At 45.9% G+C, this 57,671-nt stretch carries 58 protein-coding genes and 1 riboswitch (2 of these 59 cut by a window edge); of the genes, 45 read left to right on the top strand and 13 right to left on the bottom strand.

Going from position 1 to position 57,671, the window contains the following annotated elements; genetic code table 11:
* Window positions 1-522 carry the 3' portion of a GNAT family N-acetyltransferase gene (locus J2Z37_RS10855; RefSeq protein WP_209810279.1) on the top strand. Its footprint begins 75 nt before the window's first position, so 522 of the gene's 597 nt are visible here — the last part of the coding sequence; the start codon falls outside the window, past its left edge; it ends in the stop codon at window positions 520-522.
* 49 nt (window positions 523-571) lie between these two features.
* Here J2Z37_RS10855 and J2Z37_RS10850 read toward each other — a convergent pair whose 3' ends face one another.
* The 3 genes from J2Z37_RS10850 to J2Z37_RS10840 all read right to left on the bottom strand — a co-directional run bounded on the left by J2Z37_RS10850 (window position 572) and on the right by J2Z37_RS10840 (window position 2,071).
* Window positions 572-757 (bottom strand): CDGSH iron-sulfur domain-containing protein, encoded by a 186-nt coding sequence (locus J2Z37_RS10850; RefSeq protein ID WP_209810278.1) that lies wholly within the window; start codon window positions 755-757, stop codon window positions 572-574.
* 27 nt (window positions 758-784) lie between these two features.
* Complete coding sequence (locus J2Z37_RS10845; protein ID WP_209810277.1) at window positions 785-1,204, bottom strand: DoxX family protein; 420 nt, start codon at window positions 1,202-1,204, stop codon at window positions 785-787.
* Between the two features lie 99 nt (window positions 1,205-1,303).
* A complete protein-coding gene (locus tag J2Z37_RS10840) occupies window positions 1,304-2,071 on the bottom strand; it encodes a dioxygenase family protein (protein WP_209810276.1) in 768 nt (255 codons plus the stop codon).
* Between the two features lie 154 nt (window positions 2,072-2,225).
* Here J2Z37_RS10840 and J2Z37_RS10835 point away from each other — a divergent pair, with 154 nt between their 5' ends.
* The 4 genes from J2Z37_RS10835 (at window position 2,226) to J2Z37_RS10820 (ending at window position 5,188) form a co-directional block, all read left to right on the top strand.
* Window positions 2,226-2,516: a winged helix-turn-helix transcriptional regulator gene (locus J2Z37_RS10835; protein ID WP_342453813.1), complete on the top strand. Its 291-nt coding sequence runs from the start codon at window positions 2,226-2,228 to the stop codon at window positions 2,514-2,516.
* Window positions 2,517-2,649: 133 nt separating this feature from the next.
* Window positions 2,650-2,738, top strand: a riboswitch (SAM riboswitch).
* A 228-nt stretch (window positions 2,739-2,966) separates the two neighbouring features.
* On the top strand, window positions 2,967-4,052 hold the full coding sequence (sfnG, locus tag J2Z37_RS10830) for a dimethylsulfone monooxygenase SfnG (protein ID WP_209810275.1): 1,086 nt from the start codon (window positions 2,967-2,969) through the stop codon (window positions 4,050-4,052).
* Window positions 4,049-4,630, top strand: coding sequence for an NADPH-dependent FMN reductase (locus J2Z37_RS10825; protein WP_209810274.1), 582 nt, complete (start codon window positions 4,049-4,051; stop codon window positions 4,628-4,630). Before sfnG ends, J2Z37_RS10825 begins: the two co-directional genes overlap by 4 nt.
* A gap of 48 nt (window positions 4,631-4,678) precedes the next feature.
* Entirely contained in the window at window positions 4,679-5,188 is a 510-nt protein-coding gene (locus J2Z37_RS10820; protein ID WP_209810273.1) for an OsmC family protein, read from the top strand.
* A gap of 668 nt (window positions 5,189-5,856) precedes the next feature.
* Here J2Z37_RS10820 and J2Z37_RS10815 read toward each other — a convergent pair.
* Window positions 5,857-7,011, bottom strand: a complete 1,155-nt coding sequence (locus J2Z37_RS10815) for a sulfite reductase subunit alpha (RefSeq protein WP_209810272.1) — start codon at window positions 7,009-7,011, stop codon at window positions 5,857-5,859.
* A gap of 350 nt (window positions 7,012-7,361) precedes the next feature.
* Between J2Z37_RS10815 and J2Z37_RS10810 the strand changes: the two genes are divergently transcribed.
* The 8 genes from J2Z37_RS10810 to J2Z37_RS10775 all read left to right on the top strand — a co-directional run bounded on the left by J2Z37_RS10810 (window position 7,362) and on the right by J2Z37_RS10775 (window position 14,592).
* Window positions 7,362-8,030 carry an HAD family hydrolase gene (locus J2Z37_RS10810; protein ID WP_245203725.1) on the top strand — a complete coding sequence of 223 codons (669 nt, stop codon included), beginning with the start codon at window positions 7,362-7,364 and terminating at the stop codon, window positions 8,028-8,030.
* A gap of 16 nt (window positions 8,031-8,046) precedes the next feature.
* A complete protein-coding gene (locus J2Z37_RS10805; protein WP_209810271.1) occupies window positions 8,047-9,108 on the top strand; it encodes an ABC transporter ATP-binding protein in 1,062 nt (353 codons plus the stop codon).
* The gene (locus J2Z37_RS10800; protein WP_209810270.1) at window positions 9,109-10,047 is read left to right on the top strand and encodes a carbohydrate ABC transporter permease; all 939 of its coding nucleotides are present in this window, start codon (window positions 9,109-9,111) and stop codon (window positions 10,045-10,047) included. It begins immediately after the preceding gene.
* A gap of 18 nt (window positions 10,048-10,065) precedes the next feature.
* A complete protein-coding gene (locus J2Z37_RS10795) occupies window positions 10,066-10,893 on the top strand; it encodes a carbohydrate ABC transporter permease (RefSeq protein WP_209810269.1) in 828 nt (275 codons plus the stop codon).
* 17 nt (window positions 10,894-10,910) lie between these two features.
* The gene (locus J2Z37_RS10790; protein WP_209810268.1) at window positions 10,911-12,206 is read left to right on the top strand and encodes an ABC transporter substrate-binding protein; all 1,296 of its coding nucleotides are present in this window, start codon (window positions 10,911-10,913) and stop codon (window positions 12,204-12,206) included.
* 17 nt (window positions 12,207-12,223) lie between these two features.
* Entirely contained in the window at window positions 12,224-12,952 is a 729-nt protein-coding gene (locus J2Z37_RS10785; protein WP_209810267.1) for a glycerophosphodiester phosphodiesterase, read from the top strand.
* Between the two features lies 1 nt (window position 12,953).
* A complete protein-coding gene (locus J2Z37_RS10780) occupies window positions 12,954-13,115 on the top strand; it encodes a hypothetical protein (protein WP_209810266.1) in 162 nt (53 codons plus the stop codon).
* Between the two features lie 364 nt (window positions 13,116-13,479).
* Window positions 13,480-14,592, top strand: a complete 1,113-nt coding sequence (locus tag J2Z37_RS10775) for an acyltransferase family protein (protein WP_209810265.1) — start codon at window positions 13,480-13,482, stop codon at window positions 14,590-14,592.
* A gap of 33 nt (window positions 14,593-14,625) precedes the next feature.
* Here the strand turns inward: J2Z37_RS10775 and J2Z37_RS10770 are convergent, their stop codons facing one another.
* Window positions 14,626-15,690, bottom strand: a complete 1,065-nt coding sequence (locus J2Z37_RS10770) for a protease complex subunit PrcB family protein (protein ID WP_209810264.1) — start codon at window positions 15,688-15,690, stop codon at window positions 14,626-14,628.
* A 307-nt stretch (window positions 15,691-15,997) separates the two neighbouring features.
* Between J2Z37_RS10770 and J2Z37_RS10765 the strand changes: the two genes are divergently transcribed.
* From J2Z37_RS10765 to J2Z37_RS10740, 6 genes are all read left to right on the top strand, one after another.
* On the top strand, window positions 15,998-16,189 hold the full coding sequence (locus J2Z37_RS10765; RefSeq protein ID WP_209810263.1) for a hypothetical protein: 192 nt from the start codon (window positions 15,998-16,000) through the stop codon (window positions 16,187-16,189).
* Between the two features lie 37 nt (window positions 16,190-16,226).
* Window positions 16,227-17,213, top strand: coding sequence for a UDP-glucose 4-epimerase GalE (gene galE, locus J2Z37_RS10760; protein ID WP_209810262.1), 987 nt, complete (start codon window positions 16,227-16,229; stop codon window positions 17,211-17,213).
* A 163-nt stretch (window positions 17,214-17,376) separates the two neighbouring features.
* Window positions 17,377-18,084 (top strand): ABC transporter ATP-binding protein, encoded by a 708-nt coding sequence (locus J2Z37_RS10755; protein WP_209810261.1) that lies wholly within the window; start codon window positions 17,377-17,379, stop codon window positions 18,082-18,084.
* A gap of 18 nt (window positions 18,085-18,102) precedes the next feature.
* Window positions 18,103-20,145 carry a c-type cytochrome gene (locus J2Z37_RS25525; protein ID WP_245203724.1) on the top strand — a complete coding sequence of 681 codons (2,043 nt, stop codon included), beginning with the start codon at window positions 18,103-18,105 and terminating at the stop codon, window positions 20,143-20,145.
* A gap of 58 nt (window positions 20,146-20,203) precedes the next feature.
* Window positions 20,204-21,424: an ABC transporter permease gene (locus tag J2Z37_RS10745; RefSeq protein ID WP_209810260.1), complete on the top strand. Its 1,221-nt coding sequence runs from the start codon at window positions 20,204-20,206 to the stop codon at window positions 21,422-21,424.
* Entirely contained in the window at window positions 21,421-22,608 is a 1,188-nt protein-coding gene (locus J2Z37_RS10740; protein ID WP_209810259.1) for an ABC transporter permease, read from the top strand. Before J2Z37_RS10745 ends, J2Z37_RS10740 begins: the two co-directional genes overlap by 4 nt.
* A 49-nt stretch (window positions 22,609-22,657) precedes the next feature.
* Here J2Z37_RS10740 and J2Z37_RS10735 read toward each other — a convergent pair whose 3' ends face one another.
* Both J2Z37_RS10735 and J2Z37_RS10730 read right to left on the bottom strand, forming a co-directional pair.
* A complete protein-coding gene (locus J2Z37_RS10735; RefSeq protein WP_209810258.1) occupies window positions 22,658-24,331 on the bottom strand; it encodes an AAA family ATPase in 1,674 nt (557 codons plus the stop codon).
* 62 nt (window positions 24,332-24,393) lie between these two features.
* On the bottom strand, window positions 24,394-24,681 hold the full coding sequence (locus tag J2Z37_RS10730) for a hypothetical protein (protein WP_209810257.1): 288 nt from the start codon (window positions 24,679-24,681) through the stop codon (window positions 24,394-24,396).
* Between the two features lie 302 nt (window positions 24,682-24,983).
* On the opposite strand from J2Z37_RS10730, the gene J2Z37_RS10725 reads away from it, so the two are divergent.
* The 9 genes from J2Z37_RS10725 (at window position 24,984) to J2Z37_RS10685 (ending at window position 33,263) form a co-directional block, all read left to right on the top strand.
* The gene (locus tag J2Z37_RS10725) at window positions 24,984-25,682 is read left to right on the top strand and encodes a FadR/GntR family transcriptional regulator (RefSeq protein WP_209810256.1); all 699 of its coding nucleotides are present in this window, start codon (window positions 24,984-24,986) and stop codon (window positions 25,680-25,682) included.
* 16 nt (window positions 25,683-25,698) lie between these two features.
* Entirely contained in the window at window positions 25,699-27,075 is a 1,377-nt protein-coding gene (gene hydA / locus J2Z37_RS10720) for a dihydropyrimidinase (protein ID WP_209810255.1), read from the top strand.
* A gap of 13 nt (window positions 27,076-27,088) precedes the next feature.
* Window positions 27,089-28,477, top strand: coding sequence for a cytosine permease (locus J2Z37_RS10715; protein WP_209810254.1), 1,389 nt, complete (start codon window positions 27,089-27,091; stop codon window positions 28,475-28,477).
* A gap of 68 nt (window positions 28,478-28,545) precedes the next feature.
* Window positions 28,546-29,529 carry an NAD-dependent epimerase/dehydratase family protein gene (locus tag J2Z37_RS10710; RefSeq protein ID WP_209810253.1) on the top strand — a complete coding sequence of 328 codons (984 nt, stop codon included), beginning with the start codon at window positions 28,546-28,548 and terminating at the stop codon, window positions 29,527-29,529.
* Window positions 29,530-29,727: 198 nt separating this feature from the next.
* Entirely contained in the window at window positions 29,728-31,548 is a 1,821-nt protein-coding gene (locus J2Z37_RS10705; RefSeq protein WP_245203736.1) for a sensor domain-containing diguanylate cyclase, read from the top strand.
* 14 nt (window positions 31,549-31,562) lie between these two features.
* Window positions 31,563-31,754: a hypothetical protein gene (locus J2Z37_RS10700; protein ID WP_209810251.1), complete on the top strand. Its 192-nt coding sequence runs from the start codon at window positions 31,563-31,565 to the stop codon at window positions 31,752-31,754.
* Window positions 31,735-31,959: a hypothetical protein gene (locus J2Z37_RS10695; RefSeq protein ID WP_209810250.1), complete on the top strand. Its 225-nt coding sequence runs from the start codon at window positions 31,735-31,737 to the stop codon at window positions 31,957-31,959. Before J2Z37_RS10700 ends, J2Z37_RS10695 begins: the two co-directional genes overlap by 20 nt.
* Window positions 31,956-32,390 (top strand): glycoside hydrolase family 3 C-terminal domain-containing protein, encoded by a 435-nt coding sequence (locus J2Z37_RS10690; RefSeq protein ID WP_209810249.1) that lies wholly within the window; start codon window positions 31,956-31,958, stop codon window positions 32,388-32,390. Before J2Z37_RS10695 ends, J2Z37_RS10690 begins: the two co-directional genes overlap by 4 nt.
* 105 nt (window positions 32,391-32,495) lie before the next feature.
* Window positions 32,496-33,263, top strand: a complete 768-nt coding sequence (locus J2Z37_RS10685; protein ID WP_209810248.1) for a YhfC family intramembrane metalloprotease — start codon at window positions 32,496-32,498, stop codon at window positions 33,261-33,263.
* Window positions 33,264-33,304: 41 nt separating this feature from the next.
* Here the strand turns inward: J2Z37_RS10685 and J2Z37_RS10680 are convergent, their stop codons facing one another.
* The 3 genes from J2Z37_RS10680 to J2Z37_RS10670 all read right to left on the bottom strand — a co-directional run bounded on the left by J2Z37_RS10680 (window position 33,305) and on the right by J2Z37_RS10670 (window position 35,745).
* Window positions 33,305-33,739 carry a DMT family transporter gene (locus tag J2Z37_RS10680; protein WP_209810247.1) on the bottom strand — a complete coding sequence of 145 codons (435 nt, stop codon included), beginning with the start codon at window positions 33,737-33,739 and terminating at the stop codon, window positions 33,305-33,307.
* A 10-nt stretch (window positions 33,740-33,749) separates the two neighbouring features.
* Window positions 33,750-34,487 carry an N-acyl homoserine lactonase family protein gene (locus J2Z37_RS10675; protein WP_209810246.1) on the bottom strand — a complete coding sequence of 246 codons (738 nt, stop codon included), beginning with the start codon at window positions 34,485-34,487 and terminating at the stop codon, window positions 33,750-33,752.
* A 283-nt stretch (window positions 34,488-34,770) separates the two neighbouring features.
* Window positions 34,771-35,745 (bottom strand): nuclease-related domain-containing protein, encoded by a 975-nt coding sequence (locus J2Z37_RS10670; RefSeq protein ID WP_209810245.1) that lies wholly within the window; start codon window positions 35,743-35,745, stop codon window positions 34,771-34,773.
* A 298-nt stretch (window positions 35,746-36,043) separates the two neighbouring features.
* Here J2Z37_RS10670 and J2Z37_RS10665 point away from each other — a divergent pair, with 298 nt between their 5' ends.
* The 6 genes from J2Z37_RS10665 (at window position 36,044) to J2Z37_RS10640 (ending at window position 42,697) form a co-directional block, all read left to right on the top strand.
* Window positions 36,044-37,069 (top strand): NAD-dependent epimerase, encoded by a 1,026-nt coding sequence (locus tag J2Z37_RS10665; protein ID WP_209810244.1) that lies wholly within the window; start codon window positions 36,044-36,046, stop codon window positions 37,067-37,069.
* A gap of 6 nt (window positions 37,070-37,075) precedes the next feature.
* Window positions 37,076-38,242 carry a nucleotide sugar dehydrogenase gene (locus J2Z37_RS10660; protein WP_209810243.1) on the top strand — a complete coding sequence of 389 codons (1,167 nt, stop codon included), beginning with the start codon at window positions 37,076-37,078 and terminating at the stop codon, window positions 38,240-38,242.
* 129 nt (window positions 38,243-38,371) lie between these two features.
* Window positions 38,372-39,301, top strand: a complete 930-nt coding sequence (locus J2Z37_RS10655) for an aldo/keto reductase (protein WP_209810242.1) — start codon at window positions 38,372-38,374, stop codon at window positions 39,299-39,301.
* 284 nt (window positions 39,302-39,585) lie between these two features.
* Complete coding sequence (locus J2Z37_RS10650; RefSeq protein ID WP_209810241.1) at window positions 39,586-40,653, top strand: TRAP transporter substrate-binding protein; 1,068 nt, start codon at window positions 39,586-39,588, stop codon at window positions 40,651-40,653.
* Window positions 40,654-40,723: 70 nt separating this feature from the next.
* The gene (locus J2Z37_RS10645) at window positions 40,724-41,536 is read left to right on the top strand and encodes a sugar phosphate isomerase/epimerase family protein (RefSeq protein ID WP_209810240.1); all 813 of its coding nucleotides are present in this window, start codon (window positions 40,724-40,726) and stop codon (window positions 41,534-41,536) included.
* A 21-nt stretch (window positions 41,537-41,557) separates the two neighbouring features.
* Window positions 41,558-42,697 (top strand): MFS transporter, encoded by a 1,140-nt coding sequence (locus J2Z37_RS10640; RefSeq protein WP_209810339.1) that lies wholly within the window; start codon window positions 41,558-41,560, stop codon window positions 42,695-42,697.
* Here J2Z37_RS10640 and ade read toward each other — a convergent pair.
* Window positions 42,654-44,435: an adenine deaminase gene (gene ade, locus J2Z37_RS10635; RefSeq protein ID WP_209810239.1), complete on the bottom strand. Its 1,782-nt coding sequence runs from the start codon at window positions 44,433-44,435 to the stop codon at window positions 42,654-42,656. The two genes, J2Z37_RS10640 and ade, sit on opposite strands and share 44 nt — an antisense overlap.
* A gap of 1,098 nt (window positions 44,436-45,533) precedes the next feature.
* Between ade and J2Z37_RS25830 the strand changes: the two genes are divergently transcribed.
* Together J2Z37_RS25830 and J2Z37_RS10630 are read left to right on the top strand one after the other, a co-directional pair.
* Window positions 45,534-45,662, top strand: a complete 129-nt coding sequence (locus tag J2Z37_RS25830) for a hypothetical protein (protein ID WP_280922197.1) — start codon at window positions 45,534-45,536, stop codon at window positions 45,660-45,662.
* A 132-nt stretch (window positions 45,663-45,794) separates the two neighbouring features.
* Entirely contained in the window at window positions 45,795-46,844 is a 1,050-nt protein-coding gene (locus tag J2Z37_RS10630; RefSeq protein ID WP_209810238.1) for a TRAP transporter substrate-binding protein, read from the top strand.
* An 18-nt stretch (window positions 46,845-46,862) separates the two neighbouring features.
* Here the strand turns inward: J2Z37_RS10630 and J2Z37_RS10625 are convergent, their stop codons facing one another.
* Entirely contained in the window at window positions 46,863-47,723 is an 861-nt protein-coding gene (locus tag J2Z37_RS10625) for a LysR family transcriptional regulator (RefSeq protein WP_209810237.1), read from the bottom strand.
* A 120-nt stretch (window positions 47,724-47,843) separates the two neighbouring features.
* Here J2Z37_RS10625 and J2Z37_RS10620 point away from each other — a divergent pair, with 120 nt between their 5' ends.
* The 8 genes from J2Z37_RS10620 (at window position 47,844) to J2Z37_RS10585 (ending at window position 56,371) form a co-directional block, all read left to right on the top strand.
* Window positions 47,844-48,731: an NAD(P)-dependent oxidoreductase gene (locus tag J2Z37_RS10620; protein ID WP_209810236.1), complete on the top strand. Its 888-nt coding sequence runs from the start codon at window positions 47,844-47,846 to the stop codon at window positions 48,729-48,731.
* Window positions 48,732-48,733: 2 nt separating this feature from the next.
* A complete protein-coding gene (locus tag J2Z37_RS10615) occupies window positions 48,734-50,203 on the top strand; it encodes an aldehyde dehydrogenase (RefSeq protein WP_209810235.1) in 1,470 nt (489 codons plus the stop codon).
* Between the two features lie 19 nt (window positions 50,204-50,222).
* Window positions 50,223-50,990, top strand: a complete 768-nt coding sequence (locus J2Z37_RS10610) for an N-acyl homoserine lactonase family protein (RefSeq protein ID WP_209810234.1) — start codon at window positions 50,223-50,225, stop codon at window positions 50,988-50,990.
* A gap of 13 nt (window positions 50,991-51,003) precedes the next feature.
* Window positions 51,004-51,978 carry an alpha/beta hydrolase gene (locus J2Z37_RS10605; protein WP_209810233.1) on the top strand — a complete coding sequence of 325 codons (975 nt, stop codon included), beginning with the start codon at window positions 51,004-51,006 and terminating at the stop codon, window positions 51,976-51,978.
* Window positions 51,979-52,006: 28 nt separating this feature from the next.
* On the top strand, window positions 52,007-53,209 hold the full coding sequence (locus J2Z37_RS10600; protein WP_209810232.1) for a homocitrate synthase/isopropylmalate synthase family protein: 1,203 nt from the start codon (window positions 52,007-52,009) through the stop codon (window positions 53,207-53,209).
* A 17-nt stretch (window positions 53,210-53,226) separates the two neighbouring features.
* Entirely contained in the window at window positions 53,227-54,249 is a 1,023-nt protein-coding gene (locus J2Z37_RS10595) for a hydroxyacid dehydrogenase (protein ID WP_209810231.1), read from the top strand.
* 19 nt (window positions 54,250-54,268) lie between these two features.
* Window positions 54,269-55,306, top strand: a complete 1,038-nt coding sequence (locus tag J2Z37_RS10590) for a tripartite tricarboxylate transporter substrate binding protein (protein WP_209810230.1) — start codon at window positions 54,269-54,271, stop codon at window positions 55,304-55,306.
* 72 nt (window positions 55,307-55,378) lie between these two features.
* Window positions 55,379-56,371 (top strand): asparaginase, encoded by a 993-nt coding sequence (locus J2Z37_RS10585; RefSeq protein ID WP_209810229.1) that lies wholly within the window; start codon window positions 55,379-55,381, stop codon window positions 56,369-56,371.
* Window positions 56,372-56,826: 455 nt separating this feature from the next.
* Here the strand turns inward: J2Z37_RS10585 and J2Z37_RS10580 are convergent, their stop codons facing one another.
* Window positions 56,827-56,964, bottom strand: coding sequence for a hypothetical protein (locus tag J2Z37_RS10580; RefSeq protein WP_209810228.1), 138 nt, complete (start codon window positions 56,962-56,964; stop codon window positions 56,827-56,829).
* Window positions 56,965-57,083: 119 nt separating this feature from the next.
* Between J2Z37_RS10580 and J2Z37_RS10575 the strand changes: the two genes are divergently transcribed.
* Window positions 57,084-57,671 carry the 5' portion of an HpcH/HpaI aldolase family protein gene (locus J2Z37_RS10575; RefSeq protein ID WP_209810227.1) on the top strand. It continues 237 nt past the right edge of the window, so only the first 588 of its 825 coding nucleotides appear in the window; it begins with the start codon at window positions 57,084-57,086; its stop codon lies beyond the right edge, outside the window.

Here is a 57,671-nt window from a genome sequence, read left to right as displayed (position 1 = left end):
GATTTCAAAGAGTTCCCCTACCTATATGATGGGAACCTGGAACATGAAAGGGAGAACTTCCAAAAATACATGGATGAGGAGCAGTCTTTGCTGATTGTTGCCAAAGACGGCGAGAAGGTGATCGCGGTTTCGACAGGCATTCCCTTTGATAGTCCATTTATGGGAAAAGAGAGTGCAGATCTCTTTTTGCAAAATGGATTGAATCCAAAGGACTTTTATTATTTTGCGGAAACCATCATCTTGCCTGAGTACCGGGGACAAGCGATCGGTCGTGATCTTTATAAAATGAAAGAGGATTTTGCGCGCGAGATGGGCTATAAAGAGGTATGTTTTATCGCCGTGGAAAGGGAAGAGGATCACCCGCTTAGGCCGGATACCTATAAGTCACCGAAAAACTTCTGGGGCCATTTGGGGTATGAAAAGCTGGATATCAGTGTGAGTTTTGAATATCCGACAATCCAGGCCTCCGGGAAAACAGAGATGGCGAGCAACCTGATGTTCTTTTGGAAGAAAAAAATATAAGGAACCCTCCCCTTATTAAAAAGGACAGCCGTCCGGCTGCCCCAAAAGATTACGCTCTTACAGTACTCTCAAACTTGCCCTTATGGGAGCCATCGCAGAAAGGTTTATTGTTCGAAAGGCCACAACGGCAAAGGAAAACTTGGTCTTTCGTTTCTAAGACATTGCCTTCTCCGTCAACGACGGTGACTCCTTTGGCGATAAGTGGACCGTTATCTGAAACTTTAATTTCGGCCATGATTTTCACCCCCTATACTGTTTAGTATTAGGCTGCTGCTTTTTCTTTATTAACGGACTCAAACATCTTATCCATGGCATACAGTCTACTTCCGGTGATAGTAAGGGCAACCGCCATGGCTAAAAGCGCTAAATCAAGTTCGTATCCTGCAGACTGTCCATTTCCCATAAAGCCGGCGGAAAGTTTCGCTGTAAAGATGGCGCCAAGCATGACGAGCGAGATTAGTGCGGAAGCTACTTGTGTTCCGAAGCCAAGGATCAGGGCGATTCCACCAAGTAGTTCGATAAGGGCCACTGCATAACCTAGAAAGCCCATCAATCCCATGCTTTCGAACCAACCTGCAACATTTCCAAGACCCATTTGAAATTTTGCCAGACCATGGATAAAGAAAGTAATTCCTAAAACAACACGAAGTATAAATAAACTCCATTCATATTTTTGTACCAATTTTTTCATCTCCTATTAATTATTATTTGTATCCAATTTACTTTTAATAAGTATTGTGCCAAAAAAATCTGCTACTTTTTTTAAGAGTAGCATCAATCGCTAAAATTCAAACACGATGTGGCTCAACGTTCCATAGAGGTAACTGCGATGCAGGCATTTCGGCTGCTTCGTTTCCTCACCACTTCCCATTGCGATAAAAAGAGGAAGAAAATGTTCTGCCCGAGGTACCGCTAAGCGTGCATGTGGAGCTAATCTTTCATAATCAAATAGAGATTCCAAATCTCTGTTTTGGATATGCTCAATAAGCCAATCATCAAATTCAGCTGTCCAAGGCTCCGCATGGGTTTGTCCCCAATGGATCGCGCGTAGATTATGGGACGTTCCACCACTGCTGATAACGAGAATATCCTCATTTCCGAGCCCTCGGAGTGCTTCCCCTATTTTGAATTGATCCCTTGGTGAAAGGTAGGGATTGATCGAGACCTGAACGACTGGGATATCGGCTGCAGGATACATATGTCGCAAAACGACCCAAGAACCGTGGTCTAGGCCTCTTTGGGTATCCTTTGCGGTAGAAATTCCATGGTCATTCAGTTTCTTTTCGATCATCGAGGCTACAGCAGTAGATCCTTTGGCAGGATATTTAATTTGATAAAGCTCTGGGGGAAATCCGCCGAAATCATAGATGGTTTCATATGCGCTATCCCGATAGGAAAGGATTGGAATGTCGCTTTCCCAATGTGCCGTAAAGAGAACAATCGCCTTCGGGTTGAATCGCTCTCCTAATTCCTGAAGAAACCGGGTATATTCATTGTCTTCTATCGCTAATGAAGGGGCACCATGACAAATAAATAAAGATGGAACCATGTGGCAACTCCTTTCTTCTTTTTATTAGGTTACCTTTCGTAAGTTAGTATATAATAGTCTGTAATGGATCGTCAAGTACTTTGATTTCAAATGATAATAAAAGTAGTATAATACAATGAGTGAGGTGATATTCATGTACAATCTATGACCCCGAATTGAAACGGCCTTGCAGTTGCTAGGCAAGCGTTGGACAGGGTTAATTCTATTTCAGCTCCTCATGGGTCCTCAGCGATTCTCGGAAATTGAATCCGCTCTGCCTGTGAGCGGAAGACTCCTTACGGAACGTTTAAAGGAATTAGAAAAGGAAGGAATCGTACACCGGCAAATCTACCCGGAAGTCCCTGTACGAGTCGAATATTCATTAACGGAAAAAGGGCGGGCCCTGGAACCGATTTTTAAAGATCTGCAAAATTGGGCGGAGAACTGGGTCGAAGTGAAAGAATGACCATCTAGATGGGGAGGACTGTCCTCCCCAAAAAATAATTTGATTGACAATTCTCAAATCCATGATAATATTAACTCAAATCCCACTTTTCAACTGCGGATTGGTGACTTACAATTACATAAACTTTTTCAATTTCTTATCAAGAGAGGTGGAGGGACTGACCCTGCGAAGCCTCAGCAGCCGACCCGACTGGGCACGGTGCTAATTTCAGATAGATGAGAGAAAAGACCCAAGTGTATTGTGGACCCTTCTCTTCATCGAGAAGGGTTTTTTGGTTTTGAAAGGAGTGATGAAGTGGGGACAAAAAAATAAAGGGAATCCGGTGCGGCAACACCTGATCCCCCTTTTTGGCGGGCACACCAAAAAATATAAACCCAATCTATATTGTAATAACAATGGTTGTGTCTCGTCTACCTTTTATTTCATCCAAAAAGAGGAGATGAGCGGAAGATGAGTCAATTGAAATTTGCTTATTGGGTACCGAATGTAAGCGGAGGGTTGGTTGTTTCAAAAATCCCCCAGCAAACAGGTTGGGATTATGAAGCGAATAAAAGATATGCCTTAATCGCAGAGGAAGTTGGCTTTGAGTACGCTTTGCTGCAGACCCGGTTCTTTGCAAGCTATGGGGCGGAGTACCAGTTGGAGGCTTTTACCTTGGCATCCGCGTTAGCGGCTGTGACAAAAAAGCTGAAGCTTATCTCTGCAGTACATCCCGGGTTATGGCATCCGGGCGTGTATGCGAAAATGATTGCGACTTTGGACCAGATCAGCCAGGGACGGGCGGCGCTCAATGTGGTGAGCGGGTGGTTTAAACAGGAGTTTATCGGCTATGGCGAGCATTGGCTGGATCATGATGAGCGGTACCGCCGGTCGGAAGAATTCATCCAGGTGCTGCGGGCGATGTGGACGGAGGAGGAGACCACGTTCAAAGGGGACTTCTACCGCATCAACGGGGCCCCCTTGAAACCAAAGCCGATCCAGAACACACCGCCCATTTTCCAAGGAGGAAATTCAAAAGCCGCACGCCAAATGGCTGCCCGGGTCTCTGACTACTATTTCATGAACGGAAATACGCTGGAAGGTTTCAGGACGCAGATCGAAGAGGTTCGTGCTCTGGCTGAAAAAGAGGGGCGCACGGTGAAATTTGCCGTCAATGGATTCGCAATTGTTCGGGAAACGGAGGAAGAGGCTGTCCAGGTTCTGCGAGATATCGTTTCGCAGGCGGATGTCGAAGCGGTCGAAGGGTTCAGGAATGCGGTCAAAGAAGCTGGGCAGTCCACGAAGCAAAAAGAAGGGATGTGGGCGAATTCCACTTTTGAGGATCTCGTTCAGTACAACGATGGATTCAAAACTGGGTTGATCGGCACCCCGGAACAAATCGCAGAGCGGATCATTGAGTTGAAGAAAATGGGGGTCGACCTCGTTCTAACCGGACATCTGCATTATGAGGAGGATTTGCGGATTTTTGGGGAACGCGTGATTCCTCTGGTGCGGGAAAAAGAGCAGGCCCTTTTGGAAAGCGGGGTTCTCGCGTGAAATTATTAGGGATTTCAGGAAGCCTGTCAATCCGATCGAAAACCTTTTTAGCTGTGGAAAAAGCGGTCGAATTCGCACGAGCTTCTGGTCCGGGGATCGATGCGGTGGTGTTGAATTTGGCTGATTTTCAGATGCAATTTTGCGACGGCCGTGCCCCCCATTTGTACGAGGGAGACACCAAAGTTTTGATCGATCAGATTGTTAGCGCTGATGCGTTTATTATCGGCACACCGGTGTATCGCGGTTCGATCACTGGGGTCCTGAAAAATCTGTTCGACGTGATTCCGAATGATGCGCTGCGGGGTAAAGTCATCGGATTCATTGCCACCGGTGGAACGTATCATCATTTTCTGGCGATTGAACATCAGCTCCATCCGATTGCGGGATACTTCTCTGCTTTTGTGGTGCCAGGCGGGGTCTACGCCCATAATGAGCATTATGCGGATGGGGAGTTGACGTCACCGGAGATTATCGGGCGATTGAAGGCGCTTGGGGAATCAGTGGTGGAGATTCGGCAGAGGTTAGGTGGGGGATTTATCGGCGTTGAAAAGCCATTGATCCCGCGGAAGAGTTTGTAATGGGGTGGGGTTAACCCAAAACATACTAAAAAAGGAGGAGATTTATCGATGAAAAGTGAAGAACTACGCGAGTTACAAGCACCTTTGAAAGAGAAGTATAGGGAGAACCCAGAGGAAGCGGTGATCACCCTGCGTGCAAAGGGGGCGATTGGGGAAGGCATCACCTGCCGGGTTGATACGGGGAAAGCGTTGGTGGAAGCAGGCCTCCATCCTGCTACGGGAGGTAATGGTTTGGCAGCCTGCTCTGGTGATATGCTGCTCGAAGCCTTAGTTGCCTGCGCCGGCGTCACCTTGAAAGCTGTAGCAACCGCGCTGGAAATCGAGCTGCGAGGCGGAACGATCAGTGCAGAAGGTGACCTCGATTTCCGTGGAACCTTAGGCGTATCGAAGGAAGCTCCCGTCGGATTCTCGCGCATCCGCCTGAACTTTGACCTCGACACCGACGCCCCTGAGGATAAGGTCGCAACGCTGCTGCGCCTGACCGAACGATACTGCGTGGTGAAGCAGACGATCGAGAGACCGACGCCAGTTGATGTTTTACATACCGTGGCAACGTAGGGCAGCGGCCCAGCTGCTGATTAAGCGGAGAAAATCCGCCTAAATTCCAAACGGAAGCGAAAATAACCAAAATAAGCGGAGAATTTCCGGTTATCTCGGTGGAAGTTGCGTAGAATGCATATTTCCTCGAGTTTAGTCGGAAAACTCCGCTTATTTTTGGTGGAAATCGGGTTGCGGGACGGTTAGGCGGAGATTCTCCGGTTATTAGGTGGATGAAGACCATTTTCACAAGATCGCAGCTGAGTTTTGGTCATCATAGCCACGATGAAGACCATTTTCACAAGATCGGAAGTGAGTTATGGTCATCATAACCGCAATGAAGACCATTTTCACAAGATCGCGAGTGGGTTCTGGTCATCATAGCCACGATGAAGACCGTTTTCACAAGATCGTAGATGAGTTTTGGTCATCATAGCCACGATAATGACCATTTTCACAAGATCGCAGATGAGTTTTGGTCATCATAGCCACGATAATGACCGTTTTCACAAGATCGCAAGTGAGTTATGGTCATCATGGCCATGATGAAGACCGTTTTCACAAGATCGGAAGTGAGTTATGGTCATCATAGCCGCGATGAAGACCATTTTCACAAGATCGCGGGTGGGTTTTGGTCATCATCTCCCCCCACAAAAAAAGAGCGACCCCCACCGGGTCACTCCTCTCCATTAATACACGTCGCGCTGATAACGGCCTTGCTCCTGCATATCGTTCAGATAGGCTTCGGCATATTCGCGAGTCATCCCGCCTTCTTTTTCGATAACCTCGATAAGCGTGTTGTGAACGTCTTTTGCCATGTACTGCTTGTCCCCGCAGACGAAGAAGTAGGCTCCGCTTTGCAGCCACGCAAACAATTCCTTGCTGTTTTGCATCATTCGATGCTGAACATAAACTTTTTCTGCACCATCGCGGGAGAAGGCGGTATCAACCTTGGTCAAAACGCCGTCTTTCTGGTATTGTTCTAGCTCGCTTTGATAAAGGTAGTCAGTTGCCGCATGCTGGTCGCCAAAGAACAACCAAGCTCGTCCGGAAGTCTTACGCACAGCGCGCTCTTCGATAAACGAACGGAATGGGGCAATCCCTGTTCCAGGTCCAACCATAATAATATCGGTTTCCCCGGATTCTGGGAGATGGAAGTGCTTATTTGGTTGAACAAACACAGGAAGCGTGTCCCCTTCTTGCGTACGCTCAGCCACTTGCACAGAACATACCCCTTTACGCAAACGATCATGCGCAGTATAGCGCACAGCACCAATGGTCAAATGCACTTCATCTGGATGTGCAGCATTGCTACTGGCAATGGAGTATAGACGAGCGGTCATTTTTCTTAAAAGTGACACGATGTCCTGAGCAGAAGCTTTCCACGGACCGAAGTCGCGAAGCATATCAAGCAAGTCGCGTCCATTCGTGTATTCTTTTAACTGTGCCATGTTTTCTACCAATAATAGCTTCTGCAACTCTCCACTTTCCGTAAATGCAGCGGCACCTTGAAGAATCTTCTTTGACAATAAAGTAATTTCAAAGTGGTTCGTAAGGGCGTCTTTCAAAGAAAGGGTTTCCCCTTGCTTATTAATTTCAACTAATGTTTCGTCGTCCCACTTCATTTCTTCAAGGATGGCAGCGACGAGTTCTGGATCATTGGAAGGAAAAATCCCAAGGGCATCACCTGGATTATAGGTAAGACCGGATTCTTTCAATGATAATTCGATATGCCTAGTTTCCTTACTGGAGCCGGCTCCGTTTAGATTGACATTTTTCAGAACCTTGGCTTGGAATGGATTTGTTCTTGAATATGTTTTTTCTAAAGTAGTTTGCGTTTGCATAGTCTCACCTCAAAAGTTGTATAGACCTAGGATAACAAAGGATGAGCAAGATTGATATAACTTTTATCACAAAATTTTTGGAAAATGTGCTTGTTAGTGAATGGGGAGTCAGACCTAATCGGAATTTGTCCAATCAATAAAATGTACGAGGGAATTCAGATTGATTCACTCATTCGCTGAGATCTGAAACCCTTTATTAGAGAATTCTTCACACCTTTTACCATTTTTACACCCCTTTACAATCCTTCACATAGATCCAAATGATCCTTTACAAAGGGTCAATATTTTATTAACAAACAGAAGCTATGATGATATCGAGAACAGAAGCCAAAGCCTGGGAGGAGGATCTTATGAAAATGACGAGATGTCTTCTGTTTGATTTAGACGGTACGTTGCTGGACAGCCGGGATGTGATCATTGATGGGGTGCACTACCTAACGGAAAAATACGTCCCCGGACTGTTTACGAGAAAAGATCTTTTGAAACGCTTTGGTGAACCCATAGATGATCTTCTAGATATCATCGAGCAGTCACTGAGGGATAAACAAATCACCAAGCAACAGATGCTCGACAGCTATTTCACCTATATCAATACCCATCATGATGAGCAAGTGCAGCTCTTTCCTTATGTGAAAGAAGGGTTGTACTCCTTAAAATCTGCAGGCTATCAACTGGGGATTGTTACGAATAAACAGCGTGAATTTACAATGAGAGGGTTGCAAACAGCAGGCATTCTACCTTTTTTCAATACGATTGTTACTTTAGATGATGTAGCCGTTGGGAAGCCTTCTCCGGAAATGCTTATAAAATCCATGAAGGAAATCGGTGTCACCTCAGAATCAAGCCTGATGATCGGGGACAGCAAATATGACCTACTCGCAGCCAGAGCAGCCAAGGTGCCATTCACAGCACTCGAATGGTACGGACCCGAGGATTGGCAGGGGAATTCCGCACCCAACAACCGATACCCAAACTTTCAACAATTTGTCCAAGACCTACTAACTATAAAACTAAGATGAAAGGAGAGGGAGCAAAATGGCGCGCGTGCTATTAAAACAAGTGGTGAAAGCCTTCCAAGATCAGCCTGTGGTCAAGGGACTTGACTTAACGATTCCGAATGGATCCTTCACCGTCCTTGTTGGTCCATCGGGCTGTGGAAAGTCAACGACTTTGCGGATGATTGCCGGGCTGGAGGAAGTTACAGACGGTGAAATCTGGATCGGGGATCGAAAAGTGAACGATGTCCCTCCAGGTAAAAGAGATTTGGCTATGGTTTTTCAAAATTACGCCTTATATCCGACGATGAATGTCTTCGAAAATATTGCCTTCGGCTTGCAAAATCGCGGGCTGCCTAGACAAGAATGCAAAAGCCTCGTCCACGAAATCGCGGAGGTAGTGGGATTAACCAGTTACTTAGATCGCAAGCCATCCGAGTTATCCGGGGGCCAGAGGCAAAGGGTTGCATTGGCGCGGGCGATGGTGAAAAAACCGCAGGTTTTTTTGATGGATGAACCGCTATCTAATTTGGATGCGAAATTGAGAAATCAAATGCGGGTAGAGTTGACCAGCTTGCACAAGCAGCTTGGTTCCACCTTCATCTATGTGACGCACGATCAAGTGGAAGCGATGACGATGGGCGATCAAATCGTCGTGATGAACGAGGGGAGAATCCAGCAAGTGGCTTCACCTGTGGAGCTTTATCAGGATCCAACCAATCTGTTTGTCGCCCAGTTCATTGGATCGCCAGCGATGAATATTCTTTCGTGGGAGGAAGAGGAGTCGTGCTTGCTCGGCTTTCGACCGGAAAAAGGAAGGATAGCTGCCACCATCCAACCCTCTACAGAAGAAAAGGGAATCTCTCTCCGCGGCAAAGTTAGATCCCGTGAGATCCTCGGTGCGGAAGTTCTCTATTATGTAGATACACGAAAAGGTCAGATCATCGTAAAAGCCAATCATGATGTGGAGCTTATAGCTGAAGATGAAGATGTCAGGCTATCAGTTGCGGCGAAGGATCTCTATTTCTTTGATGAAAAAACAGGAATGAGAGTGATGGGACAGCATGTTCACAGCCTTCCGCTGGCGGGGGGAGCGGTGTAAATGTGGAAAGAGATCGCACTACGAAGATATCAAAGCCGTTCCCAGGTCGTTCCGCAAAAATCGGGACAGCTGCTGGAAAAGTCTCGCCCGTATCTCTATGTCGCACCAGCACTCGCTTTTTTCACCCTGTTCTTTTTCTATCCGATTGCCTACATGGTTTACTTAAGTTTTTACGATTGGTCCTTGCTCGACCTGAGCGCAATGGAATGGGTAGGGCTGGAAAATTTCCACGCGCTTTTCACCGATGCGGATTTTTATCAAGTGCTTTCAAATACATTTGTTTTTACCGTCTTTACTGTCTCGCTGGGGATGGGGATCGCCTTTTTTCTGGCCTTATGGCTCAATCACCGGGCGAAGATTTACGGGATCGTGCAGGCGGCGATCTTTACTCCGCACATCATTTCGCTCGTATCGATTGCAATGCTTTGGCTGTGGCTGATGGACCCGCAATATGGTTTGCTCAATGCAATCCTTGAATCGTTCGGGCTGCCACCTTACAGCTGGCTTGCCGACACCAAAAGCGCTTTGGCATCCCTGATCCTGGTCAGTGTATGGAAGGTGGTGGGGTATAACACCTTAGTCTTTATTGCCGGCCTGCAAAGCATTCCCAAGTACCTTTATGAAGCAGCCGCTTTAGACCGTTCACCAGCTTGGAAAACATTATGGAAAATAACAATTCCGATGCTTTCTCCGACTCTATTTTTTCTCTTAATCATCAATACGATCTCGTCGTTTCAGGTGTTTGACACGATCAACATCATGACCCAAGGGGGACCGGTGAACAGCACCAATATGCTCGTTTTCTATATCTATGAACAAGGCATGGATTTCTACAATGGGGGCATTGCCTCGGCAGCTTCTGTTGTGCTCCTACTTCTTGTTGCCTTGCTTACACTGTTTCACTTCTTGGTCCTATCCAAAAAAGTCCATTATCGTTAAGGAAAGGAGGAGACTCTATTGCATCGACTGGCTGCTTACCCTCTAAAAATCGTAGAAAGGATTCTGCTGATTGTCGTCACCTTGGTTTTTGTCTTCCCCTTCTTGTGGATGATGTTGACAGCCTTCAAAACGTTGCCGGAGGTGTTTCGCTTTCCTCCAACGTTTCTTCCGGAGATCTGGGATTTCAGCAACTTTATGAAAGCTTGGGAATCGGGTCCTTTTCTTCGGTTTGTATTCAATAGCTTCATTGTAGCGGTGGGTGTCTTGATCCTGCAATTTCTCACCGCGGTGCCGGCGGCTTATGCCTTTGCCCGCTATCGGTTTCCGGGACGAAATCTTTTGTTTGGGATCACCCTGATTGCCCTGATGATCCCGCCGCAAGTCATTTTTCTTCCGATCTATGTGCAAATGAGCGGGTGGGGGCTGGTGAATACATTATGGTCGCTGATCCTGCCTTATGGAGCGAGTGCGTTCGGGATTTTCCTGTTGCGCCAATCGTTCATGCAGGTGCCTGATGAAGTGATCGAGGCGGCCCGGCTGGATCAGGCATCGGAATGGAAAATCATGTGGAAGATCATGGTACCGATCGCCAAGCCGGTACTCGTGACGTTTGGATTGTTCAGCTTTATCTACCATTGGAATGACTATTTCTGGCCGCTGATTATGACCAACAGCGATGCCGTGCGCACTCTTCCGATGGGAATCGCGATGTTGAAGGCTTCGGAGGGCGGCAAGATTTGGAATGTGATCATGGCGGGAAATGTGATCCTTGTGTTTCCCATTTTGATTATCTTCTTTTTTGCCCAACGCCATATTATTCGCGCTTTTATCTATCAATCTAAATAATTTTGGAGGCTATGTATATGAAAAAGTGGAAGTCTTATTTTCTTGTTCTATCTCTTTCTGTAACGGCGATCTTTACTGGATGTTCCAATCAGGAGGTTCCTAGTGCTGCGGAAGGAAAGCAGCCAGCTGCCGAGCAAGAGGGACCGGTTGAAATTGACTTTTGGTACGCCTTGGGCGGACATAATGGAGAAGTGTTGGAAGGGCTCGTGAAAAAGTTTAATGATTCGCAGGACGAGGTCGAGGTGAAGGCAGCCTATCAGGGTGACTACTATGAAAATCATTCGAAAGTACTGGCAGCGGTAGCGGCAGGAAACCAGCCGGACGTCACCATGGTGGAAATTGGTGTCATTGCAGCTTTTGCTGATGCCAAGGTGCTGGCGGATTTAGCCCCTTACACCCAGGGAGACGAAGAGAAATATATTCCCGGACTGATGAAGAACTCCTATTGGAATGACAAATTAGTTGCCGTTCCCTTTAATCGCTCGACACCCCTTTTATATTTGAATCGCGAAATGCTAGAGAAAGCTGGGTTAGATCCGAAGGGACCGAAAACTTGGGAAGAATTACAGCAGTATTCAAAGGCATTAACCAAGCAAGAGGGCGGAAAAACCGTGACATATGGATTCTCCACACCGATTGATATTTGGTTCTATGAAGCATTGGTCTTCCAAAGTGGCGGAAATATTTTAAGTGAAGATGGAAAGAGTCTGGCGATCAATAGCCCCGAAGGAAAAGCGCCGCTTGAATTCTGGAATGGAATGATCAAAGAAGGCATCATGAAAGCACCTCCTGGAGAAAAATACAATGCCTGGGATGTGGCGAAACAGGATTTTATTAATGAGCAAGTAGGAATGATCTTCACTTCCACGGGAGACCTTAAAGGATTAAAGGATAATGCAAAGTTCAATGTGGGAGCAGCTTTCCTACCAGCAAACAAAGATTATGGGGTGCCAACAGGTGGAGCGAACTTGGTGATGTTGGCCAAATCCTCTGAGGAAGAAAAGAAAGCAGCATGGAAATTTATGAAGTGGATAACAGAAACAGAGCAAACGATCCCTTGGTCCTTGGAAACAGGGTATATGCCTGTCACCCAGGAAGCAGTAGACTCTGATGAAATGAAAGCGGCAGATCCTAACTTCCGAGTAGCCCTCGACCAATTGCAGTATGCGAAACCTCGTCCTATGGTGCCTGGATATAAGGAACTGCAGGAAGTCATTATGACAGAAATTCAGCGTAACGTATTGGGACAGGCTACACCAGATGAAGCATTGAGTGCCGCAGCGGAAAAGGCGCAAAAACTACTAAAAAAATAGTTGAGGAGGCAAATGATATGAATCTTTGCATGGCCCATCGCGGCTGGTCTGGAAAAGCACCCGAAAACACGATTCCGGCGATTCAATTGGCTCTTCGTGAACCGGGAATTCAAGCGATCGAAGTAGATGTCCAACTTTCCAAGGATGGCATCCCGGTTGTGATCCACGATTTCACATTAGATAGAACAACGAACGGAAGTGGCGCGGTTGCAGACTTTACGTTGCAAGAACTAGCCCAACTTGATGCGGGAAGTTGGTTTCATCCCTCCTATGCAGGGGAGCGCATCCCAACTTTAGAAGAAGTATTGGAATTGATCCGGGGAAAAGGCTGTCGACTCAATATTGAATTAAAAAAAGGGGGAAACCTTTATCACGGAATGGAACAAAAGGTGCTCGATCTGATCGATCGCTGCGGGGTGCGCTCCGAGGTTTGCATCACGTCGTTTAACCATGAAGCCATCCAAATCGTAGGCGAACTCGATCCGGATATACCCAAGGGGCTGATCATCTATGGAAAACCATTGATGATCAGGGAACAACTTCGCCTCACTGGGGCAACGATCCTGTCCATGGCTTATCCCTATTTGACAGAGAAATTTGTAACCAACATGATCGATGACGGGATCACCATGATTGCCTGGACCATCGATGATCCGGAGCATATCAGGCAAACCATGAAGCTGCATCCCCAGCTACATATTGCCACCAACCATCCGGATCGAATGATTAGCCCGATCAAGGTGTAAAATGGATGAAATATTTAAGCGATATATCTTAACCATGTTGACACCGCCAAAGCATATTAGCGAGTTACTCGATTTTGTAGAGGAAAGCTATCAAAACGGAAATATAAGTTCGAGTGAATATGTAAAGTGGTTGAGTACGCTGCAGTACTTCTATGACAGCTAGATAGACCTACCTAGATCGGCTGAAGAGGAAATAACCGGAGAAATTCCGGTTACTCGGGCTGGAATGGACAGTTGACTGAAAATAGGCGGAGTTTATCCGGTTAACCATGAGAAAAGTGTATTCTACGCAATTTCTTCAGCGATAATCGGAGATTCTTCGCCTATTTTGCCCTTTTTTCTCTAAATAAGCGGAATTCCTCCGTTTGGACCGGGAGTCAGACCTCAATCGAAATTTGTCGAATCAATAACTTTAATAAAATTATTAAAGATCAGATGCTTTAATCCATTCAACAAATTTCGACTTAGGTCTGACCCCCTTCTTTGGTATAATCAGGCGGAGGATATTTCTATAGTGGGGGAAACACATGGGGAAACGACTTTATTATCTTGATTATTTGCGGGTGTTATTAACGGTGCTAGTCATTTTGCATCATACAGCAATCGCTTATGGAGCGGGCGGATCTTGGATTTATGTCGATGTAGATCAGAGCGAACTAACTTTCACCGGTATTCTTCTAACCCTTTTCACGGCGATCAACCAATCGTTTTTTATGGGACTTTTCTTTTTCCTTTCCGGATACTTTACCCCGGGATCTTATGATCGAAAAGGGGCGAGGGTGTTCTTGATGGATCGCCTCATCCGACTGGGTATTCCTTTGCTGTTCTATGTTTTTATTCTAGGACCCATTATCAGTTACGTTGCCCAATCCCGTGATTCGATGACTCTCTTAAACTACTACAAAACTGAAGTCCTCACTTTTCATACGATTCATATCGGGCCGCTCTGGTTTGTTGAAGCCCTTTTGTTATTTGCTGTTATTTATGTTCTCATTCGACTCTTGACTGGATGGAAATTGGACGTTAAAGCGCCAACTATAAGAAACCTGATTGTTACCGCAATACTATTAGGGATCTCGGCTTTTCTCTTACGGTTGGTATCCCCAGTTGGGGAAGGGGTTTTAGGCCTTCAGTTCGGCTATTTCCCTTCCTATATCTTCTTATTTATCAGTGGAGTCGTGGCTTACCGGCAAAAATGGCTAGATACTTTTTTGGAAAAGAAAGAACTGGTGAAAACGTGGTGGTGGATTTCATTGACTGCAATCCCCATTTTACCGCTCGGGTTCATTTTAACGGGCGCATTAGAAGGGAACTTGTCGTTTGAGGGTGGGGTGAATTTTCAATCCTTTCTATACGCGATGTGGGAACCCTTTGTTGCTTTTGGAATGATCCTGTGGCTTTTATACCAATTTGAAAAAAGTGTAAATCAGCCGCACCCGTTCGGTGGTGCGCTAGCGGATGCCGCCTACACCGTCTTCATCATTCATCCTGCGATCGTAGTGGGGCTAACCCTACTTTTGCACGGGGTGTTGATCCCGCCATTATTGAAATTTATGTTGGTTGGCTTTATTGGGGCAGCTATTTGCTTTTTTTGTGGTTATCTCATTACCAAGATTCCTTTTGCAAAGCGGGTTGTTTGAGGGGGGCGGAAGCCAGTTCCGTCCCTCCGCAAATTATTTTAATGTAAAAGTCTTTATAATCTCCGGTACAACCCTGCTCATCTCCTCAAACTCTTTCCGTTCCGCCCCTTCCAAAATCATATCCAAAGGGGTCGTATAGGCGAAAACTTTTCCGTTCTTAACAGTGATCTTCTTCAATGTCGTGCCATCCACCCACTCAGCTTCATCAAGGACCACAATGGAAAACAAGGCTTGATTATGATACTCCGGATTTTCAGAGAGATACTGGAACTCGGTGCGATTCTTATCGGTTACTGCTTTAAGCTTCTTGGCGATGTGCGCAGGGAAATCAAGGATGTATCCTATACTGCTGACGTATCGAGTGCCTAGTGCTTTGGCAACCGGCGGCGTTTGGGTCTCATCAGGCGTTGCGATCTCGAACCTTACCTTTTTATCCGTTTCCCCATCCAATTGAATCAGCATAGCGGGATGTGATATCACTTGAGCAACCAACTCATCCGGACCAGGCTCTGTGAAAAGGGCAGACACGACAATCTCTTTGTCATCCTCAGTCACCGATTCTAGCGAAATCCCGTGCCCCGGATTTGGACTTTCTCCGCGTGAGAGGAGGATGTAGGTTTTCCCACTTGCTGTTTTTACCTGCTGCGTTTCCTTGGTCCGGTTTGCAAAAAACCATTCCTTAATTTCCTTCGGCAAATTCTGCTCCGGCATATTTTTCAAATCCTCAAGAACCGCATCAACCGGCGCGTTCGTATGGGCGAGCACCGTGTAGTCAAGGGCTTTTGCTTGGTCCGCGCGATCCTGGATGTGGACGGTATTTGTTGCCGCATCCCACTTGATTTCTTTTCCAACCGCGTGACCCACATAGCGAAGTGGCACATAAGTCGTTCCCTTATAATTGAAGGATAAAGGAACATACTCCCGCCCATTATCAAACTCATACGGCCTCATCCCCGTATTGAGCTGCTCCCCATTATAGCTAAAGTTGATTTGATCCACCCTCACGTCAATCGACGTCCAATTCGTTACCGCCGACCCGATCCCCGCCATCCCCAAACTGCCAAGCAAAGTCCCCACTACCAAAGACTTTTTGAACATGAACATCCCGCCTTTTCACTCATTCTTACCTTCTTAGACGGTGGTGGGGGGAGGGTTCTTTCATTTTGGGGAGGAGGCGATGCCCCTATCAAAACAATAGAATCATCTACATTTGTGGTACTATAATATTGTGGATATCCACTGAGGAGTGAATTCTATGGAATCAAATGAACTGTTGCAAGATTTATGAAGAAGTAGTTGAAACGAACCGGAGATTAACCAAAGTAGAGGACCGCTTAACCGAGGTGGAATCAGAGTATCCCAATTGGAAATCCGGATGGACTCTTTGGAAAACCGACTGGATTCAATGGACAAGCGCATTGAACGTGTCGAAAATCAAGTAGCCAAAAATGCCGAAGACCTTCAAATTTTGAAGTCTGATGTAAGGATGATTAATGACCGTCTACCTGTCCTGCAAAGGGACATCGATTTCGTTCTGGATAAAGTGAATCGCAACGAACGTGAACTAGCACATGTAAAAATGAAGGTTGAAGGCTAGATCACGATTCCATACTTAACAATAGGGGAGTAAACAGATGATTTTAGTTGTTGGAGGAGCTGGATATATCGGCAGTCATGCCGTCAAAATGTTGTTGGATCAGCACTACGAGGTTGTGGTCCTAGATAATTTGTCAACGGGGCACCAACAGGCGGTGGATCCGCGGGCCACTTTGGTTAAAGGGGATTTAGGGGACAAAAACGACTTGGAAAAAGTGTTCGGAAACTATCCTATTCAGGCAGTCATGCATTTCGCGGCAAATAGTTTAGTTGGGGAATCCATGACAGATCCTTTAAAATACTATCAAAATAATGTAGCTGCAACATTAAATTTGTTGTCTACAATGATGATGTATGGAGTGAAAAAGTTTATTTTCTCTTCCACAGCAGCGGTGTACGGAATTCCAAGCGTGGAAATCATTGGCGAGGGCCAGCTCGTCCAACCGATTAACCCCTATGGTAATTCCAAATTGATGGTCGAGAAGATCTTACACGATTTTTCCCGGGCCTACCAAATGGAGTATGTTGTCTTGCGTTATTTCAATGCAGCAGGGGCCCATCTTTCAGGTGAAATTGGCGAGGATCATCAACCGGAAACACACCTCATTCCCCTTATATTACAGCATCTTTTAGGGCAAAGAGAAAAAATTTCGGTTTTCGGCACCGATTACGACACGCACGATGGGACTTGTATTCGTGACTACATCCACGTTATGGATCTAGCTGATGCCCATATTTTGGCGCTCGAGGCTTTGTTGAAGGATCAATTGAAAAATGAAACTTTTAACTTGGGAAATGGACAAGGCTATTCGGTGAAAGAAGTCATCGAAACCTGTGAAAAGGTCACCCAGCGAAAAGCAGTCATCGAATACACAGCGCGGCGTGAAGGTGATCCAGCCAGGCTCGTGGCCACATCCGGGAAAATCGAACAAAAATTGGGTTGGAAGCCGAAATACCGATTGGAAAAAATCATTCAATCCGCTTGGGGCTGGCACGAGAATCATCCGCGAGGATATCAAGATTAAGCAAGGAAGCCTTTAATTCTTAATTGAGTTGAAGGCTTTTTTTATTTCCTCAACAGAGGGCAAACGACGTAAATCTACCAACCTCCAAATTTGACCATGGAAAATTTAACGTGCATTGTAAAATAATAGTAGTACAATAATCCTATTACTAATAAACTAATTTATGTCATTTTTGATAGTAAAGGGGGAATTTGGCCCGTTGATTCAGGCAAGAAACGTAACCAAAAGGTATGGGAAAACAAAGGATGTCATTAGCAACCTCAGCCTGGAGATTAGGCGGGGGGAAATGCTGGGGCTAAAGGGAGAAAACGGGGCAGGAAAATCGACGCTGCTTTCCATGCTGGCGTTGATCTTGCCCGCAACTGCGGGAGAAATTTGGATCGATGGAAAAGAGATCAGGGGTGACAAAGAGGCTGCACAAATCAAAAAGAAAATAGGCTATGTTCCACAAGAGATCGCCCTTTACGGAAACTTGAGTGTAAAGGACAATCTTTCGTTTTGGGGAAAAGCATACGGTCTGCGAGGCTCGTCACTTCGTACAAGAATTGATGAGGTTTTAGCATTTGTCGGGCTTAAGAACCGCCAAAATGATCGGATTGAAACCTTTTCTGGAGGGATGAAAAGGAAAGTCAATCTCGCCGCTTCCATCCTTCACTCACCAGAACTGCTCATTCTCGATGAACCCACAGCTGGTGTTGATCGCGATTCCCGTCGCCATATTCTACAGGCCATCAAGGAGATGAGCGAAAACGGCTGTACGGTCATCCTAACGAGTCATCAGGAGGATGAGATGATGTACTGTGATCGAGTGGCCCTCTTAGAGGATGGAAAAATTGCTAGTTTTGAAACACCACAGAATAATAGACCATAGGAGGACATCAAAGAGAATATGGACACGAATGTAACAACAAATGAGGGAAAAACCGGGAATTCCCCCGGCTTAAAGAAAAAAATCATTTTAACCGCGGTAGGTGCGGCCATCCTATTAGGAGGGGGATCTGCAGCGGGGTATACAATGTTTGACTGGTTTAAAAGCCCCAAGCAAATCTACCTCGAAGCGGAAGCGAAAAGCTTGAAGACGGCAGTAGAATCCTGGGGAGAGAACTACCAAGATGCCATGGCTGAAGTGAAGCCCTACCTCGATTCCACCGTCCATTCCAAATCAGAGCTTGGCGTGAAAATTGACTGGGGCGATGGCTACATCGACGAGGATGTTCAGCGGATAAGCAATATTTTGAAGGATAGCAAGATTGTCATCGAAAACGAGCGCGATCCTAAGGCGAAAAAGGAATACAGTCAAATCAGCCTGGCGATGGGCGGGAGCAAGCTTATTGGCTTTGATGTTCTCGCGGAAGAGGATCGACTGCTCTTTGGCATGCCTGAGCTTTATTCTAAATACGCCATGCTAGATCTGAAAAAAGAGGAAGAGTTGAAAGACAAGTTTGGGATAGAAAATCTGCCGAAACGGATTGTTCAGCCGGAGGAATTTTTGGATGCGCTGAAAATCCCTAAAGAGGAACTCACCCCGATTCTATTAAACTATGGAAAGCTATACTATGATGAACTGCAAGATGAGCAGGTCAAACTGGTATCTGACGTGGCCTTTGATGAGGACAGCAAAATCAAGGGGCGCGAAATTACCGTTACTTTTACTGACAAGCAATTCAAGAATTTTTTAGAAAAGACCAGTGAAAAGTTGGAAAAGGACCAGGGACTGATCGATTTATTCTATACGCGTTATGGGAAAATCACGAAGCTTCTTCAGGAAAATGGGTATGAGGATATCAAAGAACTAGACAAATCCGATTTTAAAGATGATTGGCAGGCAGCCATGGAAGATTTCCGCTCGGGGTTGGAGGATGTGGAGTTTTCGAAGGATTTGCAAATGATTCTATTAGTGGATAGCTCAGATCAGATTATCGATCGGAAAGTTTTCATTTATCCGGAAAATGATGATAAGTTCACATTCCGTTCCGCGAAGTGGACATCGGATCAGACCACACAGCAATTGATCCAGTTGAAAAACCGAAGCGACAGTGGAATGAATGACGGTGAGTTGAAATTTACCTATACGCAAACCCCGAAAGATAAAGGAAAAGAAGGAAACGTGGATTTTTCTTTTAGTGAACCAGACAACGAGTGGAAATTTTCCACTGATTATTCCACTGTCAAGGATGGCAATAAAAAATCAGGGGAATTTGATTATTCGTTTAGCAACAATTCGTATGGAACGAAGGAAAAGTTAGCCGGAAACTTTGAATACAATACAACGGAAAATGAGAAGGACAAGAAAACCGAAGCCGAGTATAAGTTTACTTTAAAAGGGGACAAGAGCGAGGATCCAGAAGTTCCTAAGTCCCTAAGTTTTACAGTCAAGCAGGAAATCCAGAAGGGTGCAGAATCCAAGATTCCTGTACTTAAAGAAGAGCAAATGATTAACGTCGCTAGTATTACCGAAGAGGATCAGGAGAAAATCCAGACAGAACTGCGCGATTCACTCGAGAAATACTTGAAGGACAAAAAGGATGTACTTGAAAAAGCAGGGGTTCCTGTAGAGGATCTGCTGTCGGCCTTCCAACCGCAACCTGATCCATATGCATATGGATATGACGGGGGATACGCTGTTGACCCAGGGTACGGAACTGACTTCCCAATGGACATGCCGATGGATCAAGGGACAGGGGAGGAGTACTATGAGGGCGTAGATTGGGAGTATGCGCAAACCGCGTACAGTCAATCCTGTGCAGCTTGCCATGCGGCAGATCTTTCCGGAGCTGTAGGGCCCGCCTTATATAATGTCGGTGAAAAATACTATCCAGAGGAAATCGCCGACATTATTATTAACGGCAGAGGGGGCATGCCGCCCGGAATGGCCAGTGATGAGGATGCCTATGTGTTAGGGCAATGGTTAGTGGAGCAATCGGGCAACTAACTAAAAAAATAACTGGGGGATGACGATTCATCCCCCTCCTTTTGAAAGAGGCTTGATCATGATCGGGACAATGATTTTTCAACATATAAAAAGATATCTAACAGACTTCAAAGCCCTCCTATTTATGCTCGTCATACCTACCCTTTTTATCGTCCTGTTCTCCCAGGTTTTGTCACCCTACCTTTTTTCCAGCCAGTTTTCCGAGCCATTTGCCATTGCCGTCGTCGATGAGGATCAAACCTTTGATACTGAAATGATGATTAAGCAGCTAGAGCAAACTCCGTATATGAGGGACTTTATTGAGGTTCGTCGGACTGATTTGCCATCAGCCAAGAGATGGCTTGAGGAAAATCAAATCGTTGGGACCATCCTGCTGGAAGAGGGATTTACAAAAAGTATGTATCAGGGTGGGGAGAATCGACCGTTAATTTTAATTGGCAATCCAGCCCAGAAAACATTAGTAATGCAGTTGCAAAATCAGTTGGAGAGCGCAACAAATATCGCTTCCGCTGCGCAAAGTGGAATTATCACGGTTTGGCACTTTGCCTATGAAGGCGGGGCGGACCCACAGTGGCTGAACCAAAAGCTGCCAGAGATTATCCTTCCCTTTATGACAAAAAGTTTGAATCGTAATGAAATCTTCGAACAAGAAACCGTTTCGGACATTCCAAAAGTCAGGCTTCCTGAGTATTTTACAGCGGCTCTGCTTGTCGTTTTTCTCGCTTTTCTCGGGGTTAGGGAGAGCAGGTCCTGGGTGGAAGAGGTGGAAAGTAGGATTTGGCTGCGGTTAAAATCGACTCCGTTACCACTTTGGAAGCTATTTGCAGGGAAGTTTATGGGGAGCTTTTTAGTGAGTTGGCTGCAGTTTGCGCTGATTTTAGGTGTGGTCTCTTTTTTATTCAGAAATTACCTAGGGTATCCGCTTGTCTGGACCCTTAGTTTTCTTACCGTTGTCGTTTTTTCTATTACAGCTTGGACCTTTCTGATCTCGAGCTTTGGGTTGTTTACCAAAGGAGCAGAACTTGTGGGATATTTGGGAAGTTTGCTGCTTTCCATAATTGGTGGGAATATTTATCCCTTATACATGCTTCACGAAACTGCGCAAAAGGCTAGTGATTTGTCCTTTACCAAATGGGCGATGTTAGGTTTTCTTAAAGTTTTCGCGGGCGACCCCGCCGTTTCATTGTGGGATGAGATCCTTTGGCTGACGGGAGTCGGAGCTCTGATGCTATTTTTTTCGGGTTGTTTAGTATCTCTTTTTTGGAGGAAAAGCGCATGATCTTTGATGTCATTCGGTTACATTTTCAGTTGTTGCGAAAGGACTTGGGATTTTTTGTTTTGATGCTTGCCTTCCCGGTGATCATTACCGCGATCCTTGGCTTTTCCTCTGGTTTTGAGAAGCAATCTGTGATCCGCGTTGCCCTTACTGACCTGGACCACACGGATTATTCCCGCTTGATCGTTGACCGCTTCCTCCAACGGAAGGGGATTGATGTGCAAGTTGTTAAGGCAGAGCAGGCCCGCGAACTTGTTGGCGGCTACCGTGTGGAAGCGGCTTTTATTATTAACGAAGGATTTATGGATCAGGTCCTTGAGGGGGACGTCGATGATTCCATTGTCTTGCTGAAAAATCCAGGCTCGCTGTCACACGGAATCGTCGGCGAAATGCTGGCTAGTGAAGTGATGCGAATCTATGCCAATACGCTCGCAGCGAATCAGGTAGAGGAGATGTACCAGATATTCCACTGGAAAACTGTGGATGGGGATTCCCTTAGGGAGACGGCTTGGGGGTATGCGGACTCGCTTTGGGAGCCGGAACCATTGGTCCAGCTAGAGTATCGTGAACACGGGAAGGAATTGGTGTCAAGACAAGAGCCCCCCTCATTTACTTTGATGATTAGCCTCGGAATGCTTTTACTTTCGCTCATGCTCTTTATCATGTTTCAATGTGGCTGGGTTCTGGAAGAAAAATCACGCGGAACATGGAAGAGGGTGTTAGCCGCACCAGGGTTATTAAGAAGCTATACCGTTGGGTATATGCTCTATTTATTCCTGCTTTCAGGTCTGCAGGTGGTGATCTATGCCGTTTTAGCGAAGCAATTGTTTGGTGTGGTGATATTTGCTACAGTTGCTTATTTTGTGGTCATCGCAGCCTATATTTTTGCTGTCATCGGACTCGGAATGCTAGCCTCCACCTGGTTTCGCACAAGGGAACAATTCCAGTCAGGCATTCCCGTAATTGCGTTATTATTTGCTTTCCTTGGTGGATGCTTCTGGTCTTTTAGCCCATCTGAAATGGCTGAAAAAATCTCATTGTTTACACCACAGGGATGGGCCTTGGTTGCTATAAAGGATCTGATGCTGAGTGGTGCTGTGGGACACACGCTTCCGGTGGCCGTCTTGATATTAATCGGGATCGCATCGATGGTTTGGAGCTTTATACGGCTGCGGCAGTGGGTTTAGCGTAGGAGGGATTCTGTGATGGAGGCTGAGTCCTTCCCTGTCAGCCTCCTTAGGTAGACTTTTCCTTGCCCAAAGCCTTCACAACCGGCGGTTCCGGTCTTTGATGGCCATACAACCGTACATAGATCTGCTCGATCTCCTCACCGGTTAGATCCCCCTGCTTCAATAGTTCCTCGGCGATCGCGTGGACGAAATCGCTGTGATCTTTGACGAGCTTTTTCACTTGCAGCATTTGATCCTGCAGCATTTCGTTGATTTTCGGACGAAGCACCTTGAGTGCTTCAGCCTGTGATCCCGCGGCAAGCCAACTGAACAGCTCATCACCCATGCCGACCATTCCCAGATAAGCACCAGCCAAAAGGGTAGCTTGACGCAGATCGGAGTTAACACCATTTAGTTTCTTGCCGAGAAATTCCTCTTCCACCGCACGGGCTGCCAGACAAATTTGGATCCCAGCCAGGATCTCGCTATCACTACGGTTATACCGTTCGTGTGTCGGCTTCGTCGCGGCAAGACCTAAAGCTCCACCCCGGCGAATAATGGTCACCTTCCAAACACGGTCGTGTGGATTCAGCAAATATTGTGCGACTGCATGGCCGGATTCGTGGTAGGCCACGTTTCGCTTTTCATCGTCGCTCATGGAACGAAGAGGCTGTTTCAATCCCCATTCATACGTTTCCATCGCATTTCGAAAATCCTCATAGCTTGCAGCGACAGCACTCCTTTGATGGGCGATGACGACCGACTCATTGACAATATGCTTGATCTGCGCCGGGCTGTAGCCAATCGTATCAAGAGCCGCCCGCTCCGGTGTGAGCGAGGAGTCTCGTTTGATCTTCCGAAGATAGTACTCAAATACATCCAATCTTCCATCATAGTCCGGAGCATCTACCCAAAGCTTACGGTCAAAACGGCCAGGCCGCAGCAGGGCAGGGTCGAGCACATCCGGTAGGTTGGTCGCAGCGATAGTCAGAACTGCAGGACGTTCCGCTTTTTTTCGCCGCAGACCAAGGGAGCGGAGCAACTTGGCAAACTTCGAATTGTCAATGTTCGGCGGGTCCATTTGCAGAAGCAACTCATTGAGCAACCCTGCGCCGCCCATCCCAAACATGCCACCGCCGCCCATTCCACCAGACTGCCGTGCCATCCCAATGGCGTCCACCTCATCGATAAAAATAATGCAGGCCCCATATACACGCCCAAGCTTGCGAGCTTTTTTGTATAGGCGCATTACTTTCAGATTTCCGACACCAAAAAACATATTTTGAAAGCTGGGAGCAGAGGCATAAGCAAAAGGGACCTGTGCTTCATTCGCGATTACCTGAGCCAGATAGGACTTTCCTGTGCCCGGCGGTCCGCAAAGCAGCAACCCCCGGATGGCCTCCCCTCCCATTTCCTTAAACTCCTTCACCCCTTTTAGCAAAGTAACGATCCGTTTGGCATTTTCCACAATTTCTGGGTTTCCCCGGTAATCCTCCCAAGTCGACCCCGTTTCACCAGGCAAAATCCAATACGTCCGCCCCCGAGCCAAAAACCAAAAGAGGGCAACAAATTGAACAATCATAAATGACATGGCAAAAAGGAGCTGTAAAGCAAATCCAATAATCGTCAACACGATCTGCCAGTAAGTTGGCCCCCCAGCAACCAACAATATCCCGAACAAGATCAAAGATACCATCCAAAGAATCAACTTTCGCCACTTGACCCACTGATAATTGCCCATCGCATCACATCTCCATTTTTTAAAGAATCATTTAGACAAAAAAAGCCTTCAGAATAGAAGGCCTAAAATCTCCCTTTAATGTCAATGGCATACTTAAGCATAACGCCAAAGCCGCAGACAAAATAAAATATCGCTAGAATCCATCCAGTAGGATCCATCGGAATCGTAATTAAAATGACATACAAGGGGAAGACGTAGTACAGCACCCCTTTTAGACAATCCGATACGATTGCAGGGCTGAAAGAGCCGACCCAAAAGGACTGAAAAGCAGCAAATAGAAAATCAATAATTAGAAGTCCGTATACAGCCCACAGGGTATAAATCATAAAGCTTGTCAGTGAAAGCTCCATCGTTCACCACCACCTTTATACATACTATGTTGATTAAGAAAAGGGGGTGATAAAAAAGGACAAGGAGTTATGTGATGTATTACATAATAGACCATGGCTTTGCGCTTCTGTCCTCTTCAAATTCCTGACCCAAAGGGAGAATGGCCATAGGTGCACTTTTTCAACACTCTATGACAGTTGATGATTTTTATTGGCATAAAACTCCAACAGAAAAATAAGATAGTAGCAAAATCAGGAAAATTGGTCAGGCAAATTGACCCTCTGGCTTTTTACATCAATCTTAAAAGAGGTGGGAGCAGGCTTTGGTCTTTAAAAACATTAAAAAATCAGAAAAACTATATGTTCGAATCGCTGAGGAAATCAATCAATTAATAGAACGCGGAGATTTGCAGGTCAACGACAAACTTCCACCGGAGCGAGAGATTGCCGCACAAATGGGGGTGAGTCGGCCTTCGGTGAGAGAGGCTCTGGCCATTTTAGAAGTTTTAGGTGTGGTGGAGATTAAGGTCGGAGACGGCTCATATGTCAAAGGGAGGGCTCACAATTTCAGACTTGAAATGGAAAGCCTGAAAAATTCCAGTCCCTTTGAATTAGTAGAAGCCAGGCACTATATTGAATCTTTGGTAGTCACGCTTGCAGTAGAAAGGGCCACAGAAGATGATCTGACGGAGATGCAAGAAACCATTGATTGGATGAGGGAACACATGGCAGATCTGGACGTCGATGAATTTGTCCTCAAAGGGCTCCATTTCCATCGGTTATTGGCTCGCTCAATCAATAACGAGGTACTGCAAAGCATAGCGGAAAGCCTCTTCCAGATGGATCATCACCCACTGTGGGGGTTTCTCAACAAAAAAGCTTTAGTTTCCATGGAGGCAAAGCAGCACCAAATAAAGGAACACGAAGAGATTCTAGCGGCCATTCGCAATAAGGATCAAATCCAAGCCTCAAAAGCCATGCAGCACCATATTTCACATCTTCAGGATTTATTCCTGACTTAAGCGGGGAGGAGAAGCGATGCTCGATTTAATGATTAAAAATGGAACCGTTGTCAATGCGAACGGTTCCGCCAAGCAGGATGTTGGAATCAAAGATGGAAAGGTGGTGATGTTGGGAGATTCAGCGTATTTTCCAGAATCCAAAGAGGTCATTGATGCTAAAGGGCAATACGTCTTACCGGGTTTCATTGACTCCCATGTCCATGTCAATTTAAAGATGGGGGAATTTACAACCCTCGATTCGTTCTACAACGCATCACTCGCCGCGGCGTTTGGAGGAACGACCACCATGGTGGAGTTTGCCATTCCTTACAAAGGGGAAACTCCGTTGGATGCTGTTGTCCGGAGAAAGGAGGAAGCAGACAATCAATCCGTAATCAACTATTCGTTTCACGGGTGTGTGACAAATGGAAATGACGAATCGTATCGCGATGTAGCGGAACTGATTACCGGCGGCATTCCGACGATTAAAATGTTTACGGTGTATAAAGACGTTGTGATGGTGGGAAAAGGGGAAATTTTGCAAGTATTGAAGATCATCAAGGAAAAAGGCGGCTTGGCAAAGTTTCATGCGGAAAGCGATGATATTATTGATTACCAAATCAATGAATTTATCAAAAATGGAAAAACAACGCCTATGTATCATCCTCTCAGCAGACCGTCGATTGCTGAAGCAGAGGCCGTCTCTAGCTTGCTAACACTCATTGAGCATACAGAGGCGCCAGCGATCTTTGTTCATATGAGTACGGGAATGGTAAAGGAACAACTGAAGACTTACAGAAACCGATTGCCTGTTTTTACTGAAGTGTGCCCCCATTATTTAATGCTGTCAGATCAATTCTATAACGGAGAAGATGGGCAAAATTACATCTGTAGCCCACCGTTAAGACCAGCCCATGAAATCGATGGACTCTGGGAAATGGTGCAAAGTGGCCTCATCGACGTAATTAACAGTGATCATTGCTGCTATGATACAGAACAGAAGAATAAATACAAAACAGAATTTTATAAAGCGCCAAATGGGCTACCAGGAATTGAAACGAGGGGAACGGTGTTCTTCTCGGAGGCCGTCATGAAAAACCGGATCACTATCAACCAGTTTGTCGACTTCACCTCAACAAAAGCAGCCAAATTAATGGGCATGTACCCGAAAAAAGGAGTAATTGGGATTGGAAGTGATGCGGATGTGGTCGTTTTTGACCCACGTACCCGCTTTCAGATCACAGCGCAAAATCTGCATATGCAAACGGACTATACACCTTTTGAAGGTTTCGAGGTTACGGGAAGTCCTGTTCACACGATTATAAATGGAAAACATATCATTGCAAACGGAAACCTCAAAGATGATTCGTTTCGAGGACAGTTTATCAAACGCGGCAAGCCGATTTTAAATTGAATGGGGTGTTGATATGAAACCGTCAACTGAAACAAGTGGAAATATCGGTGACCCATCGGGACTTAGTTTGAAAGGACCGGAAATCATGCCCACGCTGGAGTCTCAAAGAACGGTCAGTTCACTGGGATTCTTTATGATCAATGTGGGAATGTATGTCCAACTTGTAGCGTTTATTATGGGTGCGCAGTTGTACCCTGCACTTTCGCCGTTTAGTATCGTCTTAACCGCTGCCTTGGGAAATGTTTTGGTATGGATCTTACTTGTTTTAACTGGAGACATTGGCCTAAAGCACGGAATTCCTTATTCTGTCTACGTTCGGGCACCATTTGGCTACTTAGGCGCTCATATCCCCGGATTGATTCGTGCGCTGCCTGCGATCTTTTGGTTTGGTTTCCAAACCTGGTTAGGTGCCTTAGCTATTAATGAGATTACGAAATTATTATTTGGGTTTGATAGCCTGACATTAATCATCATAATATTTGGTATATTTCAGATTATAAATACGGCGATGGGGATCAATGCCATTGAAAAGTTTGATTGGGTGGCTACTCCTGTTTTGATTTTAACGGGTCTATACATTGAATATTTCCTTATCACAAAATATAATCTGACGTTTAGCTCTTTTCTCGTCGCAGGTGAAGGCGGGTTCAGCTTTATTACCGCAATGGCGATCATGGCTGGAGCGCAAATTACGATGGCCGTCAATATCTCCGATATTACGAGGTTCCTGAAAAAAGGGGATGATCCCTCTTTTGGAAAATTAAATCGGGGAAGCATGCATGCCCAATTTTGGGGATTAATCATTCCTATGGCGCTTTTTGTATTCATTGGATTAACCAGCGGAATTGCCACGGGTGAATGGAATCCGATTACAGTGATGACCACTGTTTTTGGTGACAACCCATTTGTACTTGTTTTTGTACTGGGAGCTTTTGTAGTCTTTGCGCAGGTCGCATCCAATACAGGGCAAAATCTAATGCCGCCAGGATACGTTTTCGTCAATCTTTTCCCGAAGAAGATCAAATACCGGGATGCCGTAATCGCCGCCGGTGTAATTGGGTTATTAATTAAACCTTGGGCTTTTGCCGAATTTATCCCGACCATTTTATTGGTGATTGCCTGTTTACTAGGACCGATCCTCGGGATTATGGTAAGCGACTATCATTTATTAAGAAAAAGACAGTTAAATCTTGAGGATCTATATACCCCAGGAGGTCAATATACGTATTTTAAAAACTTTAATCCTGCTGCCTTCATCGTATTTATACCAGGAATTTTATCCGGTATATTGGTCCCTGATTACGCCTTTTTCGTCTCCATGATCATTGGAGGTCTTGTTTACTATCTGTTAATGAAGTATTGGATTGCCAAGAAATATCCTCAAAAGGAATTGGAAGTCTAATTGAAGGAAAAACAAACAGGCCTTCGTGTGAGAAGGTCTGTTTGTTTAAGAAGGGAGAAGTGGTTAGAATGAGAGTTCTATTAACAGGTGGAACGGGTTTTGTAGGCATTAATCTGGTGGAAAAGCTTCTAGACCACGGCCATGATGTAGTGATCTATGCGAAGACACCCTTTGTTTCCGAGGCCATCCAATCGTTTGAAAATCGTCGAGGTTCCTATCAATTTGTTGCTGGGGACATCCACGATGTTGAGCGGCTCCGCTCGCTTTTTAAAGAATGTCGTTTTCAAAGCTGCATTCACGGTGCCGTGATCACCCCAGATGTTCAACGAGAGAAAAAGATGGCTTCGCAAATTATTGATGTGAATCTGATGGGCACCGTTCATATGTTGGAGCTAGCGCGAGAATTTTCATTAGAAAAGTTGATATATATGAGTTCCGTCTCTATTTACGGGGCTTATGCTTTTGAAGTGGATGTGCTGAAGGAAGAGGAACGACACGCATATCCCATTTCTTTATATGAAATCAGTAAATATGCTGCAGACCAGGTTTGCGGGCGGTACCGCGATTTATTTGATCTCCCCGTGATTATTGCGCGGATTGGGCATGTTTTTGGTCCATGGGAACATGAAACAGGCTATCGGGATACATTCAGTGCCCCCTTTCAAGCATTGCGCCTCGCCTTAAAAGGAGAAAAAGCAGTACTTCCAGGCGCAGGGGTCAGGGACTGGATATACAGCCGGGACGTGGCCGGAGCACTTACTGGGTTACTAGAAACAAACGAGTGGAAGAACACGGTCTATCAGATTGGTTCAGGGAAGAAGTGGTCTCTTGTTCAATGGTGCGAACGATTGGCAGAGGAGTTCCCCGATTTTTCTTATACGTTGGATTCCTCGGAAGAAGGAAATATTCGTCTGTTTCTTCCGGCCGATCCAGCCCCCATGTCAATTCAAAGGTTGGTGGAGGAAAGGATTTATCAACCGAAATATGATATGCATGCGGCATTTGCGGATTATCTGGGGTGGGTAAGGCAAAGGGAGAGTTTTTTCCTGTAGGATTTTTGGATTTAGGTTGGAAGACCTCCACCCCATCCTGACTTAAAGGGAGAATGCCCATAGGACCGCAAAAGACAGATGAACACCAAACATTCCAGGGAATTTCCTGCCCTGCACCCTATTTGTTAAGAATTTGTTAAGAACACAAGTTTATAGTAGTTATATAAGGCGAAAGTACTATTGGAGTGTCCGCTATTGATGAATCAAAATGTCATCCTAAATTTAAAACTAGGACTAATTATTACCATTGCCATCATGCTAGCAGGTTTTAGTAGCAGTCCGAATGACCAAAACGGATCACAACAAGCGATCCCATTAGGGCAGCATTACGAAGTTTTTAAAGATCCGACTGGAAGTGCAACGATTACATCGATTCTAAGTGGTAAGTACGATGATCAATTCCTGCCGAGTGAATCGAAATATTTATTCTTTGGCTACACGAATGATACGATTTGGCTTAAACTCGAATTGCAAAAAGTAGCGAGCGAACCAAACAGCGCATACTGGATTGAAAACATCGACAAATTATCACAAATCGAGGCCTACCTCGTGAACAAGGACGGTTCATACACCATAGAGAAAAGGGGCGTTGATTATCTGGCTAATCAGCCGATCCCTTACCGCTCATTCTTATTTCACATCACAGATCCTTCCACACACCTTGTGTATTTTAAGCTATCCGGTAATTTGCCCATTACTTTTATGTCCTATTTACACACAGAACAGGGATTTATCCAAAATAGTATGCAATATAAGTTTTGGTCCGGGATTTTCTACGGTTTCATGGCATCGCTAATGCTGTACAACCTGTTTCTCTTTTTTTCAATTAAAGAAAAGATGTACCTTTATTACGTTTTCTATATTGTGAGTTTCTTGTTTTACCAGGCGGCTATGAACACAATGGATTTGGAGTATCTAGGGAAATGGGTTCCAGCTTGGATCCTGGAGCGGTCCATTCCTTTAGTCTATCATTTGCTTAATTTCTGTATGATTCTCTTCGGAAAAGAGTTTCTCACCACTAAACAAAATTTACCTAGAATGAATACGATGTTATCGATCTTGTCTGGCCTTTCCATTCTATTTTTTGTGCTCGTTTTTGTTTTACCGGAATCCTACTTTGTTGATTTGATGGCATTCGTACTTGGCATAGTGTCACCCATTTGTTTGTGGATCGCTGGTTTGCTGACCATGTCCAAAGGAAACAAAGCAGCCAGGCTCTATCTCGCAGGTTGGAGCATTTTGTTAATTTGCATTACAGCTCAAGTGCTATGCCTAACCGCAGTGCTTCCTTTTCATCCGTCATTTTTCGAAATGATCCCTGCTGCGGCAGCCGCAATGGAGGCTATTCTATTATCGCTAGCTCTGGCCGACAAAATTAATTCCCTTAAAAGACAACGCGAAGAAGAGCAAAACCTATTAAACCAAAGGCTGGAAAGATTGGTTTCAGAACGCACGAAAAACCTGGAAAAAGCAAACGCGCGCTTAATTAAATTATCAACGACAGACTTTCTAACCCAAATCCCAAATCGCTATCAGATGGAAAATTATCTTAGGGTGAAGATGCAAATCGCGGAGCAGCATGCCACTCCCCTTTCCGTCATCCTCATGGATATAGACGATTTCAAACTGGTCAATGACCACTATGGTCATGATGTAGGGGATCAAGTGCTAAAGTCCGTAGCGAAAATCATCAAGCATACTATTCGGGATACAGATTTGGCTGGTCGTTGGGGCGGGGAAGAATTTTTGATTATTTGCCCGAATACATCACTCCACGAAGCATTCATTGTGGCAAATACACTACGCGAAGCCATCGAAGCACACTCATTCCCACTCGACCAGAAGAAAACTGGCAGTTTTGGCGTTGCCACTTTTCACAAAGGAGATCAAACTAGCCAGCTGGTGATCCGAGTGGACCAAGCCTTGTATAGAGCAAAGGAAAACGGGAGAAACCGGGTGGAGTGTGGGGTGCCATTGGCTGAATGCAGGCCCTGTAATTGGGGGACATTACCAGTGTAAAGGTGGTGATGTACTTGGACGATCAAAAGGAATTACTGCAAAAAGGATTGGAAAAACTGGCTGAAAAACAGATGGAAGAAATGGATCAACTGCTGGTCAAACGGGATGGCGACCAATCACCCGTCCATACCGATGATCAGGTACGGGCGGCAACTTTGGCAGATTTGTTTTCAGGGATTCCCTATAGTGAAGAAGAGGAAAGGTGATGGTTCCCTTTACCCACCCGAATACCGACGCATGGAAATGGCGAAGCCTTTGAAAAGAGAGGCTTCGCTTTTGTTTGGACGGATGTTTATGGTCCATGTTTACGGGGAAAGCCTGGACGATCAAAGCCCGGTGAATGTAAAGGAAAATCAAATCCTTTACGGTGTAGACAACGCATCACAGCTCAAAAATACCACCTTCCTTTGAATCGTGAGAAAATCCGCCGAGTTCTAGTGACGGGGTATGGAGAGGATGTGAACAAGCGAATCGCTAAAAGTTTGGAAGAGTACGGAATTAATGTTGAGCTGGCTAGCAATGAATCTACGGATGTCTTTTCGCTTGCCGAAAAGCAGAATGCTGTGGTTGTGTCCACATCCAATGTGCGACAGGACAGCCCACAGCAAAATTTCGTCCAGAACTTGTTGCAATCAGGTAAGCCTGTAATTGTCGTGGCCGTTCGCAATCCATACGACATTGCCGCCTTTCCAGAGGTGGACGCCTACCTAGCAACATACAGCACACATCCGAAGTCCTTGGATGCAGCGGTAGATATTATCGTTGGTGAGCTCAACCCGACAGGAAAGTTGCCCGTCGAGATTCCGGGGTTGTACCCTTTTGGACTTGGATTGAGGGGATAAGCGGAGATCCACCGCCTATTGAAACCCGTCATTCCCCTTCTTAGTATGCGCGTGGTAAAATAAGGTAAAAATATCACCCAACAAAATAATCGGGGGGGATTTCACATGGTTAGCAGTATGACAATAGGGGCGATGGCGTTTTCCATCGTCTTTTCAATTGTGTTGTTTGTCGGGTTGATCGTGTTTTACAAGAGAAAAGTAGGGATTTATGTAAAGCCGCTGATTATCGGAACGATCGGATTTCTCGTGGTCACCCAGGTTTTGGAGAAGGCCTTGCACTTTGTTGTGTTTACCAACTTTCCCAATTTTCCTGGACACCCATGGCTATTCGGATTGTATGGCGGGTTGGCAGCAGGGGTCTTCGAGGAGCTGGGGCGATTTGTTCTGTTCACTTGGTTGCTCAAAAAATACCTCGATTACAAAGGCGGGATTTCCTTTGGGATCGGTTGGGGTGGGATTGAGGCGGTTGCCTTAACGTTGATGATGATGGTGCCAAATCTGATGTTTGCCGTGATGATCAACCAAGGGACGTTTGAATCTTCGTTGGGCGGGGGAATTCCTGGTGAACAGTTGGCGATGATTAAAGAAACCTTACTGAACCAGGGAAGTTCCTACTATTTACTAGCAAGCGTCGAACGATTCTTTGCTGCTTTCATGCAGATCGCTTTATCCTTGCTCGTCCTGCTTGGCGTTGTAAGGCGTAGGTTCGCTTACGTCATTTATGCTATCCTCATCCACGCGGTGATCGACTATCCGGTTGCCTTTTACCAAACTGGACACATCAAAAGTTTATGGATCATCGAGCTTTACCTAGCAGTAATCGGGCTTGGCTCGATGTGGTTTATCCGCAGAATGCGAGAGGTGCTGGAGTAGAGGGGAGCATCCCCTCACAGCACCAACTCAGGATTTCTCTTCTAATCGCGGTAGAAAAAATACAATGCAGCACACAACAAAACAATCGCTAAAACTCGCTGCCAATCCACAGGAATTTGCCGCCCGCCAAATAATCCAAAGTGGTCAATCAACGTACCCATCGCCACCTGACCAACAATCACCGTAATCAGCGAAGTGGCAACCCCGATCTTGGGGACAATCAAGATACTGATAAAGATATAGAAAGCCCCGAGCAATCCACCAGTAAGCTGCCATTTTGGCACAGAACCAACCGATAGAATCTGCCCCTTTCCAAAAAAGATAAATAATAGCAGCAACACCACTGTGCCGATCGCAAAGGACACCAATGAACCCTCGATCGCCCCAATCTTTTTCCCAAGTCCCCCATTAATCGAGGCTTGTACCCCAATGGCCACCCCACCGAGAACTCCAAACAAAGCAAATAGCCAATTCATCTTTTATCTCCTAATCATAATAAGGTCGCTCAAAAATAGCGTAGTCATGCCCAGGCAGCACAACGGCGTCGATTTCTTTTATTTTCTGGAATGTCTTGTAATAATCCGCAAGATTCCCGTGCACACCATTTGGAATCGATTCAAGCGGATTTTCTGCGTTCCAATTTTCCAGTAGGGGGATATTATCTCCGGCGATCAGATACGTTTCGTTTACCAAGATACTTTGAAAACCGGGTGAATGACCGGGATGCAGAAATACCTTGATCCCCTCCGCGATGTCCGCGTCCCCATCGACCACCTCAATCCGATCAATGACCTCAAGCCAATTCGGCTTCAATCCCTTGATGCCAATCTCGTAAGCTTTTCTATGTACAGGCATGGGGGAGATCGCGTATTTGATCTCGGTTTTTTGTACCAGGAATTTAGCATTCTCAAAAAGCTCCACATTCTGGCAATGATCCCAATGCAGATGCGTCCAAATCACGAGATCAATTTCGCTTGGCGTGACGTTGTGGGATCTCAGAGAGTGTTCTAGATCATGTTTGATAACCGGATAGTGGTACTTTTCCACTAACCCCAGATCTCCAATCCCCGTATCAACCAGGATATTTCGCTCCCCATTCTGCAGCAACCACACCGGAATAGGAGCCTTAATCTTTTTTCCTGAATCTCTTAAATAAGTGAAACCCGATTTTTCAAAGCTAGGGAACTCCCCGCTCATGATGGGGATGATTTTCCATGTGCTCATTGTTGGTCCTCCTTTAGTTAAGTTTATATTTAAAATTTTATCATAATTATTCTGGTTTCGCTCTTACCATGGTCAAAACCATGGTGAAAAGCTGTTTGCGGGGGGGGATCTGAAGGGGTTTTGGGGTCTCTCAGCCTCGGATTTCTCCGCAAAACATACCCAATACCCAATCCCTCCCCAGGTCACAAAATTGAGGTTCCAGGTCACAAAATCAGGGGTCCAGGGCACAGGAAATAGAGTTCAGGTCACGGGAAATAAGATCCTGCTCACATTGGTGTAATCATTACAGATAAATACCCCGACCTGTATCCCTGTAATAAACTCTGTGTCGACCTGCGCCAACAGATGGCAACTCCAACTCCTGAAGCCAGCGCGTACACTTATTAATCGAATGAACACCGAGGAATTCCCGGCACTGCTTGTTGGTGATCTTCCTATGAATCAAAAGATACTCTTGAATAGCCTGGCGGTGTGCATCAGGATCGTGTGCGCAGCAGTGGGAGCAGAACCACGCCTGTTTAATTCGTTCCATTGGGAATTTACTGCAGGAAGGGCATCTCACTCCAGTGATCAAATCCTTGGATTCAACCCCGTGATATTGAAGTGGATCATAGTCAGGGGGAGTGTGTGCTTTTTGTAGTTGTTCGGAAAGTTTTTGCATGAAGTAAGGGGATAGGTTCGTCTCCTTGTGGGAAAGCCGTATTCCTTGGATTCTTTCGGGGATTTGCTCGACATAAGCAATCTTTCGGAAAATATCTTTCGGGCCGTTAGTCGTAATCAGCGTGGTAGCATCTCCAAGAGAGACGAGAAAGTCAATTGGACAGGGCTTAAATTTGTTTTCGTGAAGCCAGCGCTGGAGAAGAATTCGTTGCCTTTTGGCCTGCATGATGGGATCTGAGTAGGAAATCTCTTGATTTTGATACCTCCTGACAAGACGGTTTAGATTCTGATCATATTCCAATTCCCCGCCAAAGTTTTTCGACTCGATAATAATAAGGACGTTAGGAGTGATCACCAGGGAATCAATCTGACAAACCTTGTCACCCACAACAAGCCGCGCCGAGGGCAAAAGAATGTACTCCCTTTTTGGCAAAAAGCTTAGATGATAGTCGAGCTGGAGTTCACCACGATAACCAGTCCAACATTTTTTCAAACTCTCGCTAAGTGAGGACCTTTTTTTATGATCTTGACAAAGCCGTCCCAAAACAGCTTCATCCGCCTGAATCCATAGAGGTATTTGACGTTTCTTTTGCTCCATTGAATCCCTCCTTTGCAGATTATTTCAACAAATGGGCGCAAGTTTCCTCCCCAGGTCACAAAATTGAGGTTCCAGGTCACAAAATCAGGGGTCCAGGTCACAGGAAATAGAGTTCAGGTCACGGGAAATAAGATTCTGCTCACATTGGTGGAACCATTACAAATAAATACCCCCACTTGTATAAGTCCCCACTTTTTCTATTATTTGTAATCCCAAAACTCCGATAATGTTCTATAATAAATAGGTAGAATGGCATAGCCATGCCCAACATTAATAGACAAAACAGGGAGTTTCTCATATGAATAAAATACTAGTCACTGGTGCAGCCGGGTTTATTGGGTTCCACCTTACCCATCTTTTACTCAATCAAAGCTATCAGGTGATCGGCCTAGACAACCTGAACAATTACTATACACCTAAATTAAAAGACGATCGACTTGCACAGTTACAAAAACATCCAAACCACGCCAACTTCACCTTTCACCAAGTGGATCTGAAGGACAAGCCAGCAGTGGACGAGATTTTCGCAACCTACAGACCGGATATAGTGATCAACTTGGCGGCGCAAGCGGGAGTCCGCTACTCAATCGAAAATCCGTATGCTTACGTGGACTCGAATCTTACCGGGTTCATGAACATCCTGGAAGCTGCGCGAAACTATCCAGTGAAGCACTTGCTTTATGCATCATCGAGTTCCGTTTATGGAGGAAATAAAGTGGCGCCTTTTTCCACGAACCATAATGTAGATCACCCCGTGAGTCTCTATGCCGCTACGAAGAAGTCCAACGAGTTAATGGCCCATACATACAGTCATCTCTATAAGATTCCAACGACGGGACTGCGCTTCTTTACCGTTTATGGACCGTGGGGTCGTCCGGATATGGCCTATTTTTCCTTTACGAAAAACATTATCGAAGGAAAACCGATCAAGGTGTTCAACCATGGGAAGATGGAACGCGATTTTACCTATATCGATGATATTGTGGAAGGCATCTTCAAGCTGATTCCGCTCGCCCCGAAAGCGAATGCAGAGTGGGATGAGAGCAAGGATGATCTCAGTACCAGCTTTGCGCCCTACAAAATATATAACATCGGGAACAACCAGCCGGTTCAGTTAATGAAATTTATCAATACATTAGAAAAATTGATAGGAAAAGAAGCCGAGAAAGTCTACCTCGACATGCAGCCGGGGGATGTGCTCAGAACGTATGCCGACGTTTCTGACCTGGAACGGGATATCAACTTTAAGCCGGGAACAAGCATTGAAGACGGGCTTGCGAAATTTGTGGGTTGGTATAAAACGTATTACGGAGAGGGGGTTTAATCCAGCATGAAAATCACCATTGCCGGAACAGGCTATGTGGGCCTTTCCAATGCCGTGTTGCTAGCGCAAAACCATGAAGTCACCGCGCTTGATATATTGCAAGAAAAAGTAGACTTGATCAACCAACGGAAATCGCCAATTATCGATCCGGAAATCGAGGAGTTCCTAGCCACTAAAGAACTCCATTTAACCGCTACAACCGACAATTACAAAGCATTCAAAGACGCCGAATTCGTGATCATCTCCACCCCGACCAATTATGATCCAGAAAAAAACTACTTCAACACGCGAAGCGTTGAAGCCGTGATCGCCAATGTGTTGTCAATTAACCCGGATGCGGTGATGGTCATCAAATCGACCGTACCAGTGGGGTACACGGAGAAAGTACGGGAGAAATTTGAAACACAAAATATTATTTTTTCACCGGAATTCCTAAGAGAGGGCAAAGCCCTCCACGATAACCTTTACCCATCAAGGATCATCGTGGGCGAGCAGTCGGAGCGGGCGAAAACTTTTGCAAACCTGCTCGTGGAAGGTGCCCTAAAAGAGGATATCCCTGTTCTATTCACAAACTCCACCGAGGCTGAGGCGATCAAGCTTTTTGCCAATACGTATCTGGCGATGCGTGTCGCTTTCTTCAACGAACTCGATTCCTATTCTGAGGTGCGGGGGCTTAATACGAAGCAAATTATCGATGGTGTCGGACTCGATCCACGGATTGGAAATCACTACAATAATCCGTCCTTTGGTTATGGCGGGTATTGTCTGCCAAAAGACACCAAGCAGCTGCTCGCGAACTACGAAGATGTGCCGAACAATATTATGGGCGCGATCGTCGATGCTAACCGGACAAGAAAAGACCACATTGCCAATATGATTATCGCCAAAGAGCCGAAAGTCGTGGGTATCTACCGTCTAACGATGAAGATGGATTCGGATAATTTCCGCCAATCCGCGATCCAAGGGGTGATGAAAAGGATTAAGGCCAAAGGGATCGAGGTTGTGGTCTATGAACCAGCCCTTGCCGAGGATGAATTCTTCCGCTCGCGGGTGATCCGGGATTTTGAAGAGTTTAAGAAAATCAGCGATGTGATCGTCGCCAACCGGATATCCGAGGAGATCCAGGATGTAGCGGAAAAAGTGTACACGCGGGATCTCTTCAGCCGGGATTAGATGCTTTAGCCCGGTGATGGGGTCTGACCCCTTTTCCGAACTAAAGCAAAAAATTACACTGTCACCCCTGCTCATTTAATGATATGCTAAATATTGGCAACATTTAAAATGAACAGGAGGAATTGGCCCATGCGATACCGGAAACTAGGCAAGACCAATATTGAAATATCTGAAATCACCTTTGGATGCTGGGAATTGGGCGGCGGACAATGGGAAAAGCAAAGCGATGAAGTTAATATCGAAGCGATTCAAAAAGCGTTTGAACTTGGGATTCACACCTTTGACACGGCAGAAGGGTATGGCAAGGGGCATTCCGAGGAAGTCGTACGCACCGCACTGGATGGGAAGCGAAAGGACTGCATCATCAGCACCAAGGTTTCACCGGAGCATTTGAAACCAGAGGATGTACGAGCATCCGCGGAGAAAAGTTTGAAACGTTTAGGTACGGATTATTTGGATATTTACTATATTCACTGGCCTAACAAGGAGATTCAGTTGGAACAAACCCTTTCTGAATTCAACAAACTAAAAGAGGAAGGGCTCATCCGGGCGATCGGTGTTTCTAACTTTTCCATTGATCAATTACGAGAAGCCGTGAAGTATGCGCAAATAGACGTCATCCAACCGGAATACAGCCTGCTTCACCGCGGCATTGAAAAGGAGATCGTTCCCTTCTGCGAGGAACACTCGATCGGAATCATGAGTTACAGCTCCCTAGGCAAAGGGATCCTTACAGGCGTTTACCACAATGGAAAAGCCCAGATCAAAGACACCGATTTCCGAAGGCAAAGAAGATTGTTCCTTCCTGAGCATTTGGAACAGGAGAAACCATTGATTGAAGCCTTAACTGGGCTGGCCGAAGCGAAAAACGTCACCCTTGGCGAAATCGCGATCAGTTGGCTACTACATCAGCGAGCGATGACGTCTGCGATCGTCGGCACCCAAAACATCAAACATCTCACGCAAAATGTCAAAGCCGTTGAAGTTGAACTGACGGCTGATGAACAACAGCAGTTGAGCGACATTAGCACCCGAGTTTTACAGGGGATTGATGGATAAATAAAGAGAAACCCAAATTCATTTCTTGTGATTTTGGGTTTTTTCTTTTTTCGTTGGGAAGGAATATTAACACTAGACCAAATAATACCGTATATGATAAAATTCAAATTATTAAAACATGACTCTTTTAATAGACTAAAGGTTTCGCCTGTTTTCCATTAAAAAATTTAATCGATTAACTTTCTCTAACGATTTAAAAAAGACTGGCTTTATTGGTTATACTTCAAGGGTTTCACACCCCCAAAGAGTGTAATTTATAAATATAAAAAAGCGGAGGGGTAAATATGAGGAAATTCATGTCATCTGTTTTAGTCACACTTGTAGCTACATCAGGCTTGCTTGTCGGATGTGGTGGAGGGGAGTCCTCCAGCGGGGGAAAAGAAAGCGCAGCGCCAGCAAATGCATCTGCTCCTGCTGATCAAAAAAGCGAATCAAAACCAGCAGAAGTGATTGAACTAAACCTTGGTCACACGCTTACTGCAGATAGTGAACGGCAAATTATCGCGGAAAAGATGGCGCAACTTGCCGAGGAAAAATCAGGTGGAACCATTAAAATATCCACATTCCCACAATCACAGTTAGGCGGAGAAGTGAAGCAAATCCAATCTGTTCGTACTGGTGCGCAAGGGATGTTAATCGTTTCAACAGCGGCATTAGAGAATACGTATCCAGAGTACTCCATTTTCGATTTGCCTTATTTGTTTGATAGTGCTGAACAAGCAAACAAAGTGTTTCAAAGTGAAGTCGGAGATAAATTCTTGGACATGCTGTCCGATCAAGGGCTGGTTGGTTTAGGTTGGGGTTGGGCCAACGAGCGTAATATCTTTGCTAGTAAAAAGGTTGAAACACCTGAGGATGTAAAAGGATTAAAAACCCGCGTTATGCAAGCACCGGGCTATGTGAAAACGTATGAAACATTAGGAGCACAACCAACACCGATGGCATATGGAGAAGTGTATTTAGCTGTTCAACAGGGGACAGTGGACGGTGGTGATACTTCACCTGACCAATTCGTGATGGACAAGTTTTTAGAAGTAGCAAAATACTATAATAAAACCAAATTACATTACGTTCCTATCGTAACGGCTATTTCCAAGTCAAAATGGGATCAAATGACACCAGACCAACAAAAAGCTTTGCAAGAAGCAGTAGATGAAGCCCTTGCCTTTGGTGTAGAGTACAATAAAACTTATTACGATAAATACTATGAAGAAATGAAAAAAGCTGGGGTAGAAATCGTAGAATCTGATGTAGAAGCCTTTAAGAAGGCGGCTATGCCTGCTCGTGAATCGATCCTAAAGGAAATTCCAAATGGTGAAGAATTATTGAAGGAAATTGAAGCAGCAAAATAATAGAAGTCTTGTTGGAGTAGCTAGCGAATCGCTAGCTATTCTAGTTTCACGATGAAATGGAGGGATACAAATGAAATTAAGTATAACTGCAGCAGAAACGGCACCAGCCATGGCACCCTTTGTATTAAGAGGAAGTTATCTAGAAGCAATCGAGACAGCCGCACAAATCGGTTACGATGCCGTAGAATTGCATCCGCGAGATCCAGAGGAAGTGGACCAGAGAGCCATTCTTGCTTTCTGCCAGAAAAAGAATATCCGAATTTCTTCTTTGGGAACAGGGCTCGGATACGCAATGGACCAGCTTAGCTTAACCAGTCCGGATGAGCGAATGAGGGAGCTTGCGATCGAAAGAGTTTGTTCCCATATTCGTTTCGCCAAGGAGTCGGAAGCTGTCGTGATCATCGGTCTGATCAAAGGACTTGTCAAGGAAAGTGAAAACTATCAAGCCTATGAAAACCGCCTCATCGAAAGTTTGAATCGTTGCCTCGACTTCGCGGGAAAGCACCAAGTGACTCTCGTATTGGAGGCTATCAATCGATTCGAAAGCGATGCCCTGCAATCGATCGAAAGCACTGCCGCTTTCATCCGTCAATTTGACAGTAAATTATTAAAGCTTCATATCGATACCTTCCATATTAATATTGAAGAAAGTGAAATCAAAGGCCCGATCTTGCGTGCCCGGGATGTATTGGGTCATGTCCATTTTGCGGATAATAATAGAATGTACCCAGGGAAGGGGTTCTTTGATTTCAAAAAGGTGTTGGATGCCTTGAAGAAAGCGGACTACCAGGGATATATTGCTATGGAGTGCTTGTCTTTGCCGAGCGCGGAGGAAGCAGCCCAAGGGGCGTATACCTATATCCAAAAACTTCTTCATGATTAATCGAAGGTGGTTTTCTATTTGATGCTATTAGTCATCATCTACCTAGCTTTTATCGGTCTCGGACTCCCCGATGCGATGCTTGGTGCAGCGTGGCCTGTGATGCACAAGGAATATGTCGCGCCAATTGAAATGGCGGGAGTCCTCTCGATGATCATCGTCGGCGGGACGATTGTTTCTAGCTTTTACAGTGGAGTTGTCCTGCAAAAGTGGGGAGTCGGTCGGGTGACTTGGGTCAGTGTGATGATGACGGCGGTCGCCCTGTTGGGGTTCTCCTTATCCCCATCGGTCCTATGGCTGGCTTTGTTAGCGGTGCCGCTAGGTCTTGGCGCGGGCTCCGTCGATGCGGGGCTCAACCACTATGTGGCGACACATTACAAAGCACATCACATGAGTTGGCTGCACTGCTTTTGGGGGATCGGTGCGATTCTTGGACCGTTGTTGATGTCTCACTTTATTGCCGGCGGGGAATCTTGGCGAAAAGGATATCTCACCGTAAGCGTGATTCAGTTTGCAATCGTGTTGCTGCTCCTTTTCTCCTTGTCCCTATGGAAAAAGGGGGATATGGCGGCTGCTAGCACGGTCCCGGTGCGGGGGAAAGTGACGCAGATCAAAGGAGTGAAGCTCTCGCTCTTTGCTTTCTTCTTTTATATCGGGGTGGAGGCAACGATTAGTTTGTGGGGCAGCAGCTTTCTCGTGAACGCCAAAGAACTGCCCGTCGCCACAGCAGTTCTTTGGGTTTCCTTGTTTTATGTCGGCGTCACCTTCGGTCGGTTGATCACCGGTTTTGTCACCTTTTGCTTCGAAAATCGGACGTTGATTCGCGTCGGGCAAGGGCTCATCTTGGTTGGGGCTGTGCTCTTAATCGTTCCCTTGCCGCCCCTTTTTCTGCTGATCGGATTGGTCTTGGTTGGCTTCGGCTGTGCGCCGATTTACCCCTGTATGCTGCACATCACGCCAGAGCGTTTTGGAACAGAGCACTCACAAAGGATCATCGGTTACCAAATGGCCGTCGCCAATATCGGCGGCGCTTTTTTGCCTCCACTGTTCGGCTGGTTCGCGGCAAAAACCACTTTTTCCGTGTTTCCCTATGTGATCGTCGCCTACACGATTGCGATGCTCATTCTGTCGGAGAAGCTTCGACCTCAATGTGGTGAAAGTTGACCACATCAAACAGCCCGCTGTCCGTAATTTTTAGCTCGGGAATTACCGGCAGGGCGAGGAAGGACAGCGTCAAAAAGGGGTTAAAAGGCTGGCTGAATCCAACCTGGCTGAGACCCTCCTTTAATTTCGCCAGTTCCCTCAGGACGACGTCTCCCATCTGATCAGAAAGCAGCCCCGCGATCGGCAACGGCAGGCTGGCTACGACCTCACCATCGCAGGCGATGAGCAGCCCTCCTTGAATTTTCTCGAGCTCCTTAGCCGCAAGGATCATGTCTTCATCATTGGTGCCGGCAACGATCAGGTTATGGGAATCATGTGCGACAGTCGAGGCGATTGCCCCTTTTTTCAGCCCCAACCCCTTTACGATGCCAAGCCCAATGTGCCCGGAAGCCCGATGCCGCTCAATGACCGCGATTTTTATTTTGTCGTTGGAAGGGGTGAATGTGCCGTTGTTATCTCGCTCGACCTCCTCAATCAGGTGGTTCGTTACCAGGTTATTGGGGATGATCTCGATCACATGCGCCCGATTCCCTTTGAGGGGGATCCGCAGATGGGTTGTGTCCAGTGGGGGCAGGTGAACACTGTTTTTGATGTTGGCAGGGATGGTCGGAGGAGTAGAAAAGGGGGTCTCTACCGATTCTCCCTGTTCTGCGATCAGACTCCCATTTTTATAGACTTGATGGATTGTGATATTTTCTAGGTCGTCTAGTAAAAGAAAATCTGCATCATACCCGGGTGCAATCGCTCCTTTGTGGTTGAGATTGAAACATTCCGCCGGATTTAATGTGCCCATTTGAATCGCCGTGAGCGGGGAGAGCCCCTCCTTGATCGCCAGGCGAATAATGTGGTCGATGCTCCCCTCCTTCATCAAATCATCCAAATGCTTATCATCCGTCACAAACAGACAGCGCCGCGAATTCCGCTCGGTGACTGCTGGAAAGAGTGCCTTGGCATTTTTCGCCACGGACCCTTCCCGGATCATCACATACATGCCCCTTTGCAAACGCACTCGAACCTCTTCCGCCGTGACACACTCATGATCTGTGCGGATCCCCGCGGTCATGTAAATGTTGATCCCGTTGGAGTTAATGCCCGCGGCGTGGCCATCGATTCGGTGTTGGTGGGCCGCGACAAGTTTGTCGATCATCGATTCCTCCGCTGCCTGGACCGAAGGGAAGTCCATCACCTCTGCCAACCCCAAAACACGTGGATGTGCAAGCAACGGTTTGAGTTGTTCCGCCTTAAGAATCGCCCCCGCATGTTCAAAAGGAGTAGCTGGCACACACGATGGCAGCATGAAGTAGGCGTCAAAAGGGAGATCTTGCGTGGAATCGAGCATGAATTGAATCCCTTCGGTCCCCGCCACGTTTGCAATCTCATGCGGATCCGTAACAATCGTGGTCACCCCGTGGGGAAGAAGCGCCTTCGCAAACTCCTGTGGCGTGACTAGTGCGGATTCGATGTGGACATGCCCATCGATAAAAGCGGGACAGATGTAACGGCCTTCAGCGTTGATTACCTTTGGCTGCTTCCACACGGTCACCTGTTGGTCGTGGGCAGGCGGCCCATACGGCCCAATCGCCACAATGGTGCCATCCGCAATCACCACATCCCCCTCCAGGATGTCTCCATTAAAAACATCGATGATCTTTCCATTTGTGATGATCAAATCCGCAGAAGTCCTTCCCGCAGCGACATCGATACGGTGTATGAGACTTTTATTATCCAGCTGGCCCATCCCGATCCCCTCCTTTTTGCCTATTATTCAGTCAGATTGCTATAACTTATACTTTGACTGGCGGAAAAATGCAGGAATTGTGGGGAGGTGGCAGCGGTAAGCCTCGATGAAGACCGTTTTAATGATTCCCCAGAGGAAATGTGGTCATCATAAGCCCTATGAAGACCGTTTTGATGATTCCCTAGAGGGAATGTGGTCATCATAAGCTCGATGAAGACCGTTTTGATGATTCGCCAAAGGAAATGTGGTCATCATAAGCCCTATGAAGATTAATATTAGGACGGTCCAAAGTTGTTATGATCTTCATCGGCCCGATGAAGATCAATGTTGCGCCTGTCCAGGGTTGGTATGAACTTCATAAGCCCGATGAAGATCAATGTTGCGACTCACCAGGGTTGGTATGAACTTCATAAGCCCGATGAAGATCAATGTTGCGCCTGTCCAGAGTTGGTATGAACTTCATAAGCCCGATGAAGATCAATGTTGCGCCTGTCCAGGGTTGGTATGAACTTCATAAGCCCGGTGAAGATCAATGTTGTGACAGTCCAGGGTTGGTATGAACTTCATAAGCTCGATGAAGATCAATGTTGCGACTCACCAGGGTTGATATGAACTTCATAAGTCCGATGAAGATTAATGTTGCGACAGTCCAGAGTTGGTAAGAACTTCATAAGTCCGATGAAGATTAATGTTGCGCCTGTCCAGGGTTGGTATGAACTTCATAACCTGATGAAGATCATTGCCGAGGGGGAGACCCCTGAGCTGTCGTTTGTCTAGGTGAACCATACAATTGGTGTAATTAGATCCCATTAGATCCAGCGATCCCAGCACCTCGTGATCAGAAGGGACACACGCCCCCACCCAACAACCTCCCTGACAAAAAGGGATAGTGCTCACAGATCCTCAGCAATCTTGACCTCCCCCTTCATCCCCCAAATGAAACCCTTCACCTTACCGCAGGGGATAGTGCCCACAGGACAGTCGAAGGATAGGCCCTATACCACCGACCCGACAGGCCAAAGCCACACACACCATTTTTACCCAACCCACATATTTTGTATTAAGGAAACTTTTATGGACAATAGGAGGTAGAGAACTGTGTTACATCCTCGCTCATCGAATCGAATAGAGAAATGGATCATGGTATTAAATAAGCTGCGAGTGTTATCGGAAGAGGAATTTAAGGAACTGCAAACCCGTAGGGATCAAGATAGAAAAGGAGGATGAGCACACCCTCCTTTTTTGTTGACAGAAAATTATATCTAATATATTATATACCACATATCACAATTTTGAATTCGTTTTATAATGAAACAGTTCAAACAATAACAAAAACATTATCGTTGGAGGGAATCCTAAATGAGAAAGAGCAAAAAATTTGCGTTACTGTCAACGGTTGCTATAGCAACTACTGTTGCTTTGTCCGCCTGTGGCAGTGGGGGGACTGAGTCGGTTGGACAAGCGCAGGATAGCGGAGCACCAGCTAAAGCAAAGGTTATCAAGGTGGCAAACTTCTTTGCCACAGATCATCCGCAGAATATTGCGCTTCGTGAAAAGTTCAAGCCGATGGTTGAAGAAGGGTCAAAGGGAGCTTTAAAAGTTGAGATCTACGACAATAACAAACTTGGTGCAGAGAAAGAGTTTTACGACGGGGTCCGCAATGGAACGATCGAGATGGGGATTTCCGGAATGAGCATGCAGTCCGATGTGGAGAAAATGGCAATTCCAGAATGGCCCTTTTTATTTAAAGACTATGAACACGTGAAAAAGGTGCTGAACGGTCCGATCGGGGATGAGATTTCTGGTGATCTGGAAAGTACTCAAGGTGTGAAGCCGCTCGCTTGGAGTGCGAATGGATTCCGTATGTTCTCCAGCAACAAAACGACGGAAAAAATGAGTGATTTCAGCGGATTGCGCGTACGCATGCCAAACGTTCCAAACTATCTGCGATTGGGAGAATTGCTTGGAATGAACGTTACGCCGATGCCGATTTCCGAGGTATTCACCGCTTTGGAACAAAAAGTAGTGGATGGACAGGATAATCCGATCGCGACACTAAGAGCTTCCGGTTGGTATGAGGTACAAACAGACGTATTGGAATCCAACCATATGTTTAGCCCTAACATTTATATCATCAATAGTAATTTTTATAATAACCTAACTCCAGAGCAGCAAAAGTTGATAGAAGAAGCATCTAAAACTGCTGCCGATTACGAATTTCAGTTGATGGAAAAGAGCTATGATGATGATAAGAAATTCCTAGAATCGAAAGGAATCAAATTTACCACGCCTAGCGACGAATTTAAAGAAGAGATGATAGCCGCTATGAAGCCGCTTTATGACGAAATCTTCCAGAAGTATCCGTGGGCATCTGAGATGTACGATAAAATTCTGGCAGAAGGAAAATAGGGGCTGGAAACAGCCCCCTCACCCCAACACCCCCGAAATAAACGCCAAAAACTCCCGCACAGCAATAAAGTTCACTGCTTCCTCCGTACCATACAGCCAGGTTTGCCTGCTCAAAGGGACGCCCGCCGAATTTAAAAGGGGAACACAGCACAACTCCTGTTCCGACCGCAAGCATAATTCTGTCAAGAAGGTGTAGCCAAGACCGGCCCGGACCATTTCCTTGCACGTATCCGCCGTATCTACATTCATCGTTACCTTCGGAGGAACGCGAAAATTCTGCGCCCACCAACCGTCGAGCAGACCCCGCAAAGAAGGGTTCGTCGTATAGTCCAATCGCGACAACGATGGAAGCTTTTCCAATTCAATAGGCGACCTTGAAACCAAAAAGATTCCCTCCGTCGACAACAGCTGCTTATAATGATTCCACTCGATTTCTTCCCGCAAAAAAGCCACGTGGATCTTCCCATCATACAGCAAAGGAACCAAACTCGAACTAAACCCAGTCACCACATTTAGCTCAATATCAGGATATAGATCATTAAACTTGGAAAGCAAGTCAGGCAACAGGTATTGGGCGACAGCGCTCGAAGATCCGATATAGATTTTCCCCTTGACTTTCCCTTCCAGGGAAAAGATATCCTCCTGGACTTTTTTTAATTCCTTCTTCATGCTTTTCGCATACTCGATCGCAAGCTCCCCCACGGGTGTAGGGAGGAAACCCTTTTTCGTGCGGGTAAAAAGCCGGGCCTGAAAATAGCTCTCCATTTTCTTCACCCGATAAGTCAACGCAGGCTGTGTAATGAAAAGCTCCTGAGCAATCGCCGAAATACTGCGTTCCCGATCGAGCAAGGTGAGAAGGGTCCAATCCAAATCATCCATGTGCTCCCCCTCCTAATTATAAAATAATTTTATAGTTAATTATAAATTCCCTTTATTTTCACTTATATTTGAACTCTATTATAATTTAAATTAACCATAAAACATAGAGGAGGAACATCCTTGACCAACAAAGTAGGTTTAGTCGGACTTGGGAATATGGGCGGCACGATTGCCAGACAACTTGCAAAGCAGTTTCATGTCATTGCCTTTGATGTGGACCAGGCAAAAAGGGAACAGCTCCAAAGCGAGGGGATTACTTGTGTAGATTCCCTCGAGGAATTGGCTGCGATGGCCGAAGTCATCCTGTTCTCCTTGCCTCGTGCCGACATTTCATTAAATGTGTTAAGAACCATCTGTCCCCATCTGACCAAAGGATCAACGATCATCGAAACGAGTACCGTTTTGCCCAACGACATGTTGGCATTCCAAAAAGTGTGCAAACCTTATCAGATTAACCTGATCGATGCGGCCATCCTAGGAGGGGTGTCCCATATGGCAAACCGGACGGCAGCACTGCTGATTGGGGATTCGGATAACGTAACTCGTGACGTCGAGCCATTCTTGCTGGCGATTGCAGCGGAAGTCAAGGTGATGGGGACGCTCGGTGCCGGGATGGCGGCAAAAGTCATCAACAACGCGGTGGCACACTCGGTGATGGGCTTGATCGTTGAAGCGGCGGCACTCGGCGTGAAGCTGGGGATCTCTGTGGATGGTGTGTATGAGTTGCTGCGCGGGGAAACGGCACTATTGCGACCGTTGACACATCGTTTTGGCGAGCGGATTATGAACGGAGATTACGAGGGGGGAATGAGCCTCGACAATGCGCGGAAAGACTCCGTTTTGGCCCTCGAACTAGCACAACAGCAGGGAGTCCCTCTTTTCAACATTCAATCCACACACACCGTTTACGAAATTGCTAAGCAGGAAGGCTACGGGAATCTAGATTATGCAGCGATTGCGAAGCTTTGGGAAAAATGGGCGGACATTGATTTTACAGGGGGGAAATAAGAATGGAAAAGTATCAAATGTTTATCAACGGTGAATGGAGAAGTAGCGGTGAAAGCTTCGAATCCATCAACCCATATAACCGGGAAGCGTGGGCGTTGATCCCTCAAGCGAGTGAGAAAGACGTTGAAGATGCGATTGACGCGGCACGCACGGCTTTTAAGAAGACGTGGCGCAACACTCCCGGCTTACAAAGAGCCAAGCTAATGAATAAATTGGCAGATCTACTTGAGCAAAATGCGGCGCATATGGCGTTGATCGAATCCACGGACAACGGCAAAATCATCAAAGAAACCTCGAAACAAATGGTTTTTGCGGCAAGGATGTACCGTTTTTATGCAAGCTACGCGGATAAACTCTATGGACAAACGATCCCTTTGGATAATCCAAATTTCTTCGATTATACCTTGTGTGAGCCGGTGGGGGTTGTCGTTTTGATCACCGCTTGGAACTCCCCGATTCAGTTGTTGGCAAACAAATTAGGCCCTGCTTTGGCCGCAGGGAATTGTGTGGTCATTAAACCATCCGAGCAGGCCTCCGCATCGACGCTCGAATTTGCCAAGCTCGTTCAGGAAGCGGGATTCCCACCAGGTGTCGTTAACGTCGTCACCGGTGATGGGAAAGTAGGTGACTGCCTGACCAGGTCAACGCAAATCGATAAGATCAGCTTTACCGGAGGATCGCAGACAGGTCGTTTGATCGGCAAAAATGCTAGTCAAAACTTTGTCCCTTTAACCCTTGAATTAGGTGGAAAATCACCCAACATCGTCTTTGCTGATGCAGATTTTAACAAGGCGGTTGCGGGGGCGATTGCGGGGATTTTCGCCTCGAGCGGTCAAACCTGTATTGCCGGCTCACGCTTGCTGGTGCAACGACCAATCTATGAAAAGATGGCTGAAGCGATCGCGGAAAGGGCGAAGACGATCAAGATGGGGAACCCGCTTGATGAATCAACGCAAATGGGACCCGTCGCAAACGAAATGCAGTATCAAAGAATCATGCAGGCCATCGAAAGTGTGGAAGCTGAAGGAGCGAAGATTCTGTGCGGGGGAAGAGTGACGGATTCGGCGCTTGCCTCAGGTTACTTTATCCAACCGACGGTCCTAGTCGATGTCGCCAATTGTATGAAGGTCGCACAGGAAGAAATCTTTGGCCCGGTGCTGAGTGTGATCCCGTTTGACGAGGAAGATGAGGCCATCACAATGGCAAATGACTCCGTTTATGGACTGGCCTCAGGGGTATGGACGACCAACCTTTCCCGCGCACACCGCGTGGCTAAACAGATCGACGCCGGAACCGTGTGGATCAATACGTATCGGACGAGTGCGGCGCAGGCTCCCTTTGGCGGAGTGAAGCAGAGTGGATATGGAAGGGAAAGAGGATTCCACGCGATCCTACCATACACCCGCACGAAAAATGTGATGATCGACATGTCCGACGAAGTGCAAGACCCTTTTTCCATTCGAACCAATTAACTGATCAGGAGGGATAAGCATGAGTGATTTTCCGATTATAAAGCCGCTGCATGTAGGCATCCTGCAAAATATCGAGAAGTCGCAATTTGTTTATGGCAGGCATCATGGGATCAAGATTGAAGTGCCGTGCATCATGTTCGTCATTGAAGTCGCCGGGAAAAAAGTCGTGGTCGACACCGGTCCGTGTAAACCTGATCGGGCTCGCCAGTATCATGGGCCATTAATTCAGGATGAAAGCATGTACCCCGAAAATGCCCTGAAAAGCATCGGCGTTCACCCCGATGAAGTAGATTACGTGATCCTGAGCCATCTCCATTGGGACCACTGCAGCAATTGCAAAATGTTTAAGAACGCCACCTTCATCGTGCAAAAGACGGAGCTGCAATACGCGATCACACCGAACGAGGTGCAGAAAGCGCAATACGAAATCGGATTCCGAGAAATCCTCCCGCCTTGGATTGACGTGCTGCAACAGATGCAGACCGTTTCCGGTGACGTCTATGACTTTCTGAAGGGCGTTCACTTAATCAGCCTGCCAGGCCATTCGCCTGGACTAATGGGAGTCGCCGTGGAAACAAGGAAAGATCTCTATCTCATCGCCAGCGACTGTGTTCCTTTAATGGAAAATTGGCACGGCGACGCGCGCATGCGCCACATCCCGAACGGACTGCATATCGACCTAGCTGAGTATGAACGGTCATTTGAAAAAATGGAGCGGCTTGGCGGCATCGTTTTAGCGGGACACGACTATGAAACGCTGAAGTATAAGCAGTATCCACCGGAGTAGGGGGAAGGGATAAATGGATGATTCGATGATATCCCTAAAAGATATGGGGTCTTTCCATATAGGCGGCCGTGAAATAGAGGTGAAGGAAAGGCCAGTAAAGGAAGTCGTCCTTACGAAGAATGGAGTGCCCGTTCAATTTGATCCGAATGGGACTTACCAAGTAGAGCAAATGTATGTGCAGTATTTCATTCCTCGTGATCTGCGCGGTAAGATTCCATTACTCCTTTGGCATGGGGGCTCTCTTACCGGTGCCACATACGAGACCACACCTGATGGACGAGAAGGCTGGCTGAACTATTTTTTGAAAAGGGGCTGGGCTGTCTATAATTCCGATGCCGTTGAGAGAGGGCGCTCTGGTTGGTCGCTGCATGCTGAGGCTTTTCAGGATGAACCCATTATCTTTCCGAAAAAGGATCAATTTGAGAGATTTCGGATTGGGGCGGGGAAAGGATCGTACAACAAGGACAGGGACAAGAGGAGGATTCTCCAAAACAATCAATTCCCTGTTGAGTATTTTGATGATTTCACGAGACAAATCGTACCAAGATGGGCAAAGAGTGATGACGCTACGTTGGCTGCTTATATGAAACTTGTGGAGAAAATTGGCCCCTGTATTATAGTAGCACATTCACAAGCTGGTCCCTTTGCATTTCGAGTTGCCCAGGCGCTCCCTGATCAGGTAAAGGCTATTATTGCAGTTGAACCAGCCAATGGAGGAGACACCCAGTATTCTGAACGGCTAAAAAATACACCTATACTAACTGTTTATGGAGATTATATCAGTCAAGATGAAAGGTGGACCCACATTCGGGGGAAGACTATGGCGTATTTTCAAGCTTTAAGAAGCGAAGGAGGGATGGTAGACATCCTTGACCTCCCGGAACTAGGAATCACGGGGAACTCGCACTTAATGATGATGGATCGAAATAATCTGCAAATAGCCAGGGCCATCCAGGAATGGTTAGAAAAAAGGGGTTTTTACAGGTAATTAGACTTTCATAAAGGGGATGAACTACGTGGATCGATTTAAAAAAGCTACCAGTTTTATCAATCATTTGCCTGAAGTTCAAAATACCTTATCGTTTCCTCCATCTGTCATCATTTCCGACTGTATTCTCCGGGATGGGGAGCAAATGGCAGGTCTTGCATTCAGTTTGGAAGATAAGGTAGAAATCGCAAAAGCTCTGAATGAACTAGGAGTAGACGAAATTGAAAGTGGGATGCCTTCGGTTTCGGAGGATGATGCGGAAGCGGTAAAGCGGATTGTTTCTTTAGGACTGGATTCGAAGGTGACCGCTTTATGCCGTGCGATTAAATCAGATATCGATACAGCTTACCAGGCAGGGGTTTGGGGTGTTTCAATTAGTTTACCGATTGGGGATTTACAACGAAAACATAAATTAAAGTGGCCAGATGAAAGGTATTTGGATACCTGTCTTTCTTTAACAAACTATGCGAAAGAAAAAGGGCTGTATGTGATATTGAGTCCCTATGACACTACGCGAGTGGATTTGGATTTTTTAGCTAAAGTTTTAACGACGTTAAAAAGTGAAGGCACCGTGGATCGTATGCGTGTCGTGGATACAGTGGGTGCTGCACACCCTGAAGCAATGCGATATTTAATCCGTCACATTAAAAATATTTACGATGTTGAACTCGAAGTTCATTGTCATAATGATTTTGGATTGGGAACCGCTAATACAGTGGCTGCGATGTCCGCAGGAGCTGAGGTTGCTTCCGTTACGATGAATGGAATTGGCGAGCGCTCGGGAAATACAGCATTGGAAGAAGTGGTGACGGCCCTGGATGTTTTGTATGGCGTAAAAACTAATATTGACCTTTCTAAGCTTCAAGAAATTTCTCGAAGAATAGAGAGGATCACAGGTGTATCCCTTCAGGCACACAAGCCTGTGGTTGGCAAAAACTCCTTCCGTCATGAATCAGGGATGGTTGTGGCTGGATTGATTGAAGAACCTTTTGTTGCCGAGGCGATCAGACCTGAGCTTGTTGGACAAACGAGAGAGATTGTGGTTGGAAAAGGAAGCGGCGTTGTTTCCCTTCTTCACAAATTAAAAGAATTGAAGGTAGATGAAACAGCGGTGGATGGTCAGGTCCTTCTAAAGAAAGTGAAAGACCTTGCAATTCGTCAGAAAAGGGCGTTAACAAATGAAGAATTGTTAAATTTATATCAGGATGTTCAACTTTCTCAAAAAAGCTAGAAGGAAGGAGAAAAGAGATGACCCAGCAAAAGTCAAAAGTGTTGATTATGGAACCGATTGATGACATGGAAGATACCCATCAAATGTTGAAAGATGCAGGGTATGAATTAATATTAGGCCCTCCTGTATCCCGTACGGCGGAAAGATTTTCTGAATCGCAATTAATAGAGTTGTGTCAAGACGTAGATGCGATTATGGGGATGGCGCGTGAAAAGATAACACGAAAAGTGATTGAGTCAAGTCCGAGATTGCGGGTCATTTGCAAGTATGGAATAGGTGTGGACAACATCGACATTCAAGCAGCATCCGAACATGGCGTATTGGTCACGAATGCCCCAGTGCACACCAAGACAGTTGCTGAATATGCTTTTTCCCTGATTCTATCAGTCCTCAAGAAGATTCCACGTAATTTAAACCATCTAAAGCAGGGGAAATGGCGAGATTCCTCAACCATGGGAAATGAATTATATAAAAAAACCATTGGCATGGTAGGATTTGGGGCAATCGGAAAACAACTCGCCAAACGTTTGCAGGGATGGGACGTCCAAATTTTAATTTATGATCCCTTTGCAACGAGAGAAACAGCTGATTTGTTCGGAGCACAATTGGTAGATTGGAATACCCTTTTTCAAACGTCGGATGTGGTTACTTTACATCTTCCTTTAATGGAATCCACGCGAAAGATAATCAGTCGGAATGAATTCTTCATGATGAAAAACAGTGCCATCCTAATAAACACTTCACGGGGTCCTATAGTTGATGAACAGGCTTTAATTGAAGCGCTTCAAGACAAGCGGATTGCGGGAGCTGGGTTGGATGTGTTTGAAACGGAGCCGATTAGTAAAGATAACCCTTTGTTAGAAATGGAAAACGTCGTCATAACCCCACATGTTGCGGGCTATACGTTTGAATCACTTCATCGAATTTCCGAGCAATGTTCGCGAAATTGCCTATCTGCTCTAAGGGGTGAAATTCCGGAATTTATTGTAAATCGTGAAGCGGTAGAAAAGTGGCGTGAAAGAGTAAATCTTATCAAATAAAAAATGAGGGGTGTTAATGATGAAAAAAAGTTTTGGTTTATCGATAGTCCTAACGTCTTGTTTGATGTTGCTTTCCGCATGTGGTTCAAGTACCGGGGGATCTACGCAATCTACGCAGGCTCCAGCCTCAAGTGAAAAACCTGCAAGCACTGCGGAACAGGCTCCAAAGGATGATTTTCCTAACAGGCCTATTAATATTATTGTTCCCTGGTCGGCAGGTGGTGGAACAGATGTAAGCGCACGCACGCTGGCTCCTTACGTTGAAAAGGAACTGGGGGTTACAATTAATGTAGTAAATAAACCAGGTGGCGGTGGCTGGGTTGGATTGACAGAAATAGCCCAAGCAAAACCGGATGGATATACTCTGGGTATTACTCATTCCCCAACTTTGCCAGTCGGTTTCGTTGATCCAAATGCGAAGCGTGATATTAGTTTAGACAGTTATTCTATCGTCGCTCACCATGTTATCGATCCTGATGTTGTGGCTATTCGTGCAGATGATACTCGTTTTTCCGATATCAAAGGGTTGATTGAATATGCAAAGAAAGAGGAATTAACTACAACTGCAACTGCGATCGGATCTGATGAGCACTTAGTAGCACTGGATTTTAATAAAAACTATGGAACGAAATTCAACCCGGTTCAATTCAAAGGTGCTGCCGATAGTTATGCAGCAGCATTGGGCGGACATGTAGACATTTTCATGGGGAATCTAAGTGAACTTTTAAATATGCATAAAGAAGGACAGATTAAAATACTTGGTATTGCAACAGATGAACGTTCTTCACTTCTACCTGACGTGCCAACACTTACTGAGAGTGGATTCGATGTCAAGATGGCTTCCTCAAGGGGAATTGGGGGGCCAAAAGGGATCGATGCACATCGCCTAGAAATCCTCGAGAAAGCGTTTGAAAAGGCAATCAAAAATGAAGAGCAGATTAAGAAAATTGAAGATATGGGAGCACAAGTACAATTCATGGGTAGCCAAGACTATCTAAATATGCTGAAAGAGAATGTAGAGAAAGTGAAGAATTTAGGTGACTTACTAGGATGGTAATCATCTTGATGGCCGGACAATTTTGTCCGGCCATCAATTCGGGTAAAAATGAGTAGTCTGGAGGTGAGTATTATGATACCTAGGATTCGTTTAATAGCAGTGGGTGGAACCATTTCAACTTCGGATGTAGATGGTAGCAAGCTGGCCTTACCAAAGTTTACGGGGGAGGATTTAATCAAAGGTGTACCCGGGGTTGATCAGCTTGCTATAGTAGAAGTGGATAATTTTAGCATGGTAGTAAGTAATAGACTATCCATTGAACAAGTTTACCAATTGGCTCGGCACATCCGTGATGTCCTGTTGGAAGACCCAGAGTTAACTGGTGTGGTTGTTACACATGGTACGGGCACAATGGAAGAAAGTGCTTTTATGGCAGATTTAATGGTGAGCGATCATCGCCCTGTGGTTTTCACCGGAGCAATGAGAAAAACATCAGATCCCTTTACGGATAGTTATTTCAATATATACCAAGCTATTCAAATTGCTGTCAGTTCAGAAGCGAAAGGGAAAGGAGTTATGGTTGCCCTTAATAGTGTGATCCACTCCGCACGGGATGTTTATAAATCACATACGACAAATGTTGATTCATTTCAATCAGGTGAATTTGGCCCGCTTGGCTACGTTTATCCTGATCATGTCCATTTTAGTAGAACCCAATTACTACGTCTGAATCTATATACAGAGAAACCAATCTTTGATGTTGATTTGATTAAATTTGTTGTAGGAATGGATGATAGATTCATTAGATGTTCAGTTGAATCCGGAGCGAAGGGGATTATTATTGAGGGTTCAGGTCTTGGCAATGTGAATGATTCCGTGGCAGAGGGCATTCGTAATGCCTTACGGCAGGGTGTAACGGTTGTGATATGCTCACGCTGTGTCAATGGCAAGATTTTCTTTTCCTATGGAACAAAAGTGAGTGCCCGGGCACTTTTTGATGAGGGCTGTATATTAGCGCCTATGCAAGGTCCCAAGGCTAGAATCCTATTAATGTTAGCACTCGGTATTACTAACGATCGTCAACACATTCAGAAAATGTTTGATCCTCAAAGAGATTTTTTATGAGATCGCATGGGGTGACGTCCAAATGATTTTGGGGTCACCCTTTTCGTTGATGATTAAATTTTGATCTTCCGCTGTAGGTCGTGTCGGAGGGATTGCGGATGCCACGAAATTTACTGGCGATTTTCCATGCGTTACTGGCGGATTTGTCCCCTTTACTGGCATTTTTAAAACGGTTACCTGCAAAAATCATGGAAGCAGGAAGAATTTAAGGAAATGGGTGGGGGTATCTGTTTATCTAGGGTGAACTATTTTTAAATGGACGACAACAAAAGTCAAAGATACCCCTTTTTCTGTTCATATCTCATTTTTACTGGCGAATTTAGTGGATTTACTGGCATTTCTGGTTAGTTTACTGGCATTTTTAATGCATTTACTGGCAAAAGTATATTAATCACTTTCCAACTACCCTTTGGGGTATATTGGACAAGGGGAAATAACTAGATTTTTTCTAGCGGTCATTCACGACTTTTCACGCGTTCACCGCGGCCAACGTACTTATCCTGATCAGAAGGGATAAAACGGGTCTCCCACATCCCACCGCCCCCATTCACCCCTGCTCCTGACCAAAAGGGAGAATGCCCACAGGGTTTCAAAGAAGCATTGCCACCCCAACCCGTCCTCAATAAACCACACTGTATAGTTTTACTTATCAGAATATTTAATATAAAATAAACACTATACTTATCGATTCTATCCTTCAGGAGGTATGTCCATGTATCAAAAGGTGAACAAAGTAAGGCTGGCCCATAAGGAGGGTCGAATGGCGATGGGGACGTGGGTGCAGATGGCTTCCCCGGAAATCGTGGAGGTTGTAGGTTATCAGGGTTACGATTACGTCATTATCGATATGGAGCACGGGCACTTTGGTATGGATATGGCAACAGCCATGATTCGAGCCGCAGACGCAACCGGGCTGACTCCGATTGTTCGGGTTCCAAACAAGGATGAAAGCATGATCCTCAAAGTCCTCGATGCGGGGGCAATGGGAGTCTTGGTCCCCGGCGTGACCACGAAGGAACAGGCGGAAAAAGTGGTTCGCGCAGCCAAATATTGGCCAAATGGGATGCGGGGGACTTGTCCATGGACACGCTCTACACAATACAATGCCACCGACTGGTCCGCTCATGTCAAGTGGAGCAATGAGGAAACCATGGTGTGGCTGCTCGTCGAGGGAGAAGAGGGAGTCCAAAATTTTGACCAGATTCTGACTGTCCCTGACATCGACGGAATCATGATGGGACCATTTGACCTTTCTCAAACTTTAGGGATCCCAGGTCAACTCGATCATCCACTGCTACAC

The sequence above is a fragment of the Ammoniphilus resinae genome (assembly GCF_017873965.1).
In the GTDB taxonomy this organism is placed as follows: Bacteria; Bacillota; Bacilli; order Aneurinibacillales; family RAOX-1; genus Ammoniphilus_A; species Ammoniphilus_A resinae.
The sequence above is the reverse complement of the archived record's forward strand: the minus strand, read 5'-3'. Positions and strand labels throughout refer to the sequence as shown.

Bases quoted from the DNA above. Each gene is read 5' to 3' on its own strand.
- J2Z37_RS10815 (WP_209810272.1), bottom strand. From the start codon at position 7,011: ATGCAAACGCAAACTACTTTAGAAAAAACATATTCAAGAACAAATCCA.
- J2Z37_RS10745 (WP_209810260.1), top strand. From the start codon at position 20,204: ATGATCGGGACAATGATTTTTCAACATATAAAAAGATATCTAACAGAC.
- J2Z37_RS10655 (WP_209810242.1), top strand. From the start codon at position 38,372: ATGCGATACCGGAAACTAGGCAAGACCAATATTGAAATATCTGAAATC.
- J2Z37_RS10595 (WP_209810231.1), top strand. From the start codon at position 53,227: ATGACCCAGCAAAAGTCAAAAGTGTTGATTATGGAACCGATTGATGAC.
- J2Z37_RS10780 (WP_209810266.1), top strand. From the start codon at position 12,954: ATGGATGAAATATTTAAGCGATATATCTTAACCATGTTGACACCGCCA.
- J2Z37_RS10660 (WP_209810243.1), top strand. From the start codon at position 37,076: ATGAAAATCACCATTGCCGGAACAGGCTATGTGGGCCTTTCCAATGCC.
- J2Z37_RS10710 (WP_209810253.1), top strand. From the start codon at position 28,546: ATGAGAGTTCTATTAACAGGTGGAACGGGTTTTGTAGGCATTAATCTG.
- J2Z37_RS10630 (WP_209810238.1), top strand. From the start codon at position 45,795: ATGAGAAAGAGCAAAAAATTTGCGTTACTGTCAACGGTTGCTATAGCA.
- J2Z37_RS10840 (WP_209810276.1), bottom strand. From the start codon at position 2,071: ATGGTTCCATCTTTATTTATTTGTCATGGTGCCCCTTCATTAGCGATA.
- J2Z37_RS10740 (WP_209810259.1), top strand. From the start codon at position 21,421: ATGATCTTTGATGTCATTCGGTTACATTTTCAGTTGTTGCGAAAGGAC.
- sfnG (WP_209810275.1), top strand. From the start codon at position 2,967: ATGAGTCAATTGAAATTTGCTTATTGGGTACCGAATGTAAGCGGAGGG.
- J2Z37_RS10785 (WP_209810267.1), top strand. From the start codon at position 12,224: ATGAATCTTTGCATGGCCCATCGCGGCTGGTCTGGAAAAGCACCCGAA.
- J2Z37_RS10715 (WP_209810254.1), top strand. From the start codon at position 27,089: ATGAAACCGTCAACTGAAACAAGTGGAAATATCGGTGACCCATCGGGA.
- hydA (WP_209810255.1), top strand. From the start codon at position 25,699: ATGCTCGATTTAATGATTAAAAATGGAACCGTTGTCAATGCGAACGGT.
- J2Z37_RS10765 (WP_209810263.1), top strand. From the start codon at position 15,998: ATGGACAAGCGCATTGAACGTGTCGAAAATCAAGTAGCCAAAAATGCC.
- J2Z37_RS10730 (WP_209810257.1), bottom strand. From the start codon at position 24,681: ATGGAGCTTTCACTGACAAGCTTTATGATTTATACCCTGTGGGCTGTA.
- J2Z37_RS10685 (WP_209810248.1), top strand. From the start codon at position 32,496: ATGGTTAGCAGTATGACAATAGGGGCGATGGCGTTTTCCATCGTCTTT.
- J2Z37_RS10735 (WP_209810258.1), bottom strand. From the start codon at position 24,331: ATGGGCAATTATCAGTGGGTCAAGTGGCGAAAGTTGATTCTTTGGATG.
- J2Z37_RS10625 (WP_209810237.1), bottom strand. From the start codon at position 47,723: ATGGATGATTTGGATTGGACCCTTCTCACCTTGCTCGATCGGGAACGC.
- J2Z37_RS25525 (WP_245203724.1), top strand. From the start codon at position 18,103: ATGGACACGAATGTAACAACAAATGAGGGAAAAACCGGGAATTCCCCC.
- J2Z37_RS10755 (WP_209810261.1), top strand. From the start codon at position 17,377: ATGTCATTTTTGATAGTAAAGGGGGAATTTGGCCCGTTGATTCAGGCA.
- J2Z37_RS10665 (WP_209810244.1), top strand. From the start codon at position 36,044: ATGAATAAAATACTAGTCACTGGTGCAGCCGGGTTTATTGGGTTCCAC.
- J2Z37_RS10645 (WP_209810240.1), top strand. From the start codon at position 40,724: ATGAAATTAAGTATAACTGCAGCAGAAACGGCACCAGCCATGGCACCC.
- J2Z37_RS10610 (WP_209810234.1), top strand. From the start codon at position 50,223: ATGAGTGATTTTCCGATTATAAAGCCGCTGCATGTAGGCATCCTGCAA.
- J2Z37_RS10590 (WP_209810230.1), top strand. From the start codon at position 54,269: ATGAAAAAAAGTTTTGGTTTATCGATAGTCCTAACGTCTTGTTTGATG.
- J2Z37_RS10605 (WP_209810233.1), top strand. From the start codon at position 51,004: ATGGATGATTCGATGATATCCCTAAAAGATATGGGGTCTTTCCATATA.
- J2Z37_RS10680 (WP_209810247.1), bottom strand. From the start codon at position 33,739: ATGAATTGGCTATTTGCTTTGTTTGGAGTTCTCGGTGGGGTGGCCATT.
- J2Z37_RS10820 (WP_209810273.1), top strand. From the start codon at position 4,679: ATGAAAAGTGAAGAACTACGCGAGTTACAAGCACCTTTGAAAGAGAAG.
- J2Z37_RS10675 (WP_209810246.1), bottom strand. From the start codon at position 34,487: ATGAGCACATGGAAAATCATCCCCATCATGAGCGGGGAGTTCCCTAGC.
- J2Z37_RS10790 (WP_209810268.1), top strand. From the start codon at position 10,911: ATGAAAAAGTGGAAGTCTTATTTTCTTGTTCTATCTCTTTCTGTAACG.
- J2Z37_RS10650 (WP_209810241.1), top strand. From the start codon at position 39,586: ATGAGGAAATTCATGTCATCTGTTTTAGTCACACTTGTAGCTACATCA.
- J2Z37_RS10800 (WP_209810270.1), top strand. From the start codon at position 9,109: ATGTGGAAAGAGATCGCACTACGAAGATATCAAAGCCGTTCCCAGGTC.
- ade (WP_209810239.1), bottom strand. From the start codon at position 44,435: ATGGGCCAGCTGGATAATAAAAGTCTCATACACCGTATCGATGTCGCT.
- J2Z37_RS10640 (WP_209810339.1), top strand. From the start codon at position 41,558: ATGCTATTAGTCATCATCTACCTAGCTTTTATCGGTCTCGGACTCCCC.
- J2Z37_RS10670 (WP_209810245.1), bottom strand. From the start codon at position 35,745: ATGGAGCAAAAGAAACGTCAAATACCTCTATGGATTCAGGCGGATGAA.
- J2Z37_RS10770 (WP_209810264.1), bottom strand. From the start codon at position 15,690: ATGTTCAAAAAGTCTTTGGTAGTGGGGACTTTGCTTGGCAGTTTGGGG.
- J2Z37_RS10705 (WP_245203736.1), top strand. From the start codon at position 29,728: ATGAATCAAAATGTCATCCTAAATTTAAAACTAGGACTAATTATTACC.
- J2Z37_RS10805 (WP_209810271.1), top strand. From the start codon at position 8,047: ATGGCGCGCGTGCTATTAAAACAAGTGGTGAAAGCCTTCCAAGATCAG.
- galE (WP_209810262.1), top strand. From the start codon at position 16,227: ATGATTTTAGTTGTTGGAGGAGCTGGATATATCGGCAGTCATGCCGTC.
- J2Z37_RS10775 (WP_209810265.1), top strand. From the start codon at position 13,480: ATGGGGAAACGACTTTATTATCTTGATTATTTGCGGGTGTTATTAACG.
- J2Z37_RS10810 (WP_245203725.1), top strand. From the start codon at position 7,362: ATGAAAATGACGAGATGTCTTCTGTTTGATTTAGACGGTACGTTGCTG.
- J2Z37_RS10585 (WP_209810229.1), top strand. From the start codon at position 55,379: ATGATACCTAGGATTCGTTTAATAGCAGTGGGTGGAACCATTTCAACT.
- J2Z37_RS10850 (WP_209810278.1), bottom strand. From the start codon at position 757: ATGGCCGAAATTAAAGTTTCAGATAACGGTCCACTTATCGCCAAAGGA.
- J2Z37_RS10615 (WP_209810235.1), top strand. From the start codon at position 48,734: ATGGAAAAGTATCAAATGTTTATCAACGGTGAATGGAGAAGTAGCGGT.